General features: G+C 68.4%; 48 protein-coding genes (1 of these 48 cut by a window edge). 16 read left to right on the top strand and 32 right to left on the bottom strand.

The genetic code is table 11. The annotated features are described in order from the left end of the window. Together EV643_RS35440 and EV643_RS35435 are read right to left on the bottom strand one after the other, a co-directional pair. The coding region (locus tag EV643_RS35440; protein ID WP_238166029.1) for an HNH endonuclease signature motif containing protein at positions 1 to 1,583 on the bottom strand (1,583 nt) is incomplete at its 3' end. A gap of 137 nt (positions 1,584 to 1,720) precedes the next feature. Further along, positions 1,721 to 2,317, bottom strand: a complete 597-nt coding sequence (locus EV643_RS35435; RefSeq protein ID WP_133804571.1) for a hypothetical protein — start codon at positions 2,315 to 2,317, stop codon at positions 1,721 to 1,723. 213 nt (positions 2,318 to 2,530) lie between these two features. Here EV643_RS35435 and EV643_RS35430 point away from each other — a divergent pair, with 213 nt between their 5' ends. Continuing rightward, a complete protein-coding gene (locus EV643_RS35430) occupies positions 2,531 to 4,318 on the top strand; it encodes a glycerophosphodiester phosphodiesterase family protein (RefSeq protein WP_133804570.1) in 1,788 nt (595 codons plus the stop codon). Here EV643_RS35430 and EV643_RS35425 read toward each other — a convergent pair. Then, a complete protein-coding gene (locus EV643_RS35425) occupies positions 4,315 to 5,370 on the bottom strand; it encodes a carboxylate-amine ligase (RefSeq protein WP_238166028.1) in 1,056 nt (351 codons plus the stop codon). The genes EV643_RS35430 and EV643_RS35425 overlap by 4 nt on opposite strands. A gap of 54 nt (positions 5,371 to 5,424) precedes the next feature. On the opposite strand from EV643_RS35425, the gene EV643_RS35420 reads away from it, so the two are divergent. Continuing rightward, positions 5,425 to 6,162 carry a HipA family kinase gene (locus EV643_RS35420; protein WP_133804569.1) on the top strand — a complete coding sequence of 246 codons (738 nt, stop codon included), beginning with the start codon at positions 5,425 to 5,427 and terminating at the stop codon, positions 6,160 to 6,162. Then, positions 6,159 to 6,557 carry a DUF3037 domain-containing protein gene (locus tag EV643_RS35415; protein ID WP_133804568.1) on the top strand — a complete coding sequence of 133 codons (399 nt, stop codon included), beginning with the start codon at positions 6,159 to 6,161 and terminating at the stop codon, positions 6,555 to 6,557. Before EV643_RS35420 ends, EV643_RS35415 begins: the two co-directional genes overlap by 4 nt. A 5-nt stretch (positions 6,558 to 6,562) precedes the next feature. On the opposite strand, the gene pgm is transcribed toward EV643_RS35415, so the two are convergent. The 3 genes from pgm to EV643_RS35400 form a co-directional block, all read right to left on the bottom strand. Then, positions 6,563 to 8,185 carry a phosphoglucomutase (alpha-D-glucose-1,6-bisphosphate-dependent) gene (pgm, locus tag EV643_RS35410; protein ID WP_133804567.1) on the bottom strand — a complete coding sequence of 541 codons (1,623 nt, stop codon included), beginning with the start codon at positions 8,183 to 8,185 and terminating at the stop codon, positions 6,563 to 6,565. A gap of 84 nt (positions 8,186 to 8,269) precedes the next feature. Beyond that, positions 8,270 to 9,760, bottom strand: a complete 1,491-nt coding sequence (locus tag EV643_RS35405; protein ID WP_133804566.1) for a fused MFS/spermidine synthase — start codon at positions 9,758 to 9,760, stop codon at positions 8,270 to 8,272. A 90-nt stretch (positions 9,761 to 9,850) separates the two neighbouring features. Beyond that, entirely contained in the window at positions 9,851 to 10,204 is a 354-nt protein-coding gene (locus tag EV643_RS35400) for an MmcQ/YjbR family DNA-binding protein (protein ID WP_370452420.1), read from the bottom strand. A 203-nt stretch (positions 10,205 to 10,407) separates the two neighbouring features. Between EV643_RS35400 and EV643_RS35395 the strand changes: the two genes are divergently transcribed. Continuing rightward, on the top strand, positions 10,408 to 10,974 hold the full coding sequence (locus tag EV643_RS35395) for a hypothetical protein (protein ID WP_133804565.1): 567 nt from the start codon (positions 10,408 to 10,410) through the stop codon (positions 10,972 to 10,974). 118 nt (positions 10,975 to 11,092) lie between these two features. Here the strand turns inward: EV643_RS35395 and EV643_RS35390 are convergent, their stop codons facing one another. Next, the gene (locus EV643_RS35390; protein ID WP_238166026.1) at positions 11,093 to 11,614 is read right to left on the bottom strand and encodes a GNAT family N-acetyltransferase; all 522 of its coding nucleotides are present in this window, start codon (positions 11,612 to 11,614) and stop codon (positions 11,093 to 11,095) included. Positions 11,615 to 11,656: 42 nt separating this feature from the next. Further along, positions 11,657 to 12,160 (bottom strand): hypothetical protein, encoded by a 504-nt coding sequence (locus tag EV643_RS35385; RefSeq protein ID WP_133804564.1) that lies wholly within the window; start codon positions 12,158 to 12,160, stop codon positions 11,657 to 11,659. 338 nt (positions 12,161 to 12,498) lie between these two features. Between EV643_RS35385 and EV643_RS35380 the strand changes: the two genes are divergently transcribed. The 3 genes from EV643_RS35380 to EV643_RS35370 all read left to right on the top strand — a co-directional run bounded on the left by EV643_RS35380 (position 12,499) and on the right by EV643_RS35370 (position 14,187). Beyond that, entirely contained in the window at positions 12,499 to 12,987 is a 489-nt protein-coding gene (locus EV643_RS35380) for an FBP domain-containing protein (RefSeq protein ID WP_133804563.1), read from the top strand. Between the two features lie 83 nt (positions 12,988 to 13,070). After that, a complete protein-coding gene (locus EV643_RS35375) occupies positions 13,071 to 13,343 on the top strand; it encodes a hypothetical protein (protein ID WP_133804562.1) in 273 nt (90 codons plus the stop codon). Positions 13,344 to 13,419: 76 nt separating this feature from the next. Further along, positions 13,420 to 14,187 carry a DUF429 domain-containing protein gene (locus EV643_RS35370; RefSeq protein WP_133804561.1) on the top strand — a complete coding sequence of 256 codons (768 nt, stop codon included), beginning with the start codon at positions 13,420 to 13,422 and terminating at the stop codon, positions 14,185 to 14,187. A gap of 176 nt (positions 14,188 to 14,363) precedes the next feature. Here EV643_RS35370 and pyrE read toward each other — a convergent pair whose 3' ends face one another. The 3 genes from pyrE to EV643_RS35355 form a co-directional block, all read right to left on the bottom strand. Continuing rightward, a complete protein-coding gene (gene pyrE, locus EV643_RS35365) occupies positions 14,364 to 14,882 on the bottom strand; it encodes an orotate phosphoribosyltransferase (RefSeq protein ID WP_238166031.1) in 519 nt (172 codons plus the stop codon). Between the two features lie 15 nt (positions 14,883 to 14,897). Beyond that, positions 14,898 to 16,142 carry an exonuclease domain-containing protein gene (locus EV643_RS35360; protein WP_133804559.1) on the bottom strand — a complete coding sequence of 415 codons (1,245 nt, stop codon included), beginning with the start codon at positions 16,140 to 16,142 and terminating at the stop codon, positions 14,898 to 14,900. Positions 16,143 to 16,260: 118 nt separating this feature from the next. Further along, positions 16,261 to 16,905, bottom strand: a complete 645-nt coding sequence (locus EV643_RS35355) for a hypothetical protein (protein ID WP_133804558.1) — start codon at positions 16,903 to 16,905, stop codon at positions 16,261 to 16,263. Between the two features lie 18 nt (positions 16,906 to 16,923). On the opposite strand from EV643_RS35355, the gene EV643_RS44420 reads away from it, so the two are divergent. Further along, a complete protein-coding gene (locus EV643_RS44420) occupies positions 16,924 to 17,079 on the top strand; it encodes a hypothetical protein (RefSeq protein ID WP_166665693.1) in 156 nt (51 codons plus the stop codon). 98 nt (positions 17,080 to 17,177) lie between these two features. On the opposite strand, the gene EV643_RS35350 is transcribed toward EV643_RS44420, so the two are convergent. The 5 genes from EV643_RS35350 to EV643_RS35335 all read right to left on the bottom strand — a co-directional run bounded on the left by EV643_RS35350 (position 17,178) and on the right by EV643_RS35335 (position 21,679). Beyond that, positions 17,178 to 17,669: a metallophosphoesterase family protein gene (locus tag EV643_RS35350; protein ID WP_133804557.1), complete on the bottom strand. Its 492-nt coding sequence runs from the start codon at positions 17,667 to 17,669 to the stop codon at positions 17,178 to 17,180. A 7-nt stretch (positions 17,670 to 17,676) separates the two neighbouring features. Next, positions 17,677 to 18,663 carry a Rossmann-fold NAD(P)-binding domain-containing protein gene (locus EV643_RS35345; protein ID WP_133804556.1) on the bottom strand — a complete coding sequence of 329 codons (987 nt, stop codon included), beginning with the start codon at positions 18,661 to 18,663 and terminating at the stop codon, positions 17,677 to 17,679. 69 nt (positions 18,664 to 18,732) lie between these two features. Then, positions 18,733 to 19,083: a glycerate kinase gene (locus EV643_RS46570; RefSeq protein WP_255513073.1), complete on the bottom strand. Its 351-nt coding sequence runs from the start codon at positions 19,081 to 19,083 to the stop codon at positions 18,733 to 18,735. After that, entirely contained in the window at positions 19,080 to 19,916 is an 837-nt protein-coding gene (locus EV643_RS35340) for a glycerate kinase (protein WP_202869899.1), read from the bottom strand. Before EV643_RS35340 ends, EV643_RS46570 begins: the two co-directional genes overlap by 4 nt. A gap of 35 nt (positions 19,917 to 19,951) precedes the next feature. Continuing rightward, the gene (locus EV643_RS35335) at positions 19,952 to 21,679 is read right to left on the bottom strand and encodes an SLC13 family permease (RefSeq protein ID WP_202869898.1); all 1,728 of its coding nucleotides are present in this window, start codon (positions 21,677 to 21,679) and stop codon (positions 19,952 to 19,954) included. Positions 21,680 to 21,699: 20 nt separating this feature from the next. Here EV643_RS35335 and EV643_RS35330 point away from each other — a divergent pair, with 20 nt between their 5' ends. Next, on the top strand, positions 21,700 to 22,014 hold the full coding sequence (locus tag EV643_RS35330) for a putative quinol monooxygenase (protein WP_133804555.1): 315 nt from the start codon (positions 21,700 to 21,702) through the stop codon (positions 22,012 to 22,014). A gap of 55 nt (positions 22,015 to 22,069) precedes the next feature. On the opposite strand, the gene EV643_RS46110 is transcribed toward EV643_RS35330, so the two are convergent. The 9 genes from EV643_RS46110 to EV643_RS35285 all read right to left on the bottom strand — a co-directional run bounded on the left by EV643_RS46110 (position 22,070) and on the right by EV643_RS35285 (position 28,878). After that, the gene (locus tag EV643_RS46110; RefSeq protein WP_238166025.1) at positions 22,070 to 22,648 is read right to left on the bottom strand and encodes a hypothetical protein; all 579 of its coding nucleotides are present in this window, start codon (positions 22,646 to 22,648) and stop codon (positions 22,070 to 22,072) included. After that, positions 22,645 to 22,872: a hypothetical protein gene (locus EV643_RS35320; protein WP_133804554.1), complete on the bottom strand. Its 228-nt coding sequence runs from the start codon at positions 22,870 to 22,872 to the stop codon at positions 22,645 to 22,647. Before EV643_RS35320 ends, EV643_RS46110 begins: the two co-directional genes overlap by 4 nt. 266 nt (positions 22,873 to 23,138) lie before the next feature. Next, on the bottom strand, positions 23,139 to 23,603 hold the full coding sequence (locus tag EV643_RS35315; protein ID WP_133804553.1) for a hypothetical protein: 465 nt from the start codon (positions 23,601 to 23,603) through the stop codon (positions 23,139 to 23,141). Positions 23,604 to 23,635: 32 nt separating this feature from the next. Then, complete coding sequence (locus tag EV643_RS35310) at positions 23,636 to 24,439, bottom strand: hypothetical protein (protein WP_133804552.1); 804 nt, start codon at positions 24,437 to 24,439, stop codon at positions 23,636 to 23,638. Between the two features lie 3 nt (positions 24,440 to 24,442). Then, positions 24,443 to 24,703 carry a hypothetical protein gene (locus tag EV643_RS35305; protein ID WP_133804551.1) on the bottom strand — a complete coding sequence of 87 codons (261 nt, stop codon included), beginning with the start codon at positions 24,701 to 24,703 and terminating at the stop codon, positions 24,443 to 24,445. 1 nt (position 24,704) lies between these two features. Continuing rightward, positions 24,705 to 25,400 (bottom strand): hypothetical protein, encoded by a 696-nt coding sequence (locus tag EV643_RS35300; protein ID WP_133804550.1) that lies wholly within the window; start codon positions 25,398 to 25,400, stop codon positions 24,705 to 24,707. Beyond that, positions 25,397 to 28,147, bottom strand: a complete 2,751-nt coding sequence (locus EV643_RS35295) for an FtsK/SpoIIIE domain-containing protein (protein WP_238166024.1) — start codon at positions 28,145 to 28,147, stop codon at positions 25,397 to 25,399. The genes EV643_RS35300 and EV643_RS35295 overlap by 4 nt, the downstream gene beginning before the upstream one ends. Before the next feature lie 112 nt (positions 28,148 to 28,259). Then, positions 28,260 to 28,673 carry a VOC family protein gene (locus EV643_RS35290; RefSeq protein ID WP_133804549.1) on the bottom strand — a complete coding sequence of 138 codons (414 nt, stop codon included), beginning with the start codon at positions 28,671 to 28,673 and terminating at the stop codon, positions 28,260 to 28,262. Positions 28,674 to 28,680: 7 nt separating this feature from the next. Beyond that, a complete protein-coding gene (locus EV643_RS35285) occupies positions 28,681 to 28,878 on the bottom strand; it encodes a hypothetical protein (protein ID WP_133804548.1) in 198 nt (65 codons plus the stop codon). Positions 28,879 to 29,037: 159 nt separating this feature from the next. Here EV643_RS35285 and EV643_RS35280 point away from each other — a divergent pair, with 159 nt between their 5' ends. From EV643_RS35280 to EV643_RS47060, 5 genes are all read left to right on the top strand, one after another. After that, positions 29,038 to 32,130, top strand: a complete 3,093-nt coding sequence (locus tag EV643_RS35280) for a PD-(D/E)XK nuclease family protein (protein ID WP_133804547.1) — start codon at positions 29,038 to 29,040, stop codon at positions 32,128 to 32,130. Then, positions 32,123 to 35,713, top strand: coding sequence for a UvrD-helicase domain-containing protein (locus EV643_RS35275; RefSeq protein WP_133804546.1), 3,591 nt, complete (start codon positions 32,123 to 32,125; stop codon positions 35,711 to 35,713). The genes EV643_RS35280 and EV643_RS35275 overlap by 8 nt, the downstream gene beginning before the upstream one ends. Positions 35,714 to 35,890: 177 nt before the next feature. Then, positions 35,891 to 36,526 carry a LysE/ArgO family amino acid transporter gene (locus EV643_RS35270; RefSeq protein ID WP_133804545.1) on the top strand — a complete coding sequence of 212 codons (636 nt, stop codon included), beginning with the start codon at positions 35,891 to 35,893 and terminating at the stop codon, positions 36,524 to 36,526. Between the two features lie 31 nt (positions 36,527 to 36,557). Then, complete coding sequence (locus tag EV643_RS47065) at positions 36,558 to 36,734, top strand: DUF4291 family protein (RefSeq protein WP_370452419.1); 177 nt, start codon at positions 36,558 to 36,560, stop codon at positions 36,732 to 36,734. Next, positions 36,716 to 36,862, top strand: a complete 147-nt coding sequence (locus tag EV643_RS47060; protein ID WP_202869903.1) for a hypothetical protein — start codon at positions 36,716 to 36,718, stop codon at positions 36,860 to 36,862. The genes EV643_RS47065 and EV643_RS47060 overlap by 19 nt, the downstream gene beginning before the upstream one ends. 228 nt (positions 36,863 to 37,090) lie before the next feature. Here EV643_RS47060 and EV643_RS35260 read toward each other — a convergent pair whose 3' ends face one another. Genes EV643_RS35260 through EV643_RS35240 form a run of 5 tightly spaced genes read right to left on the bottom strand, consistent with a single transcriptional unit; the run spans position 37,091 to position 41,696 of the window. Continuing rightward, the gene (locus EV643_RS35260; protein WP_133804544.1) at positions 37,091 to 37,474 is read right to left on the bottom strand and encodes a hypothetical protein; all 384 of its coding nucleotides are present in this window, start codon (positions 37,472 to 37,474) and stop codon (positions 37,091 to 37,093) included. Next, positions 37,447 to 37,881 carry a DUF8616 domain-containing protein gene (locus tag EV643_RS35255; RefSeq protein ID WP_133804543.1) on the bottom strand — a complete coding sequence of 145 codons (435 nt, stop codon included), beginning with the start codon at positions 37,879 to 37,881 and terminating at the stop codon, positions 37,447 to 37,449. Before EV643_RS35255 ends, EV643_RS35260 begins: the two co-directional genes overlap by 28 nt. Before the next feature lie 44 nt (positions 37,882 to 37,925). Then, positions 37,926 to 38,216 carry an RHS repeat-associated core domain-containing protein gene (locus EV643_RS47055; RefSeq protein WP_370452418.1) on the bottom strand — a complete coding sequence of 97 codons (291 nt, stop codon included), beginning with the start codon at positions 38,214 to 38,216 and terminating at the stop codon, positions 37,926 to 37,928. Next, positions 38,117 to 40,498 (bottom strand): RHS repeat domain-containing protein, encoded by a 2,382-nt coding sequence (locus tag EV643_RS46770; RefSeq protein ID WP_166665692.1) that lies wholly within the window; start codon positions 40,496 to 40,498, stop codon positions 38,117 to 38,119. The genes EV643_RS47055 and EV643_RS46770 overlap by 100 nt, the downstream gene beginning before the upstream one ends. Then, on the bottom strand, positions 40,413 to 41,696 hold the full coding sequence (locus EV643_RS35240; RefSeq protein WP_133804541.1) for a DUF6531 domain-containing protein: 1,284 nt from the start codon (positions 41,694 to 41,696) through the stop codon (positions 40,413 to 40,415). Before EV643_RS35240 ends, EV643_RS46770 begins: the two co-directional genes overlap by 86 nt. A gap of 237 nt (positions 41,697 to 41,933) precedes the next feature. On the opposite strand from EV643_RS35240, the gene EV643_RS35235 reads away from it, so the two are divergent. Continuing rightward, a complete protein-coding gene (locus EV643_RS35235) occupies positions 41,934 to 42,560 on the top strand; it encodes a DUF6308 family protein (RefSeq protein ID WP_133804540.1) in 627 nt (208 codons plus the stop codon). 8 nt (positions 42,561 to 42,568) lie between these two features. Here EV643_RS35235 and EV643_RS35230 read toward each other — a convergent pair whose 3' ends face one another. After that, positions 42,569 to 44,119: an LLM class flavin-dependent oxidoreductase gene (locus EV643_RS35230; protein WP_133804539.1), complete on the bottom strand. Its 1,551-nt coding sequence runs from the start codon at positions 44,117 to 44,119 to the stop codon at positions 42,569 to 42,571. Between the two features lie 108 nt (positions 44,120 to 44,227). On the opposite strand from EV643_RS35230, the gene EV643_RS35225 reads away from it, so the two are divergent. After that, positions 44,228 to 44,659 carry a MarR family winged helix-turn-helix transcriptional regulator gene (locus EV643_RS35225; protein WP_133804538.1) on the top strand — a complete coding sequence of 144 codons (432 nt, stop codon included), beginning with the start codon at positions 44,228 to 44,230 and terminating at the stop codon, positions 44,657 to 44,659. A 7-nt stretch (positions 44,660 to 44,666) separates the two neighbouring features. Here EV643_RS35225 and EV643_RS35220 read toward each other — a convergent pair whose 3' ends face one another. Continuing rightward, on the bottom strand, positions 44,667 to 46,737 hold the 3' portion of the coding sequence (locus tag EV643_RS35220) for an AfsR/SARP family transcriptional regulator (protein WP_133804537.1). 980 nt of this gene lie beyond the right edge of the window; 2,071 of the gene's 3,051 nt are visible here — the last part of the coding sequence; its start codon lies beyond the right edge, outside the window — the gene reads right to left on this strand; its stop codon occupies positions 44,667 to 44,669.

Here is a 46,737-nt window from a genome sequence, read left to right as displayed (position 1 = left end):
CCAGTGTCGGGTGCGGCGACGCCAGTGTCGGGTGCGGCGACGCCAGTGTCGGGTGCGGCGACGCCAGTGTCGGGTGCGGCGACGCCAGTGTCGGGTGCGGCGACGCCAGTGTCGGGTGGGGCGACGCCAGTGTCGGGTGCGGCGGTGCTGGTGGCGGGCGGCCTGGTGCCCGGTGGGCTCGTGGCCCAGGGATCCGGGGGCGGGTTGGGGCCGGGAGGGCGGTCAGCCCAGCCGGGGCGGGACAGCACCGGGCGGCCGTTGAGCATGGTGATGGTCCAGTGGCCGTGGTGGACGTCGATGTGGTCGGCCTTGCATAACAGCACCAAGTTCTCGACGCGGGTCGGGCCTCCGTCGGCCCAGTGGATGATGTGGTGGGCCTCGCACATCGCGGGTGGGGCGCCGCAGACGACGCAGCCCCTGTCCCGGGCGTTCAACGCGCGGCGCATGGCGCGGTTGACGAACCGTTCTTCGGTGCCGACATCGAGGGGTTCGGAGTTCGCGCCGAGGACGAGGGGGATGATGCCGGCGTCGCAGGCCAGCCGGCGGATCGCGGCCGCCGACAGGGTGCCGCCGTGGGCGAGGTCGCCGGTGCCGGTGCCGGCCAGCAGGTCGGCCAGGTTGATGGTGACGGTGATGTGGGGTTTGATGCCGCCGTGTCCGGGCGCGGCCGCCCCGGTGCCGGCGGCGACGGTGAGGGCGGTGACGAGGCCGTCGGCGTGGCGTTTGCCGCGGGGGCGGGGATCGGGCCGCCCGTCGGGGGTCTTGTGGGGTTTCGCCCCGGCGAAGATGACGGTCTGGAGCAGTTCGGCGTTGTCGGCGGCGAGGAAGCCGCCGAACTGGATGCCGTCGTCGCGGCGTTTCAGCCACAGGGTCTCCTTGGCCTGGGCGCGTTTCTCGGCCGGTTCGGCGCCGTCGGTGTCGAGGCGGTCGCGGACCTGTTTGCCCATCTTGCGCAGTTCGCCCGGTGGGAGTAGTTGCGCGGCTCGTACCATCTGTTCCTCGGCGACCCGCAGGTTCTCGACCGGCACGTTCGCCGCGGCCGGGACCCGCTCCAGGGCGTCGATGATCGCCTCGGCCTGGCCCGGATGCAGTACCAGCGGGCCCCCCTCCGCACCACCGTCCGGGGCGGCGCCGGCCGCGGCACCCACGTCACCGTCGGCGCCCGTGCCCGCGTCCGTGCCCGCGTTCGTGCCGCCCGGGTCCGCGTCGGTGCCCGTGGATGCGCCGGCGTCCGTGCCCAAGCCCGTGTCCGAGTCCGCGCCCGTGCCCGCGTCGGTGTTGGCGTTGGCGTTGGTGGTGGGGTCGGTGTGCAGGGCGGTGTTGACGGCCTCGTACCTGGGCAGGGCTTTGGCGGTTTTGAGGTCGTGGCGGACGGCGGTGGGGTCGAGGCGGTGGCGGATGGCGATGAGTTGGACGGTGTTGCGGGCGCCGATTTCGGTGGCGTGGCCGTTGGCGTCGAGGGCGGCGAGGAGTTCGAGGCGGCGGGTGTTGATCCGGTTGAGGTCGGCCTGGAGTGTGTCGAGGGCGGCCAGCATGTCGCTGCCGCTCATCGACCACACGGGCCGTTGCTCCAGCCGTTCCATGGCTAGAACCCTAGACGATGCCGCCGACAATTTCTGGGCCTGGAAAGCCCTTGTGGATAAGGGGTTTCGGGATCGAGTAGTTTCGCCAAGTTGTCCACAGCAACACACAGACTGTGCACAACCTGATGGCCCGGACGCTAGCTCCCGTTGTGAGCCTGGAGTTCGCGGGCTGTGCGGCGCAGGGCGTCGTTGTCGTCGGACGAGCGCCAGCGCACGACTGCGGTCCGCTCCCCCACTCGGGAGCGCAACGCGGCACGCAGGTCGTCGATTTCCTCGACGTTGGTGACCAGCAGTACGCCGATGTCCGGATTGGCCGGCGCAGCGGGATCGATCCGGGAGACGTTGATCCGGTACGAGTCGTCTGGTGCCCAGGTGACGACGATCCGGAGCCGCAACTCGTCCACCCAGTACGTCGGCCGGTCCGGATGCCAGTCGGATCCGCGGCTCGGTGGCTCCAGTTCAGGAAGGGCCGTCTGCACCGCGTCGTACAAGGCCTCTCTGTATTCACGGGCTGTCTGCCGGGAGGCACCGAACGAGATCCGTTGTAGACCGATCTCTTCGGGCAGGCGCCCGGCGGCCGCCACCACGACGAGCAGGACACCGGCCAGCAGGGCTGCCAACGAGGTCATGGCGTGGTCGGTCCACAGCGCAAGCAGTACCGCCAGGCCGATCAGTCCGAGGCCTGCGGCGACGAATGCTGCCCGAGTTCCGGCACGGAGGTCGTCGCGCGCCATACCACCACATCCTTCAACACCTCCAGTATTACTCTGTGCGCCTCGGAATACACGCACTGTCATTCGAATGCGCTCGGCACCCTGAGAAAGTCGAGCGGTTACCTGTCGGCCAACTCTGGGCTACCTTCGCGAAGGCCGAGGTAACCGTTGGCCGGACAGCATCGGCGACGGTAACTCAGCACCGCCCCCACCCGCCCGATGAAGGGAACCCTCATGCGCCGCCTTACCCGCGCGCTGCTCCCACTCGCCCTGACCGCCGGCCTGGTCGGCCAGAGCCTGGTCGCCGTCCCCGCGTCGGCAGGCGGCCGCGAGCTCGACCTGCAGGCTCACCGCGGCGGTCTCGGCCTGACCGTGGAGAGCACGATCGCCTCGTTCACCCGCGGCCTGGAGCTCGGTGTCAGCACGCTCGAACTCGACGTCCAGATCACCGAGGACGGCCACGCCGTCGTCACCCACGACCGCCGGATCAGCGGCGCCAAGTGCAAGGACACCGCGCCCTACACCCCGGCCGACCCGGAGTACCCGTACGTCGGCAAGTACATCAACACGCTCACCCTGAAGCAGGTCAAGCAGCTCGACTGCGGTACCCAGACGCTGCCGAACTTCCCCGGCCAGACCCCCGACCCGGGCGCCCGGATGCCGGAACTGCCTGAGGTCTTCGACCTGGTCAAGCGGTTCCACGCGTACGGCGTCAAGCTCAACATCGAGACCAAGGTCGAGGCCGGCGCCCCGAGCGAGACGGCACCGCGCGAGCAGTTCGTCCAGGTCGTCGCAGCCGAGGTCCGCAAGGCGCGGATCGGCCGCCAGGTGACCGTCCAGAGCTTCGACTGGGGCGCACTGATGCGGATGCGCCAGGTCGCGCCGGAACTGCCGATCGTCGCGCTGACCAACTACGACTTCCTGCAGACCGGTCAGCCCGGTAAGTCGCCGTGGCTCGGCGGGATCGACGTCGACGACTTCGGCGGCGACCTGGTGAAGGCGACGAAGTCGTTCGGCGCCGACGCGATCAGCCCGGTACACGGGTTCCCGCAGGACGGGAAGATCACCGACCCGGCGTACCGGCCGTATGTCACCACGGCGATGGTGAACGACGCGCACAAGGCCGGGATGAAGGTCGTGCCGTGGACCGTCGACGACCCGGCGACCATGCAGTCGCTGATCGACAAGGGTGTCGACGGCATCATCTCCGACTACCCCGACCGGCTCCGGACGGTCGCGGCCGCCAACGGCTACAAGCTGCCCAAGTCGTACGACGCGCCGGCGGTCCGGGCGCTTCCCGAGGCGCACGCGCACAACGACTACGAGCACCGGCGTCCGCTGCAGGACGCGCTCGACCGGGGCTTCACCAGCGTCGAGGCCGACGTCTGGCTGGTCAACGGCGAGCTGCTGGTCGCCCATGACCTGGTGAACACCGTCCCGGGCCGCACGCTGGAGAGCCTGTACCTCCAGCCGTTGGCCGACCGAATCAAGGCGAACCACGGCCGGGTCTACCGCGACAGCAAGGACTTCCAGCTGCTGATCGACATCAAGAGCGACGGCCCGTCCACGTACGCCGCGGTTGACCAGGCGCTGCGCAAGTACCGCGGGATCAGCACCATCTTCGCCAACGGCCGGGTCTACGAAGGCGCGGTCACCTCGGTGATCAGCGGCAACCGCCCGCTCGACGTACTGAAGGCGCAGAACATCCGGTACGCCGGGTACGACGGCCGGCTGGCGGATCTGAAGTCGGGTATGCCCGCCTCGCTGATGCCGTTGGTCAGCGACAACTGGACGAACAACTTCACCTGGCAGGGCGTCGGCGCCTTCCCGGCCGCCGAGCGCGCCAAGCTCCGCGACATCGTCACGACGGCGCACAAGGCCGGCTACCGGGTCCGCTTCTGGGCGACCCCGGACGTGCGCGGCGCCGCCCGTGAGGCGTTGTGGTCGGAGCTGGTCGCGGCCGGCGTCGACCACCTCAACACCGACGACCTGCACGGCCTGGAGGACTTCCTTCGGGGCTAGGGCTTGACCTCCGTGAGGGCGATGATGTCGTCGCCCTCACGGAAGGCCTTGCGCTGCTTGTCAGCTCCGTTGCCATCGGTGAGGAGCCGCCGGATCGTGTCGGCCACCAGGTCGGCGTCACCGAGTTCCTGGAGCGCCGGAGCGAGGTGTTGCTGCAGAAGATCCAGCAGCTTGACCATCGGCAGCCTCTCGGCGTGCAGTACTTCCAGACCGTCTCCGCTCAGACCGTCGCGGGCCGCAAGCCAGTACGCGGTGCGCAGTACGGCCGGTTCGAGCGTCGGTCCCTGGTCGCCTTCGGCCAGAGCGGTCATCACCAGCGCGCGGACCAGCGTCGCCATCAGCACCGTCTCGTCGACAGTCAGCGGTACGTCGCTGACCCGTACCTCCACCGTCGGTACGTGCGTGGACGGCCGGACATCCCAATAGATCATGTTCTCGTCCATGATGCTGCCCGCCGCCAACTGCATCGCCACGAGTGCGTCGTAGTGCTCCGCGGACTCGAAGTACGGTGGCTGCCCGGAGCACGGCCAGCGCGACGTCATGAGCCACCGCCAACTGCAGAAGCCGGTGTCCTCGCCCAGATAGATCGCCGAGTTGGCGGTCAGCGCCAGCAGAGCCGGCAGCCACGGCCGCAGGTGGTTGCTGACCCGCACGGCCGCGTCGCGGTCCGGCACCTCGACGTGGACGTGACATCCGCAGACCCCTTGTTCCCGCGCCAGCAACCCGTAGCGCGCGGCCATCTCCTGGTAGCGCGCCTTCCTCGTGATCAGCTGAGCGGCCTTGCCGCTGGGCGGTGCTGCGATCGCCAGCAGCCGCCCGCCCTCCTCGACCGCCGCGACAGCCAGCGCCGACCGCATGGCCTGGACGTGTTCACGGACTTCGGCGGAGGTCTGGCAGACCGGGGTGTTGAGCTCGACCTGTGCCCTGGTCAGTTCCAGCGCGATGTCCATGCCCTGGACGTCAGCCTGGACCGCCTTGCTCCGCGGTAGAGGCTCGCCGGTGGCGGACACCAGCAACAGTTCTTCCTCGACGCCCATGGACGGATGCTTCACGCCCGATCGGTACCCGGCGCCGTAGCACGGGAAACAGCCGTTAGGCTCTGCCGCGTGAGTCTGCCGATCGTCACCGCCACCCGGTACGTGTTGCCGCTGCGCGAGGGCGGATCCCTACCGGGTGTTGTCGAGGGCAACGATCTCGGCACCTACGTGCTCAAGTTCCACGGCGCCGGGCAGGGACCGAAGGCGCTGGTCGCGGAGGTCATCGTCGGCGAACTGTTCCGCCGGCTCGGGCTGCGGGTGCCCGAGCTCAAGCTGTGCGAGCTGGACCCGGCGATCGGCAAGTCCGAACCGGACGAGGAGATCCAGGAACTGCTGGTCCGCAGCGCCGGGCTCAACCTGGCCGTCGACTTCCTGCCCGGCTCGTTCGGGTACGACGGCTCCAGCGGCGTGCCCGACAACGCCACCCGGGCCAAGATCCTCTGGCTCGACGCGTTCGTGGCGAACGTGGACCGGTCCTGGCGCAACACCAACCTGCTCGTCTGGCACAAGGAACTCTGGTTGATCGACCACGGCGCCGCGCTGTACTTCCACCACTCGTGGATGTCCGCGGAGAAGTTCACCGGGCTCAAGTACGACGCCTCGGACCATGTGTTCTCGACTGTCGCGCGCGCGGTGCCCGGGATCGACGCCGAACTGGCCGCGGCGATCACCCCCGACCTGCTGACCGAGGTGATCGGCCTGATCCCGGACGAGTGGATCGCGGACGGCGACCGGGAGCGGTACCTCGGCCACCTGACCGCCCGCCTCGCCGATCGCACGGCCTGGCTGCCGGGCGGTGCACGATGAATCAAGAGGGCAGCGGCGACCTGGTCCCGTTCGACTACGTGATCCTGCGGGCGGCACCGCGGATCCAGCGCGGCGAGTTCGTCAACGTCGGCGCGGTCCTCTACTGCCGGGCGCTCGACTTCCTCGGCGCCGCGTGGGACGTCGAGCCGGATCGGCTGAAGGCGCTCGATCCGGCGGTCGACGTCGACGTGGTCTGCGCGTCGCTGGAGCACATCCGCGCGATCTGCGCGGGTGATCCGGCCGGCGGTCCGGCCGCGGCCACCCGGATCGGCGAACGATTCCGCTGGCTCGCGGCGCCCCGCAGTACGGTCGTCCACCCCAGCCCGATCCACAGCGGCCTCACCAACAACCCCGCCGCGGATCTGGACCGTCTGTTGGACGCCTTCGTCCGTTAGCCCGTTTAGCCGAGTGCGGTCGAGACCACCTCGCGGGCCTGGGCGAACACCTGCTCGAGGTGGTCGCTGCCCTTGAACGACTCGCCGTAGATCTTGTACAGGTCCTCGGTCCCGGACGGCCGGGCCGCGAACCATGCCGACTCCGTCGTCACCTTCAGCCCGCCGATCGACGCCCCGTTGCCGGGCGCGCTCGTCATCCGGTCCACGATCGGCTCCCCCGCCAGCTCGGTCGCGGTCACCGCGTCCGCCGACAGCGCGGACAGCTTCGCCTTCTGCTCCCGGGTCGCCGGTGCGTCCACCCGCGAGTACGCCGACGCGCCGAACCGCTGCACCAACTTCGCGTGCGCCTCGGACGGCGTCTCCCCCGTCACCGCGGTGATCTCGCTCGCCAGCAACGCCAGCAGGATGCCGTCCTTGTCCGTCGTCCACACGCTGCCGTCGAACCGCAGGAAGCTCGCGCCCGCCGACTCCTCACCGCCGAAGCCAACGGATCCGTCGATCAGCCCGGGCACGAACCACTTGAAGCCGACCGGCACCTCCCACAGCCGGCGGCCGAGATCGGCGACCACCCGGTCGATCAGCGATGACGAGACCAACGTCTTGCCGACCGCGACCTCCGGACCCCATTGGCGGTTGGCGAACAAGTAGGAGATCGCCACGGCGAGGTAGTGGTTCGGGTTCATCAGCCCGGCGTCCGGCGTCACGATGCCGTGCCGGTCGGCGTCCGCGTCGTTGCCCGTGGCCACGTCGTACCGGTCCCGCTGGGCGACCAGCGAGGCCATCGCGTACGGCGACGAGCAGTCCATCCGGATCTTGCCGTCGTGGTCGAGCGTCATGAACGACCAGGCCGGGTCGACTCGCGGGTTCACCACGGTCAAGTCGAGTCCGTGCCGCTCCGCGATCGCCGCCCAGTAGTCCACGCTCGCTCCACCGAGCGGGTCGGCGCCGATCTTCACCCCGGCCGCCCGGACCGCGTCCAGGTTGAGCACCGACGGGAGATCGTCGACATAGTGACCGAGGAAGTCGTAGTCACCCGCTTGCGCGCGAGCCGCGTCGAACGGCTTCCGGCGTACGTCGCGGTTGCCGCCGGCGATCAGCTCGTTCGCGCGGGACGCGATCCAGCCGGTCGCGTCGGAGTCGGCCGGACCACCGTGCGGCGGGTTGTACTTGATGCCGCCGTCCCGCGGTGGGTTGTGCGACGGGGTGATCACGATGCCGTCCGCGCCGGCGCCCGCGCCCCGGTTCAGCCCCAGGATCGCGTGCGACACGGCCGGCGTCGGGGTCAGCCGGTCGGCACTGTCCACCAGGATCTGGACGTCGTTGCCGGCCAGGACCTCGAGCACGGTCCGCCAGGCCGGTTCGGACAACCCGTGGCTGTCCCGGCCGACCAGCAGCGGCCCGCTCGTCCCCTCGCCGGCGCGGTACTCGCAGACGGCCTGGGTGACGGCCAGGATGTGTGCCTCGTTGAAGGCGCCGTCCAGACTCGAGCCGCGGTGGCCCGACGTACCGAAGACGACCTTCTGGGCGGGGTTCTCGACGTCCGGCGTGATCCCCTCGTACGCCGCGAGCAGCGCGTCGACGTCGACGAGATCCTCGGGCTGAGCGGGCTGACCTGCGCGTGGGTGCATGAGCACATGCAACAAGCAGAAGCCGACGAGCACAACTCCGGACGGTTTGTTCCAGACCGGGGGGGTGGGGCGGGCAAGGAATATTCAGCTGGAGAACGGGGTGAGTAGCTGATCGACCGGTGCGTAGTCGTCGGTCAGGATCGGCGCGTCACCGGCGTACGACCGGAGCTCGGCCCGGTCGCTGATCACGCCGGCGCCCGCGCGCAGCCGGCCGCGCAGTACGTCGACCGGCAGCGGCTGATCCGATGCGGTGATGACGAAATTCCCCGCGGCGCCGCCTTGTAACGCCGACTCGTCCGACGCCATGGCGACGTGCGGGAACTCCGCGAGCACGGTCTGCAGTTCAGCCTTCAGGAACGCCTGCGGCCCGAAGTCGATGACGTTGATCGTGTAGATCCCGTCCGCCCGGAGCACCCGGCGTACGTCGGCGATCAGCTCCCGTGTGGTCAGATGCCACGGCACGGCGACGCCGCCGAACGCGTCCATGATGATCAGATCCCGGCTGTCGGCGGGCTCCGACCGTACGCCGAGGCGCCCGTCGCGGATCTGTAGGTCGAGCTCGGGCCCGGGTTCGGCGCCCAACTGCTCCTTGTCGACCTGGATCACGCCCGGGTCGATCTCGTACACCTTGTTCTGCGTGCCCGGGTGGGTCGCCTTCAGCCAATGCGGCATGGTGAGCCCGCCACCACCGACGTGGAGCGCGTCGAGCCGCTCGCCACCCGGCCACTTGCTGTCGATCACCGCGCCGAAGTCCTGGGTGTAGTCGAACTCCAGATACGTCGGATCCGCGAGGTCGACGTACGAGTGCCGCAGCTGGTCCAGGTACAACGTCCGGCCACTAGCGCGGGCGGGATCGTTCTCGACCTTGGCGCAGTGGTACGCCGTCTCGACCTCACACGGCCTCGGCGCGACCAACGTGAGCGTCGTCCCGATCAACGCGAGCGCCAGCGGCCTGGTCGCGGACCGGAAACCCCGCAGCACGATCGTCAGTACTGCGCCGGCGACCACCAGCACTCCGCCAAGGCACAACACGATCACACTGGTCGGCACCTGTGCGACGAACACGAACCCGGTCAGCACGGTCCCGGCGATCGCCCCGACTGTCCCCCACGCCGACAGCCGGCCGACCACCGTGCCGGTCTCGGTCAGCGTCGACAACCGCAGCTTGGTCACCATCGGAGTCACCGCGGCCAGCAACGAGGCCGGCAGGAACAACGCGACCGCGAGCGCGATGAACACCGTGTTCGGGTCGCCGCCGCGCACCGCTTCGCCGGTCCACCGCACGACCGGCAGGATCAACAGAACAAGCGCTCCCCCGAGGAGGATCAGGGGCCCGAGCGTCTTCACCGGCGGCACGGTGTCGGCGAACCGCCCGCCCAACGCGGCACCGGTCGCGATCGCACCGAGGGCGACGCCGATGATCGCGGTGTTCGTCTCCAGCGTCAGCCCGAGGTACGGCGCAACCAGTCGCAGCGACACCAGTTCGAGGACCAGGACGGCGGCCGAACTGCCCAGCGCCAGGGCGATGGCCAACTTCTGTCCGATCCCACGGGCGGGGGCTTCAGTGTCGCTCACCCGCGCAACCCTATCTGTGGATAACTACCAACCCGGTCCAGCGTTCCTGGCAGCGCACAGCGGCCACGCGACCGCATCCGCCGACTGGGCCTACTGAGGCTGGTCGAGCTGGGCGATCAGGGTCTTGGGAGCGATCTGCCGGTACGCGTCCTCGACGATGTCCTCGAGGTGGGCCCAGTCCACCCCGTCCACGTCGAGGTAGACACCGAGCCAGCCCCGATGCCCGACGTACGGCGGCCGGAAGAAGTGCTCGGGATCCGATCCGACGAGAGCCTCCTGCGCCCCCTCGGGAGCCGCACACCAGAACCCGACCCGATCATCGTGGTGCTGATTGGCGAACGTCACGAACGTCTTCTTCCCCCGGACGAACCACGTCGGCTCCCCATGACTCAACCGCTCAGTCACCTCCGGAAAAGCCAGACACAACCCCCGCAACCGCTCCACCCCATCCACCACCCAAACCTCCCACTCCTGGATCCGACCAATCCAATCCACTCCACACCCCTGCCATGTCAACGGCTGGGGACGCAGTACTGACTGCTTTGTGACTCAGGTCACAGTGACCACGGTCTGTGTCGAGGCGTTACACGGTCAGTGCCGGTAGGTGTGTGCGGCAGCGCCGGCGCCCGACAGGAGGTTCGGACACTATGCGCATTCGGAACCTGGCGGTGACCGCCACGCTGATCCCGGTCCTGATGCTCGCAGGCTGCGGTAACGACTCTGCCGATGTGGCAGCGTCATCCCCGGGCGCCCACAAGGCGGCCGAGAAAGATCTCGCCGACCCGATCGCGGGCGGCTCCGGCCAGCCCAAGGGCGGGCCGGCTTCCGACGATCCGGTGGTCAACGCGTACTACGCCTACCGGGTCGCGCTCGACACGATGATGCGTAGCGGCGGCAAGTCCACCAAACAACTGATCCCGGTGATGACCCCGGATCTCTACCGCTCGATCACCCAGCAGGCGAAGTACTACCGGACCAGGAAGCTGCACAACACCGGCGCCACCAAGGTGATCTGGGCCAAGCGCACCCTGGTCGCGGACGGCGTCATCGTCCGCGCCTGCTACGACACCAGACAAGCAAGCACCGTCAATGCGGCCGGCGAGCGCGTGCTGCCCGCGAGGACCCCGACCCGCTGGGTCGACGAGATGCGCGTCGAGCAGCACGACGGCCGCTGGGTGGTCGACGGCGGGCGCACCACCCCGGTCGCCTGCTGATCCCGGCCAGGCACCACCCCAGACGACTCCGGATCGCTGTCCCACCACGGACACACCTCGCGGCCCGGAGTAACTCGCAGCGCGGAGAGTCGCCCAAGACTCTCCGCGCTGTTGGTCGTCACGTCCCGACGGCGCCCGGTTGTCGCACCATGTAGACGTCGATCGGATCCTGAGTCTCCAGCGTGAATCCGTGGCGCTCGTACAACCGCCGCGCGGCGCTGCCCTGCAGAACATTCAGGCGCACGAGCAGCCCGTCGGCATCGGTCCGGTCCAGCAGCGTTCGCAGTACAGCCGAGCCAAGCCCCCGCCCTTGGACGCTTGGGTCGAGATAGAAGTGCTCCAGCAACTGCCCATCCTCGGCCGGCCGCAACGTGACGCACCCCGCGAAGACATCACCGCTCAGAATGATCGACGTGTACTGCGAGGAGAACGAATCCCGCAGCCGCTGCCGAACCCGATGCTCGTCGTACCGCCCCAACCGCTCCAGATCCGGCCGCATCACTACGGCCCGCAACTCCGCAATCGCCTCGACATCCGCCGGCTCCGCAGGACGCAAGGCCCATTCCGTAGTCCGGTCCGACTCGACGCCGGGCACCACCCGCCCCGCACGCATCTCGTCTGCCTCTGTACTCGCATCCACGGGCGGGATTATGCCAATGAGCCGCTGCGACCCGGCAGCGCGTCAAGGATGGCGGCACTCGATCCGGATGAGTTCTTCGACAGCGGCACGGAGCTCGGCATCGTGCTCCGGCCCGGACCAGACGACGATGCGGGCCTTGTCGCCGAGCTTGGCGGCGACCAGTTCACGGGCCGGCGTGGGGTCGCCCTGATTCAGCAGTACGACGAGCCGCCGGCCGTCTCGCTGCAGCCGATCGAGCAACGGCGGCAAGGTCGATCCCCGGAACAACCCGGGATCGCTCTTCACCTTCGTCTCCACCATCACCCCGCGGCCGCGAACCACGAGCAGGAAGTCGGCGCGATCCTGCGCGAACTCGCGATCGTGGTACACCCGCGCCTTCGGCCAGAGCCGTTGGATCGCCGCGTCCACGTCGGCGTCGTACCGGGCGGCCAGCCGGCTCACCCGCGAACTGGTTCCGCGCGGACGCAACCTCTCCGGCACCCGGCTGGCGAAACCCCTCTGCCCCAGCAACGGCCGCAGCCAGCGATACAGCGTGGTGTCGATCATCGGCGGACTCCCTGAACTGGCCAGCACTCACCGAAATTCTTCCAGCACAGCCCGTCACCAAACCCCGTCCGTCACGTCGTCAACCAATCGTGACCCAACCACAACGAACGCCGGGTTGCCGGACACGGACCGTCGTCGTACACACGGACAGGCAGTAGTCGGCAGCGGGGCAGGCAATCGGTGGACATCAAGCGTGGAAGGCGGCCGGCGAGAGGGCTACTGCCTGTCGGTCCGCACGAAACACGTGGTTGCTGGGGGCAACGAGAGTTAATCGGTTGCGGCCGGGCGGGGTCGGCGGGTTGGCTTGGAGGGTTGTCGAACGGTCACGGGAGGATGCGATGGAGCCGGTCAGCGCGGAGGAGATCAGGGGCTCTTTCGTCAACTCGTCCAGGAGCCAGATCAAGGCGATGACCCTACCGCCCAAGTTCACCGAACTGCCCTGGGAGTCACTCGACTACCTCGGCTGGCGTGACCCCAAAGCGCCGAATCGCGCCTACCTCGTCGTACGACGCGACGTCGGCCTGACCGGGATCGCGCTGCAGACCGCGGCGACCGGGAAGCCCCGGCGCGGTACCGGCTTGTGCGATCTCTGCCATACCGCGCACCAGGTCACCGACGTCGCGCTGTTCGCGGCCCGCCGTGCCGGACCCGCCGGACGCAAGGGAGACACGGTCGGCACCTACATCTGCGCCGACCTCGCGTGCTCCCTCTACCTCCGCGGACTCCGCGAGCTCGAGGTCCCGCAGGGCGATACCGTCGCGCCGGAGATCCGGGTCGAACGGCTCGGCACGCGGCTGGCCACTTTCGTCGACCGAGTACTCGCCTGAACCCGACCGGAGCGCCACAATCGACTCACCGGCCCGGCGAACTAATCTGGACGTGAGGGCAGCACGACAGGAGCGAGGTCGCGATGACGGAGTTCAGAATCACCCACGAGATCCACGAGGTCCACCCGGACATCCGCGAGAAGCTCACCGCCACGACCATCGAGGCGATCAACGAGTCCAGCTCCCGTTCCCCCGAGGACGCCGCGCTGATCCTGCGGAACCGGCTGGGCGAGATCGGCGTTCACATGAGCCTGGAGGCCTGCGTCTCCGCGGTCGAACGCATCCGCTCCGGCAAGACCCTCCGCTTCGAGATCGAACGCGAAGACCACGAAGGCGAAGACCGCGTCGAAAGCTGACCCCGCGGGGTCCGGCCCGATTCCGTCTCGACCCGACCCGGCTCCGTCCCGGGTCGAGCTCTGCGGGGCTGGTGTGATGGGTGGATTCTTCGTCGGGGTGGATCTCGCCTGGGGGCAGCGGGGTGTGACCGGTCTGGCGGTTGTCGACGAGGCGGGCGCGTTGCTCGACGTGACGACCCGGCGTACGGACGACGAGATCCTCGACTGGTTGCGGAAGTGGACCGACGGGCCGTGCTTCGTCGCCTTCGACGCGCCGGTGATCGTCGTCAACCCGACCGGTCACCGACCCTGCGAGCGACTGATCTCCCGGTACTTCGGCCGGTACGACGCGTCCTGCCACGCGGCCAACACCTCGAACCCCAGCTTCGTCGATGGATCCCGCGCCCTCCGCCTGATCACGGCACTCGGCCTTTCGACGGATCCCCTCGCACCGGCACCCCGTCGCGCTGCCGAGGTCTATCCACATCCGGCTCTGATCGCCTTGTTCGACCTGCCGAAGATCCTTCAGTACAAGGCGAAACCCGGCCGCGACTTCACCCACTTGCAAGCCGAGATGCTCCGCCTGACGGACCTCCTCGAATCCCTCGCGGACGCCTCCCCTCCCCTGCTCCTGAAGGCCAGCCCCGAGTGGCGCCGAATCCGCCGCGCCTTGGCCGACGCCCATCTCAAGGCCGATCTCAAACGCCTGGAGGACGCGATCGACGCCGTTGTCTGCGCCTACATCGCCGCCTACGCAACCACCCGCCCCACCCAAGTCCACCACTTCGGCGACCCCGCAACCGGCACCATCCTCACCCCCATCACCCCCGAAATGGTCCTCCACCTCGACCGGCCCCCAACCTGAGACCGCGCTGGCCGGGCGAGGTGGGGACCTCGGTCAAGGAATCGGGGGCTTGAACATGAAATTGCCAGTTCAAGGCCCCGGGTTGTTGTTCAAGGTTGCGGGCTTCTCGGGTGTGCGCGGGACGGCGGGGCCGGTGCGCGGGTCGTTGCGCGCCGGGGCGTGGTGGGGTGACGGGGTTATTGGGCGGCGGTCTTGAGGTCGTCGGAGGTGAGGAGTGACGTGAGGGTGAGGTCGGTTGCTGCTAGGGCGGCTGCACCGCCTTGTTGGCGGTCTATGACGCAGAGGGCTTCGCGGACGTCGGCGCCCAGCGCGCGGAGTTCCTTCGTCGACAGCACGATCTGGCCGCCGCTGGTGACGACGTCTTCAACGACGACCACCCGGCGCCCCGCGAGATCCGCGCCTTCGGCCAGCCGGCGCGTCCCGTACGCCTTCGCCTCCTTGCGCACGAAAGCACAGGGCAGTCCGGTATGCCGGCCGAGTGCCGTGACGACCGGGATCCCGCCCATCTCCAGCCCGGCCAGCACCTCGGTCCCCGCCGGTACCAGTGGAACCATCGCCCGGGCGATCTCGTCCAGCAGCACGGGATCGGCCTCGAACCGGTACTTGTCGAAGTACTCGGTCGCCACCATCCCCGACCGCAGTACGAACTCACCGGTCAGATGCGCGACCTCGTAAATCCGCCGGCCCAGCTCCATCTTCTCCACTAGGTCTCACCCGACCTTCCGCTCGTCCGAGGGCAGCAGATGCGGTGGAAGCAGCCGCCGGAAATCCTCGACCCCGATGATCGGTACCCCGAGCTCCCGGGCCGCGCGCGCCTTCACCGACAAGCTGTCCACATCGGCCGCGACGACGAAGGTCGTGTCCGGCCCGACCATGTCCCCCGGGAAGTATCCGGCCGCCACGGCGCGATCCCACCAGACCTCGCGCGGCTCCACCATGTCGCCGGTGAACACCATCGTGCTGCCCGGCGGGAACCCGCGAGCGCCGGGCCGCGCCGGTACGACGTACCGCCCGTTGCTTGCCGCGAGCAACGCTTCGTCGACGTCGGACGCCCGATGACCGAGCATCACGGCCACGCGGTCGAGGTCGCTGCGCTGGTCGTCGGTGATCTCGCCGCCTCGCCACAATGCGGATGCGAGCCCGGCCAGGTAGAACCCGTGCAGATGATCCACCTGCACCCGGTTCAACCCGAGCTCCCTCGCAACCTCCACGAGCTGGTCCGCGCCGGCGGCATCGATCGCGCGGTCGGCGAGCAACATGTCGAGGAGCGCCAGGTACGAGTCGGCCTGGGGTGGTTCCGGCACCCGGGGCAACTGGTCGACGAGTCGGCTCATCCACCCGTGCCGGCCGCCCGCGTGCACCGGTCGCACCGTCGGCCGGATCTCCCCACCGGGCAGGTCCGGCCACTGCAGCCCGCGGATCTCCTCGTACACCCACTGCCAGGGCGGCGGCGACGGGAACTCGCGCAGATAAGTCGCGAACAACTGCGCGGTCGCCCGGGTGTCGGCGAGCGCGGAATGCCAACCCTCCAAGGGGATTCCGGCCGCCGCACAACACGCACCGAGCGTACGTTTCGCTCCCGGATGCAGGTATCCCGCGAGCGCCATCGTGCACATCGACCGCTCGGTGATCAGCGGTACGTCGACCCCGAGCCGGGCGAACTCCGCCCGCAGGAACCCGAGATCGAACTCGACGTTGTGCCCCACCACCATCCGGCCCGCGAGCAGTCCGGCGAGCTGCCGCGCGATATCGCCGAACTCCGGTGCGGCGAGCACGTCGGCGGTCCGGATCCCGTGGATGTGCTGCGGCCCGAGATCGCGTTGTGGGTTGAGCAGCGTGACGAATTCGCCCTCGACCTGGCCGGCCGCATCCAGCAGCACGACCGCTACCTCGATCACCCGATGCCGATGTGAGGGCAGCAGGCCGGTCGTCTCGGTGTCGATGACGGCGTACATCCAGCGCCTCCTCCGGGTCGATTCCGACGTGTGACAACCCAATCACAGCCCACCGACAAATTTCCTTCCCCACCCCACCACCCCGGTCTGGCAATTTCCGGGGGCGGGGGGTCCGTGGTCAGACGGATGGATCGGCCGGGATGTCGACGGCGATCTCGTCGCCGAGTTTGGCGCCGAGGGCGAGGTCGAGGTCGTCGCCACTCCAGAACCGGCCCGGGTCGTACCAGTTCGGGCGGCGCCCGCCCGGCAGCAGGCCCATCTCCTCGTAGGTGACGGCCACGACCTCCGCGCAGTACGCGGTCTCCAGTTCGAGCTCACGGTGACCACGTCGGAACGCCGGGACACGGCCGCGCAACCACCGGGACGCCAGTCGCGCGGTGGACGGGAACGGTGTCCCGTCGAGGCGCGCCACGGTACGCAGTACGGCGTCCTCCATCTCGCGGGTCACGGGATGGTCCAGCTGCCGCAGCCACGCCCGCTGGCCGTACCGCCGGCCCCACGTCAGTACGGCGTCGCGCAGGTCGTGCAGCTGTACGCCGCGTTGGTGGTTGCCGGTCCACATGTCCGGCAGGGAGCGGCCGAGTTCGGCGTGCCACATCAGCGGCGGGAGGTCCTCGACGACGATCGCCATGCCGACATGGTTGACCGGGCTGTTGGTGGTCAACCGGATCGCGCGATCGGCCGTACTCTCACCGCGGAACAGCCAAATGTCACCTGTTCGTGTCAGTTCCGTAGCGTCATCCAGCGAAATCCGTGTCTCCACGTCGCTAGATTAATGGTCATGAAGGTATGGAAGGTCGTAGGACTTGCGGGCATCGTCGGCGTAGCCGCCACCGGTGTGGTGATCGCGCGCGGCGAGCGGAAGCGGAAGGCGTACACCCCGGAGGAGGTCCGCGACCGCCTCAAGACCCGCGTCAAAGAAGCTGCCAACGCCTGAGACCGCGTGCCTGGCGCACCTGCGCCAGGTGCTGCCTGGCTCAGCCGGTACTACAGCCGCCCGCCCCGGCCCGATCCCGCATGCCAACCCGGCCCCGCTCAGAGGTTGTGTAGGGCAACGTCTTTGAGCTGGCCGGATTCGATTGTGGCGGTCTGGTAGGTGCAGTACGGCTGTGATCGTCGGTCCGTCGGCGATCCCGGGTTGAGCAACCGGAGACCGCGGCGCGTCGTCGTGTCCCACGGGATGTGGCTGTGTCCGAACACGAGCAGCTCCACGTCCGGATAGGCCCGTTCGCACCGCTCCTCGCGACCCTTCGCCGCGCCCGTCTCGTGCACCACCGCGACCGAGACCCCGTCGAGCGTTACTCGCGCGACCTCCGGCAACCGTGCGCGCAGCTCCGGGCCGTCGTTGTTACCCCAGCACCCGATCAACCGCTGGGCGCGCGTCTCCAACTCGTCGAGCAGGTCGACGCTCACCCAGTCGCCGGCGTGGATCACCACGTCGGCGCTGTCGATCGCGTCCCACACGGCCACGGGCAACTTCTTGGACCGCACCGGCAGATGCGTGTCCGAGATCAGTACCAGCTTCATCGTTCAACTATGGCAGTGCCGCGATCAGCTCCTTCTCCCGCTCGGCGCTGAGCCCGGCCCGGCGTTCGCGGTCCAGCCCCAGCTCACGCTCCCAGGCAAGCGTGTCCCGGAGAAACTCCTCCCGAGGTCGATGCGTCAACCCTGCCTCGACCGCGGCCCGCCCGCTACGGCAGGACCAGCCCTCCCACCCGGGCTCGGTCAGCCACATCGCCAACGACTCGGGCCCCATGAACTGCTCGACCTTCTGCTCCTCCAGCCACTCCTGCGGCGCGAGCACGACCGGCCCCGTATGACCGCCGACCGACCGCACCAGGTCGATCCACTCGCCGAACGGCACCACCGGCCCGACCGCGTCGAACGTCCCGGTCGCGCCCCGCTCCGCGCAGTCCAGCAACCAGACCGCGAGATCCCGCACATCGACCACCGCGGTCGCCAGATCCGGCGTATCCGGCACCAGCAGCGGATCCTCCGGCGCCCGCGCGGCCCGCGCCACCCACGCGCCGGCCCGATCGCTGGCGTCGCCGGGCCCGCCGATCAGCCCGGCCCGCGCGATCACCAACCGATCCCCCACGGCCGCGACCGAAGCCTGCTCACAGGCCACCTTCGCCTCGCCGTACAGGTCGCGGTCGACGATCTCCTGATCAGTTGCCTCCCGCAACGGTGCCGACTCATCCGCACCGGGGGTGTCGTACTTCTCGTACGCATTCCCCGACGAGACGTAGGTCCAGTGCTTGGCCCGGCTCCCGAACACGTCCAGGGCCGACCGCACGAACCCAGGCTGCCACGACACCTCGAACACCGCGTCCCACTCGCGCTCCGGTACTTCGGCGTACGCGTCCGGGCGGCTCCGATCGGTCGAGATCAGCGTTGCGCCGTCGACCGCGGCACCGCTCTCACCCCGCGCGACACAGGTGACAGCGTGGCCGCGACCGAGCGCCTGGGTCGCGATCTCCCGGCCGAGCCAGGCAGTCCCACCAAGAATCAGAATGTCCACGAACCCAAGCCAAGCAGGCCTCGCCGACAAAACCCATAACGCTCTGCTGAGGGCAGACACCCGCTTCAACTACAGCGATCGGACGGTGTTGGCGAGGGTGGCGCCGACGAGGACGAGTCGTAGCGCGCGTTCGGTGGCGTCGGTGGTCAGGGCTGCCGCGTGGGTGATGGCGTCCGTGAGGGTGATCGGGGCGGCGACGATGCTCGTGTAGGCGTCAATTCCGGCGGTGTAGTTGCGGCAGGCATCGGCACCGACCGTGCCGGCCAGGGCGATGACCGGCTTCCCGTGGAGCTTGGCGCGGCGCGCGACCTCACCAGGGATCTTGCCGTGCGGTGTCTGTGCATCGATGGCGCCTTCCGCGGTGATGACCAGGTCGGCAGCAGCCAGTCTGGAGTCCAGGTCGGCGTTGTCGAGCATCAACTGGTACCGGGGTACGAGCTGCGCGCCAAGGACAGCAGCGAGTCCGGCTCCGAGACCGCCCAGGCACCACTGCCGGGCTGCGCGGCGACGTCGACTCCGTACGTTCGCTGCAGCAGACGCGCCCAGTGGGCCATCGCCGCGCCCAGCAGGCGGACCTGCTCGGGTGTAGCACCCTTCTGCGGTCCAAACACCTCAGCAACACCCCTAGGACCGGTCAGGAGGTTGTGCGGGTTGCACGCCAGCAGTACCTGGGTGTGGCACAGGCGCGGATCAAGGCCGGCGGCATCGATCGTGGCGACCTCCCCCAGGTGGTGCCCATCAGGCGTGACAGGACGGCCGTCGGCGTCCAGCAGCCGTACGCCGAGCGCCGTGAGGGCACCGGCCCCGCCATCGCAGGTACCGGAGTCCCCACAGCCGACAATGATCCGTTCGCAACCAGAGTCCAGTGCGGCGCTGATCAGCTGCCCGACACCCGTAGTACTGGTCCGGCCTGGGTCGCGTCGGTCAGCGGGGACCAGGCGCAGTCCGGCCGCGGCGGCCATCTCGACCACCGCAGTACGCGGCCCGCGTCCGCCAAGGATCGCGAAGTGTGCGGGCACGGGCTTCCCGACCGGTCCCGTGACGGTCACCGGGACCAGCCTTCCGCCAGTCGCCGCGGCCAGGGCGGCAGCGGAACCCTCACCACCGTCGACCAGCGGTACGCGGTCCACGATCGCATCCGGGATGACCCGACGGATCCCGGCCGCGATCGCAGCGGCGACGGCGGCAGCATCGAGGGACTCCTTGAATCCGCTCGGGGCGATCACGAAACGCAGTACAGCGGGAGTGGTCATGGCCGGCTCCTTCATTGGTTGGGGCGGTTGACTTTTCAGTGCTGCAGGGGTAGGCCGAGGTGCGGCCATACCCAGAGCGCGAAGGCGATCACCAGTACTGCGAGCAGCGGTGCCAGCAGGACGGACAGGCGGGCCAGATCCGCCTTGCCGAAGGTGGGTACGTCATCGACGGTCGCGAACACGGCCATCGGCTTGGCAGAGGCCGGCAGCGTGTGGCAGAACCCGGCCGCAGCGGTGGATGCGAACGCGATGGCTGCCGGATTGAGGCCTGCGGCAACAGCAGCCGGGATGAGCACGGGCACGAGTACTGCGGACCGGGCGGAACGGGATTGCAGGACAAGGTGCGCCGCTACCGAGACGCCCACCACCACTGCCAGGAACCACACCAGCGATCCACCAGGGTTGGCCGGGAGCAGTCCGGCGAGCCAACCGGCCGCACCCGAGCTGTTCAGCGCAGTACCGAGCAGCATGGTGGTCGCCATGAACATCAGCAGCGGCCACGGCACCGTACCCAGCGCCTTGCTCAGTTCCACAGTGCCGACACGTGGTGCGCACATGGCCAAACCAGCGATCAGTGCGACCAACGCTGTCGGCACACTGTGCAGCCCACTAGTGCACCAGCCGACCACTGCCAGACCGGTGATCACCAACGCCCGCCGCTGGGGCCAGCTCATTGCCCCGTCGACCGTGACCCCTGCCGCATCGGCAACGTCGGCCCGGTCCAAGCACAACGCGGTACGCCGGTCGGTGCGGCGGCACATCACGGCCAGCACCACCTCGGCCGCAACGTGACTGGACACCACCGCGAACGGCAGTCCGAGCAGGAGCCATCGCCCGTACCCGATCCCGTCTCCGGTCGCCGCGGTGACCAACTGGTCGGTGATCAGGTGTGCGCCGGCACCGGTCAACGTGGCGACCGCAGACAGCAGGATCACCGTCGGGAACAACACAGCCAACGCCCGCACCACCCGGGTACGGCCCGCCAGCCCCCGCGCCAGGGCGAGAAACACCGGCATAGCCAACGCCGCCCGCCCCGCAGTGGACGGCACCACCAGCGCACTGCCCACCACTACCGCTGTACACAGGTGAGCCAGTTGACGCACGGTACGCGCCCTGGCAGCCAGCCCCACTGCGATCCGCGCGGGCAGACCGGTCGCGGAGAGCCCTGCCGCCATGACGAATGCGCCGATCAGCAACCAGACGATGTCACCGCCGAGTGACGCGAACACCTGTGCCGGGTCGAGCACACCGGCGACGGTCAGCGCGACCACGGCGACCAGGCCCACAAAGGTGTCGTCCAAGCCGCCCAGCACCCAGCCGAGTACTGCGGCCGTGAACACCACAAGCGTGAGCCGCCCCTCCGTCGGCAGACCTGCATCCGGCCCGGGCAGCACCACTGCGACAACGGACAGGACACCGACGGCGGCGAGCAGCCTTGTCGCTCGGAAGGCGTCTCGGGGCCGACCGGGTTGCACACTTGTCCGCTGCATCAGGAGCGTCGTGCCGGTATCCGCCATGTAAACAGCGTTGAACCACGCGATGAGACCCTGGTGAACCGCAAATGAGAGCTTGCTCAGTTTCGCGGTCGCCCGCCGGCCGGAGTACTGCGGGCCTTCGGCCGGAGTACTGCGGGCCTTCGGCCGGAGTACTGCGGGCCTTCGGCCGGGCACGCCGGGTGTGTGGGGTGTCTGCACCGAGTCATCGCCCTCGGCAACCTCTTGCGGACCGCGCCCGACGAGCGCAGTGTCGAGATCAGAACGCACCACTACCAGAGGGGGAGAACATGGCTGGTTTCGTTCAGATCATCGAGTACCGGACGTCGAAGCCGGACGAGATCGCCGAGCTCAGCGACGAATTCCGGAAGAGCCGCGAGGCCTCGCAGGACGGTCCCGCTCCGGGCCGGGTGATCGTGTGCGCGGACCGGGACGACCCGGGGCGGTACTTCATCGTCGTCGAGTTCGAGTCGTTCGAGGCGGCGATGGAGAACAACGACCGGCCTGAGACGAACGAGTTCGCCGAGAAGATGGCGGCGATGTGCGACGGACCGGTGAAGTTCTACAACCTGGACCTGATGCAGGTCCAGGAGTACAAGAGCTGACAGGGTTCGAGCGGACCGGGACGCCGGAGGGAGTTCGGCGCCCGGCCCGCTCAGGTCAGACCAGGTCCGCGGCGCCGGATCCGGTCGTGGTCGCTGAGCCCAGTTGGGGCCAACCCGATTCGGTGCGGCCCGATTGCGACCGACCGAGCTGGGGGCGGCCGATCGGCGTACGGCTCATCTGAGGAGGATCCGACTGGGGACGATCAGGCGTGCCCGGCCCTGGTTCGTCGCCTGGACCCGGTACGCCGCGGCGGTCGGCCCCGCCGTACGGATCAACCGGATCGTACGGAGCACGTGCACCACGCGGATCGGGTCCGCCGTACAGGTCGGCCGGATCCGGTTCGGGCGCGGAGTGCAGGTCCGGCCACGGACGGGGCGGCAGATCGCTGCGCACCGGCAGCTCCGGATCCGGGCCCCCTTCGGGATCGAGCCAGTCGACCTCCGTGGCGCCCGCGTGACCGTGGATCGCGATCACCGAGTCGATGCTGTCCCACACGGTCGTGGTCGGGTAGTCGCCGTACCAGCGGAGCGCGACGGCCCCGTCGGTGAACTGGACGCCCTCGGCAACAGGTCCGGTACCGCTCACGCCGGACACGTCATGATGGCGAATCAGCCGGAAGCGACGCGCGGTCATTTCGGGGCTACCTCCCAGAGCCGTTCACCCGGCAGCACACGGTCCGGGCCTGGATCGGGGTCTGGGGTCGGCTCGTTGGTCACCCGCAACCCAGCGAACCGGCGTTCCATGGCAGCTGCATAGCGGTCGGCCACATCGGCCGCCGCCCGGTAGTCCGCGACGACGTGGTCCCCGAACCACACTCGTACGCGGCGACGTTGCGGCCCCACCTCATCGCCGGACATCAGTGCACCCGGCGAGTAGGACGAACCTGACGGCGGGACCGGCCACCCGCTGGTGTTCCCATCGGCGGCGTCGAAAAGCTGTACTCCACTTCGATCACTTCCACTTCGCTGTGGGGATGGGTTCAAAGAAGTGACGAACGCCCCAACCCTTCATGACGCGACTTCCGGATTTCTTTCCCAACCGCCCCGGTACGCAGCGGCATGCCACAGGCGGCACGAGCACCGGCGGCCGACTCAGAACGTCCGTCACGGGTGATCGCCGGGCATCACGAAGTCGGTCTCACCCACGGGCGCCAGGTTTCGAGGTCCGGGTCGTCGAGCGTGATGCCTGGTTCGAAGCGATGCGTCCCCGCATCGGGCAGGTAGGCGGCGACCAGCAGCTCCATGTTGTGGGACAGCAAAGCCGGGGTCTCCGGCAGCGCGGCAACCAGTTCCTCGAAGGCCAGCCGTGTCTCGTCCGCCTGATTCGCCTTCCTGTTGCGGCTCTGGACGTCCACGGTGATCGGATAGCCGTCCATGGCTTGAACCTCATCCGGTTCTGGACCGTAGTTGTTCGGGCCGACGAAAACGCCGATCCACCCATCGAACGTCCTGGCCCGGACCTTGTACTGCAGCTCGCCGGTCCGCGGCATAACCCCGAGGTACTCCAACCCGAGCACATCGGCCACCCGCTGAGCGGCCGCAATCAACGGCTCATCCAGGGCCAGAAAGATCTCATCGCTATCCGACATCAACGCTCCTTGACAAGCTGACCAACCGTCCGTCACCAAGAAACTGGCGGCAGGTCGGGGAGTTCGATGTCGACGACGGGGGGCTCCTCCGGGTAGTCGAAGGTGGCTGTGATGCGGTCTGTGGTGATGAGGAAGGTGGCGTGGTTCCAGGTCTCTTTGGCGGATTCGGCCATTGCCTTGAGGAGTTCTTGGATGGACTCACCCAGGTCGACCGTGATCTCGATGGGCTGGCGGGCACGTTCTTCGCGTTGTTCTCGGTCTTTTTCTTCGTCCTCGTCGCGTTCCAGGAGGGCGATCTTGCCGTCGTGTTCGACCAGGATCTCGAACTCCAGCGGCTCCTCCGGCTGTTCGCGGGACTCCTCGTCCTTCTCCTGCTGCTTGCGGAATTCTTCGAAGGCCTTGCGAGCGACCTTGATGAGCGGCGGCTCTGACGACTCCTCGACAGGTTCCGACGGCTTGAAGGGTGCGGAGAGGCGTTTGGTACGGCCCTGGGCATCGCGATCCGCTACGTCGCCCACCTTGAGAGTGGCCTTGTTGCGGTCGGCGGAGTCGGCGGACGGGCGGTCCGTCGTACGGGAGTCGCCGATCAGGCGTTCGGCCCAGGATTTGGCCTTGGGCGGGGCCATCGACAGGTAGTGGGCGGCTGCCTCGCAAGCGCGCGCGGCCGCGTCGAGTTGCTGGGCGGCGACCGTCGCGCGGCCTTGGGAGGCGGCGATGGCCAGGGCGGCGTTCTCCCGGCAGCGGTCGGCGGTGCGCTGCAGGTGGAGGACCACCTGCGGTACCTCGTCGAGACAGTCGACCAGGCCGCGCGCCACCCGCTGCAGGTCCGACGGCATGGCTCAGATCTGGTCGGCGTAGCTCTTGCACCCGGCCGAGGCGATCTCCAGCGCCTCGGCGGCCTGTTCGACCGCCTTGCCGGCCGCTTCCAGGATCTCGGTGATGTCGCGGTCCACCCCGGTCGCGGTACCGGCGATCAGGCTCTCCACAAGGGCGCTGTGCTGGGTGAACCGGAGTTTGAACCCCACCAGGCCGCCGGCCGCCTGCTTGGCCTCGGCCGAGACCTGGTGCAGTTGTTCCTTGAGCCGCTGTACGTCGGACACTTCAACTGCCTCTTCCTTGGTTGTCGCGCTTCTTCGGCAGCACGATCGCCGTCCCGGACACCACCACCGGCACGATGACCGCCAGCCACCACGGCAGTCCGGCCACCATCGCGATGACGACCACGACCGCACCACCCCAGCCCCACCAGCGCGCTCCGGGCAGCCGGGGCAGGCCCAGGACGCGTGACGCGGCCAGCATCGTCACCGCACCGATCGCCGCGGCTTCGACGCCGGACAGGAACGACCCGGTGACCACCCAGACGATGACGAACGAGAACAGCATCAGGGCGGCGCTGATCGTACGGCGCTTCCGCCGCTCCTGCTCGGCCCGGGTGCTTGCCCGGACCTCCTCGAGCTGGTCGACGGTGTCACCGAGTTGCTTGGTCAGTTTGGTCGCGGCGGTCTCGATGTCGGTCAGCCCGCGGATCTGCGGCAACGGGACGTTCGCCCGCTTTCCGTCCGGCGGCAGCCCGGCCCGCTGCAGGCTCACGGCCGCCTTCTCCGCAAGCCCGTTGAGCCGGGCCTCCAGCTTGCGGCCGCGCTCGGCCATCGCAGCCGCTTCCGCAGCAGCGGTCGCCTCCGCTTGGGACCGGTTCGCCGTCATCCGGTCCTGTGCCTGCTGGGCGTCCGCGCGGGCCCCCGCGACCTGCCGCAGCGCCCTGGTGTACTCCGCCCACTCCTGCACTTCGGTCTTCATCGCCGCATCAACTCCAGGCACCTGTCGACCTCGTCCGCATGCAGCGGCGCGAACGGTACGACGACCTGCGCCTCCGGGTGCAACCCGTCCCACAGGAGCCCTCGGTGCGGCTCGGAAGCCCACCGCGCAAGCGGTCCGCAGACAGCACGCACACCGTCCTGCGGGTGACGCAGGAACAAGTGGGTCGCCACGTTGGCCCGCCCGTACCCCAACTGCTCGGTGCAGACGTGCAACCGGTTCCACCAGCCGAACGTGACCAGCCCCTGCGCCGGCCCGTCACGCACGATGTCCTGCAGCGCGTTCGCCGGCGACTCGAAGAACCCGTCAGCATGCGCCTGCATCTTCGGTACTCCGTGGAACCCGAACCCGAGCAGATACGTGTCCCCACCCACGTGTCCGTCCCGGACCGAGTCCCGCAGCGAGAACAGTCGCGGCGCGAAGTCCTCGTGCTTGTCGACCGTCTCCACTTCGCAACCGAGTTGCCGCAACACCTGGATCAGCGCCCCCTTGCCCTCGGCAACCGCAGGCGACGAGTCGGTTCCGTCCATGAACACGAACCGAGGCGGTACTACGGCTGCCGCAGCGGCCGACACCGCGAGCCCGGTGAGGACTCCAAGGGCATCCGCCGGACCATCACCGAGCACCAGTACTCCGGCCCCCGGTTCGGGCCGGACCTCAACGGCGACCGGTTCCTCCGTCACCGCGATCGGCAGCCCCATCCACGGCCGGCCGAGCTCCGGTTTCACCGCGGCCGCCGTGTCCGTCAGGCGAGCCGGTTCGGCCAGGTGGAACACGCGCGGCGGCCGCGTAGTACCGGATCTCTCCCACAGCTCGCGGCGCAGATCGTCCAGCACGGTCTTCTCCGCGAAGCTCACCAGAACGTGCTGGTTGTCGTCGGGCGAACCGAAGTTCGCGTTCAGCACCGCCTCGCCGCGGAACTGCAACTCGGCCGCGGCCGTGTTCCCGGTCCGCAGGATCGCCTGCGCATCGGCCGGAGTAGTCTTCAACGCGATCCGGTAAGGCACCTGCCCGAAGATCGAGTCGCGCCGCGTCGACAACCGCTTGACACCCTCGATCGTCTGGGTCGCGAGCACCACGTGAACGCCGTACGCGCGCCCGAGTCGGACCAGCCGCTCCAGCAACTTGGCCGCCTCGTCGGCAAGGTCGTCGTCGTCCTCCAGCAGCACCTGGAACTCGTCCAGTACGGCGAGGATCCGGGGCGGCCGGTCGGGGCCGATCGGGAGTTCGGCGATGTCGGCGACGTTGCCGTGCGACTTGAAGATCTCGCTGCGCCGCGCGAGTTCGTCCGACAGGTGCCGCAGTATGGCGAGGCCGAACGCGCGGTCGGAGTGCACCCCGAGCACCCGGACCTGGGGCAGCCAGTGCTCCCGCGCCGCACTCGGACCCAGCGCCGAGAACTCGACCCCGTGCTTGAAGTCGAGCAGGTACATCTCCAGGTCCGCCGGGGAATACCGGGCCGCGAGTCCGTGGATCATCACCAGCAGCAGGTTCGACTTGCCTTGACCGACGGCACCGCCGACGAGGATGTGCGGCAGCGCCGGGTTGCCACTGCGCAACCGGATCACAGCCGGCGTGCGGTCGTCGTACCCGATCACCGTGCTGAGCTCGTCGACGACCGGCTGCCACCAGGTGGAGCGGTCCGGGAGGGTCCGGCCGAACTCGATCGTGGGCAGCACCGCGATCTCGGCCAGCTCCGCGACCACATCACAGATGCCGGTGGCAACATTCGCGTCGAACGGCGGATCCAGTTTGGCCGGTACGTTCGGCAACTGCGCGACTTCGACTTTTTCGTTGGCAATAGCAACAGGTGTGAGCAGGTCGAGCAGCTGACGGGCGTCCACGTCGGTCTCCGAAGCCATCGACGGATCGTGGTGGATCAGGAAGCAGATCCCCCGATCGGCTCCGGTCGCCGCGAGCCGGACCAGGTCCCGTTGGGCAAGAGTGTCGATGCCGGCCGGGTAGTCGAACAGCACGATCAGCCGGTACGGATCGGTGGCCCGCCCGGTCTCCCGGATCAGCTCCTCGAACCTTTTGTGACCCAATTGCGCCTGCCGGCTGGCCCGCAACGACGAGACGTCCACCAGGCCGGTCAGAACCGCATGCAGTTGCTCGGCCGTGTGTGTTGCCCTGGGCACCAATTGGGGGTACTTCGTGGTCAGGTGCCCGAGCAGCCCCATCTTCCCGGTCAGCCGTGGATCGAACGCGTCGATCCGCAACCGGAAGGGCTCCGCCGCCGCGACCAACCGCAACGCCACACTCTGCAGGAGTTGCCGCGCCGATTCGCTGCGATCCGCCGTCACCTTCCAGCCGCTGGTCCGCAACAACGGCGCCACAACCGGAGTACCGGCATCCAGTTCGCCGACCCGCACGTACGACGGGACGCCGGCGCCGACTAGTTGCCTCGAGCGCCAACGTGCGTCGTTCGGCGGGATCGAGGCCAGACCGGGCGCGAGCTTGTCCGCCAGCAGACGCGCCGTGGGCTCGGCGGAGGCCAGGGCCTCCGCCGTCGCGGCCTCGACCAGTCCGCGGGATTCGCGGCGGGCGGCGGCCGTCTGCTCCTGCATCTCACGATGCAACTTCACGGCTCGTTGATGTTCGCCCCTGGTCAGCGACCGGGCGTTCTCGAGCAACTGCCCGAGGGCGTGCTGGAGACCGCGGATCCGAGCTTCCAGCACCTCCGGAGAAACCGGTCCGGGCACACTTCCCCCGTCAGGCTGCTCCGTCACGAGCACCGTCCTTCCACCTTCGCCCCGCGACCCTTAATGCCTGGGGTCAACCATGTCACACCAGCAGCCCCATGTGTCACTTCAGGCACCAGAAGTCTCACCTTCCGACCGGTCAGTCCGGGGCGACGATCTCGAGCTCGTAGCCGTCCTCGTCGTGCAGGAACGCGGCGTAGTGCTGCGGGCCACCGGCGTACGGGTGCCGGTCGGCGAACATCAGTGTCCAGCCGTGCCATCCACCTCGGCCAGCGCAGTCTGCCTCGGCAACGATCGCGTCGACCTCGGCCCGGCTGGCCGCATTGAGGGCGAGATGGTTCATCCCGGGCCTGAGCCGGTCGTGGTCGGTGGCGGACAGCGCGGGGCTCTGCTCGAAGACCAGGTAACTGCCGTCCGGGGCGGTCCAGATCTGGCCACCGGGCCAGCTGTCCGCCTCCTTCCAGCCGAGCCGGCCGAGGACCCAGCCCCAGCTCGTCAGCGTTCGGGAGAGGTCCGGGACCCAGATCTCGACATGATGCACAGCGGCGGCCATCGGAGCATTATCTGTGCTCGTCGAAACGGCTCGACACCGCCATCGAGACCAGCCCGGACACGACCAGCCAGACCAGCGCGGCGAGCAGCCACGGCCACCAGTGCCGGCCCGCCGCGACCTCCGCGGCGGCCTTGCCGAACAGCCCACCGGCCGGGGCGAAGACCAGCACCAGCAGCACGCGGGCGATCGAGGTCTCCTTGGTCATGACTTCATTGTCCGAGCCGATCGCCGTGCTCGCAGCGACACGGGCGCGCCTTCCCCTCGTTTCAAGCCGGTTTTGCACAGGTCTGCGGACTGTTCGGTTTTTTGTCTGTGGGAGGGTTTAGCGTCTTCCCTGACAAAGGCCCAACAGATCGGGGGCACGGTGAGCGGGACCCGGATCGAGACCACGGCGTACGGTGCGGCCGCGCTGGATCGGCTGCGTGACGTCGTCACGCGGCTGAAGGCCGACGACCCGATGAAGCCCGTCACGCTGCTGCTGCCCAACAACCTTTCCGGTGTCGTCGCGCGCCGTTTCCTCGCTCTGTCAGGGATCGCGGCGCTGTATCTGGCGACCTTGCCGCGGCTGGCCGAGCAACTGGCCGCCGGTCCACTAGCTCCACGCCGGCCCGCGACCCGCCCGATCGTCGCAGCGACCTGGCGTACGGCGTTGTCGAAGGCGCCGGGCGTTTTCGAGCAGGTCGCGGATCACCCGTCGACCATCCAAGCGCTTGCTGCAGCGCATCGGGAGCTCCGCGATCTCAGCGATCCCGCGCTCGACCGGGTTGCTGGTGCGTCGGCGCTCGGCCCTGACCTGGTCCGGCTGCATCGCCACGTTTGCACCGATCTCAGTGCCGAGTGGTATGACGAGACCGACCTGTTGCGGGCCGCTTCAGCGCGAGCATCGTCCTCCCCCGAAGCGGTCGCCGAACTCGGGTCCCTCGTGCTCTATCTACCGCAGGAGTTGAGCCAGGCGGAGGCGTCGTTCGTCGCGTCCCTCGGTCTCGCCGCCGCCGACCTCACCGTGATCGTGGGCCTCACCGATGTACGCCGCGCCGACCGCGCCGTACGCCGATCGCTCGAGCGGATCGGGATCGACCTGCCACCGTCGATCTCGAAGAACTACCCGGTCGCAACCGAGGTGCTGAACGCGTCGGACGCGGACGACGAGGTGCGGTGCGTCGTGCGCGATGTGGTCGCCTCACTGGAACACATCCCGGCGCACCGGATCGCTGTGCTCTACTCGTCGCCGACGCCGTATGCGCGGTTGTTGCACGAGCACTTGTCGGCCGCGCGGATCGAGGTCAACGGGCCGGGGACGCGTCCCGTCCACGAACGCGCGCTGGCCCGGACGTTGCTCGAGGTGCTCGCGCTCGTCGATCACGATCTGCCTCGGGCCGACCTGTTCCGCGCCCTGGCGAACGCGCCGACTCGGGACTTCACCGGTGAACGGATCCCCGTGCCGCAGTGGGAGCGTCTGTCCCGCGTCGCGGGCGTAGTACGGGGTGATGACTGGGACCAACGGCTCGCGCGGTATGTGGAATCGGAGCGCCGGACTGCGTCGCAGGAGGAGCTTGCCGAGGATCCACGGCCGGCCGTGATCCGGCGCGCGCAGTACAACGCGTCTCATGCCGGGCGCCTTCATGGGTTTGCGGTCGAGTTGCGCCGACGGCTTGATGCGGCGGCTGCGTTGTCGTCGTGGTCGGAGCTTGCCGAGATCGTTCTGCAGTTGTTCCGCGATCTGCTGGGGGACTATTCGTCGCTGCCCGTCGAGGAGCAGTACGCGGCGGTTGCGGTCGAGGCCTCACTGCGCGGTCTGTCGACGTTGGATGAGCTCGGGACACCGGCCAGCCTGACCGTACTGCGGGACGTGCTGGATCTGGAGCTTCAGCAGTCCCTACCTCGGGTCGGGACGTTCGGGGCCGGCGTGCTCGTGGCTCCGTTGTCCGCCAGTATCGGGCTGTCCGCGGATGTGGTCTACGTGGTCGGATTGGCCGAGGACCTCTATCCGGGGCGCGTGCACGAGGATGCGCTGCTCCCCCATCGGGTCCGCGAGGCCGCGGCGCCTGAGCTGGCGTCGGCTCGAGATCGGCTGGACGAGAAGCAACGGCACCTGCTGGTCGCGTTCTCGGCGGGATCGCGGGTGGTCGCGTCGTTCCCGCGCGGGGATCTGAGGCGGTCGAGCCGGCGGTTGCCGACGCGATGGTTGCTCGGCACCTTGCGCGAGCTGAGCGGCGACCATCAGCTGGCCGCGACGGTGTGGGATCAGGTCTCTTATGGCGACCGGTTGCTGACGTCGGCGTCGTACGCCGGATCGTTGACGACGGCAACCATGCCGGCGACCGAGCAGGACTGGCAGGTACGGGCGGCGGCTGCGGGGTTGTCGTTGAGCGATGTCGTCGTCGATCGGGCGCGAGTGTTGCTGCGGGCGCGGGCGTTGGACGAGTTCACCCGGTTTGACGGGAATCTGTCCGGCGTCGACGGACTGCCGGACTACGCGGTCGAGGATCGGATCGCCTCGCCGACGTCGCTCGAGTCCTACGCGACCTGCCCGCACGCGTACTTCGTCGAGCGGTTGCTGCAGGTCGAACCGTTGGAGGCGCCGGAGGACCTGCTGGTGATCTCGCCGCTGCAGATCGGGAACCTGATCCACCACAGCCTGGATGCCTTCGTGTCCCGCTTGGCCGGGTCCTTGCCAGGGTTCGGCGAGGCGTGGACGGCCGAGCAGCGATCGTTGCTGCTGGCAACCGGTGCGGAGCTGGCCGAACGGTTCGAGGCCGAAGGGCTGACCGGGCATCCGAGGTTGTGGCAGCGCGAGCGGTTGCGGATCCTCGGCGACCTGTTGGTCCTGTTGGAGGACGACGACAAGTGGCGGGCGAGGCACGACGCGTCGGTGGTGGCGAGCGAGCTGCGGTTCGGGTTCGACGGGGAGCCGCCGGTGGAGATCCCGGTACCGTCGGGGCGGGTGTTGCTGCGCGGATCCGCGGACAAGGTCGACCTGGGTCAGGACGGGACGATCTACGTCACCGATGTGAAAACTGGTGGCTTCTCGCGGTATGAGGCGATCGAGTCGGATCCGGTGGCGGCGGGGACGAAGTTGCAGCTGCCGGTCTATGCGTATGCGGCGCGGGCCCGCCTGGGCGACGAGTCGACGCCCGTCGAAGCGGCGTACTGGTTTGTCCGTAAGGGTGGGCGGCGGATCCCGGTGCCGCTGACGTCGGAGGTCGCGGAGCGGTATGTGCAGGCGTTGGACGTGATCGTGTCGTCGATCGCGGCCGGGTACTTTCCGGCGAAGGCGCCCGAGGTTCCGGACTTCTCGTGGGTTCAGTGTCCGTACTGCAATCCGGATGGGATCGGGCACAGCGAGGTGCGCGCGCGGTGGGACCGGAAGCGGTTCGACCCGACGTTGGAGCGGTTGGTGCGGCTGATCGATCCGGGTGCGCTGCCGACGTTCGAGGAGGTGGCGCTGGATGACTGAGCTGCTGGATTCCGAGGCGCGGGAGCTGATCCGGTCGGACACGTCGGCGACCCTGTTCGTCGAGGCGGGTGCGGGTTCGGGCAAGACGCGCGCGCTGGTCGATCGGGTGACCACCCTGGTACTGCGGGACGGCGTGCCCCTGCGGACCGTCGCGGCCGTGACGTTCACCGAGAAGGCGGGAGCGGAGCTGCGGGATCGGTTGCGGGTCGAATTCGAGAGGGCGCGGAAGGGGTCGGCCGGGCGGTCGGCGGACGAGGCGCTCGACGATCTGGACTCGGCCTCGATCGGGACGCTGCACTCGTTCGCGCAACAACTTCTCCTCGCGCATCCGATCGAGGCCGGGCTGCCACCGCTGATCGACGTACTGGACGAGGTCGGATCGTCGGTCGCGTTCGAGGAACGCTGGGCGGAGCTTCAGCAGCAACTGCTGGACGACGACTCGATCGCGGAACCGTTGCTGCTGGCCATGGCGGTCGGCGTGGAGCTGAAGCATCTGCGGTCGCTCGCGAGGCTGTTCGGCAATGATTGGGACCTGATCGGCGAGCGGGTGCTGGTGGAGCCGCCCGAGCTGGTGGAGATGCCTGATCTCAACGGGCTGGTCGCCGCGGCGGCTGCTGTCGGTGCGACGGCGGCTTCGTGTCTCGACGCCGACGATCGGTTGCTGCCGAAGGTGCAGCAGATCAAGGATCTCGGGGCGATGCTGGCCGCGGCCACCGACGCCGAGACGCAGCTGGCGATCCTGCAGAACCTGCGCGGCCTGAAGGTCGGCCGGATCGGGCGCAAGGAGAACTGGCCGGACATCAACAAGGTCCGCGGCGACTGCACCGAGATCGTCGAGGTTGCTGGTTCGCTGGTGGATCTACTGCTCGATGCTTGCCTACGGCACCTGTCGCACTGGATCGCCGTCCGGGTGCTGGAGTCGGCCGAGCTACGGCGCGCCGAGGGGCGGCTGGAGTTCCACGATCTGCTGGTGCTGGCGCGCGATCTGTTGCGGCGGGATGCGACGGTGCGATCGGCGTTGCAGGAGCGGTACCAGCGCCTGCTGCTGGACGAGTTCCAGGACACCGACCCGATCCAGATCGAGCTCGCGGTCCGGATCGCCGGCGGCGCCGCGGCCGACGCCGAGGACTGGCGAGAGGTGGAGGTCCCGGACGGGTCGATCTTCGTGGTCGGCGACCCGAAGCAGTCGATCTACCGCTTCCGGCGCGCGAACATCGCCACCTACCTGACCGCCCAGTCATTGCTCGGCGAAACGGTCAACCTGACCACGAACTTCCGCACGGTCTCCCCGATCCTCGACTGGATCAACACGGTCTTCGGCACCCTGATCACCGCCCAGGAAGACGCCCAGCCGACGTACCACCCACTCGCCCCACACCGTTTACCCCCGGACGAGGCGTCACCTGCCCCCACCGTCAGCCCAGCCGTACCGATCACCGCCGCGGGCGACGGCGTCGGGGCATCGCCCACCGACCTGGAGTCCGAGATCCACCTGCCCGGATCCCCCACAACCGGCGACCAGCTGTCCCTCTTCGATTCCAACGGCGACGAGCCCGCGCCGGAACCCTCACTCGCGACCGTCACCCCCATCCGCCCCGAGCTGACCGTCGTCACCTCCGCACCGCCCGCCATCCCCTCGATCTCCGCACCGGACTCCACCTCCGGCCCGGCCATCACCATTCTCGGCGCCGAACCCCACGACGACCTCCCCCGCGCACAAGCCTCCGTCCTCCGCGAACGCGAGGCCGCCGACGTCGCCGCCGTGGTGGAGCAGGCTTTGCGCGACGGCTGGCAGGTGTACGACGACAAACTCGAAATCTGGCGACCAGCCGGTGCCGGCGACATCGCAGTACTGGTTCCCGCTCGGACGTCGCTGCCCTTCCTCGAAGACGCCCTCGATCGCGCCGACATCCCGTACCGCGCCGAGGCCAGCTCCCTCGTCTACCAGACCGCCGAAGTCCGCGACCTGCTCGCCTGCGCCCGCGCACTCGGTGACCCGAGCGACCAACTCGCCCTCGTCACCGCGCTCCGCTCCCCACTCTTCGGCTGCGGCGACGACGACCTCTTCACCTGGAAGCGATCCGGCGGCACCTTCAACCTCACCGCACCGGTCGCCGACTCGTTGCTCACCCACCCGGTCGGCGAGGCCATCGAATGGCTCCGCCGCACGTACTACGCCACCCGCTGGCTGACCCCATCCGAAGTCCTCGCGAAGATCGTCGCCGACCGCCGGATGCTCGAGGTCGCCGCAACCGGTCCACGCGCTCGTGACGCCTGGCGACGCGTCCGCTTCGTCGTGGACCAGGCGCGGGCTTGGTCGGAGGTCGAACACGGCGGCCTGCGGTCGTACCTCGCCTGGGCCGCCCACCAAGGCGAGGAAACTTCCCGCGTCGCCGAAGCAGTCCTGCCCGAGACCGACGCCGACGCCGTCCGCGTCATGACGATCCACGCCGCGAAGGGCCTGGAGTTCCCCATCGTCATCCTCTCCGGCATGACCGCGTCCCCGAACCGCCAACGCGGCGTACAGGTTCTCTGGCCCCCAGCCGGCGGCTACGCGGTCAAACTCAAGGCGTCAGTCCAGACCGAAGACTTCGACCTGGTCCAACCAGTCGACGAACAGATGGACGACTACGAACGCCGCCGCCTCCTCTACGTCGCCGCGACCCGAGCCCGCGACCACCTCGTCGTCTCCCTCCACCGCTCAGCCACCCGCCGCCACTCCAGCAACGCCGAACTCTTCTCCTCCGCTGACGCCGTGGACGTCCCCGGCGTACACCTCCACCCACCGACACCAACAGCAGACGCGCCCGACTCGGTCCTCGTCGAGCAGCCTGGTGCGACCGCAGCACCCACCGCCACAGCCGTCGCAACCGGCTCAGACCCGGCCGAGCAGCGTGGTGCGACCCCACCTACCCCCGGTCGGCAGCCCTCCACCGAGGTCACTCCACCCCTCAACCGAGCCGAGTGGGAATCACGCGTCGGCGCAGCCCGCCAATCCAGCCGCCGCCGATCCGCCCAGAGCGCCTCCGGCCTCGAAGGCACCGGCCCCGACGTAGCTCTCGACGGCGCCGACCCCGGATCCGCGAAGGCCGCCCGCGACATCGAACTCCCACCCTGGTCCAAGGGCCGCTACGGCACCGCCATCGGCCGCGCCGTCCACGGTGTCCTCCAGGTCATCGACCTTGCCACCGGCAACGGTCTCGACGCCGCCGTCGCCACCCAATGCCTGGCCGAGGGCGTCGTCGAGTACGCCGACGTCGTCACCGCCCTGGTCCGCTCAGCCCTCAACTCCGAAATCATCCAACGCGCCGCCACCCGAGACCACTGGCGCGAGTCGTACCTGGGCGGCCAGCAACCTGACGGCACCATCCTCGAAGGCTTCGTAGACCTCATCTACCGCGAAGACGACGGCACCCTCACCATCGTCGACTACAAGACGGATGCCGTCCCCACCGCCGCTCTCGATTCCCGCATAGCCCACTACGCCCCCCAACTCCAGGCCTACACGGCTCTCCTCCCCACCCCCAACCGAGCCATCCTCCTCTTCCTAAACCCCACCACCGCCATCACCCACCCCCTCTAACCACCAGGCACCCCCGCACCCCCGAACCCCCTACCAAATTGACTGGACACCGCCCGCCTGGCGACGGCACCATCTCGTCATGACCACGACGAAAGCCCTTCTCCTGTTGACCTCCACCTTCCCGGTGGCGGCGCAGCAGCAGACCGGCCCGGCGCGGAGGCCTATCCACTCCCCCTCGTGATCGCGGCTCTGGTAGCAGGCCTGCTGGCCGGCTACGGAATCGCTATCCCAGTCGGTGCCATCGGCACCTACCTGGTAGCCCTCACCGCCCGAACCACTCTCAAAGTCGGCGCCTCAGCCGCTCTAGGCGTAGCAACCGCCGACGGCCTCTACGCCCTGATCGCCACCGTCGCCGGCTCCGCAATCGCCCCGGCCCTAACTCCCATCACTACCCCACTCAAGTGGTTCTCGGTGTTGGTCCTCCTCGCCATGGCCGCCCGCGGCGCCACCAGAGCGATCACCCAGTACCGCCGACTCCAATCCACCAACAACGCAGCCCAAACCCCACCCAACCCGACCCGCGCCTACCTCAACCTGCTCGGCATGACCCTTCTGAACCCCACCACGATCATCTACTTCACCGCCGTGGTCCTAGGCGCCCAAGCCACCGCCACCACCCCCAGCTACCTCCAGCAATCCCTCTTTATACTCGCCGCCTACCTCGCCTCCGCCTCTTGGCAACTCCTCCTAGCCACCGGCGGCGCCGTACTGGGCCGCCTCCTCACCACCCCCAGAGCCCGCCTCATAACCGCCCTCACCTCCAGCACCCTCATCACCGTCCTAGCCCTCCAAGTCCTCCGTTCCACCCTCTAACCCAACGCGGGCACAAGCTGACCACTTCGGCCTGTGCCCGCGCTTCGTCCCGCCCTCCAGCACCACCCACATGACCTGGATCAAGCCATCCTTCCACTGGATGGCTCACCGCTCCGGCTGGGCTAGCAAGTCCCGACCAAACCCGACTACTCCGCATCCACCTAACCCGCACCGGCCTCGAATTGGCACCTGTCCCACAGCTGCCTGAGCCACTACGACCCCAAACACCACCCCTTCGAAGCCGCCTGGCGCACCGCCCTACAACAACAATCCCCCGTTCGCATCCAATGGGTTCCCGAGCAAGCCCTCCACCTCCGCCCCCAACCCACAAGATGAGCCTCTCCGGCAAAGCCTTCCCGCTTTACGTAACCACTGGATCACCAGAATCGAAGGCGTCCCACAGAGATGCACCACATCCATCAGTTCCCGTCACCGATCCGGGTGAAGCCCAGCGAGCGCTCCCTATTGAACATCCTTACCTGCTCACAGAATCAATCGCCAGAACCATGGGCGCGTCCCACTTTGATCAAATTCCAACGTCTTGACATATTTGGTAGCGCGTTCTCAATCCAGGCCGCCTTGCTTGCCCCACCACTCAGTGTCCTGACGGAAGTCTCCCAGGCGATCCAACTCTTCATAGACGTGCTCTACGAAGACCCGTGGGAGGCGAAGATGATGATCGGTCAGGTAATGGGCGAGCCCATCCGGCCAATACCAGGTGCCATCGGTCAATTCGAGAGCACCATTTGCCTTACCACAGAATCGACAAGGGGACAACCCGCCGAATGCCCGGAAGATAAAGCCTCCTTGGAGATACTGTACGACCGTCTCTCGCTCGTGCAGATCCCAGTCAGGATCAACGAAGTTCGCCGGGTCAGGCCACTGCGGGGACGTAGGCCCACGCCAGTAGCCGATGAGCCTCAGCGTACCTTCTTCGGCTGGAACCATCTCCATTCACCTCCGTCGTAGAACACAAACGACTTCCCGGTTCCAGACGCGCCAATTTCTGTGGTTGGCGCCATAACGGTCACACCAAGTTCGTCGGCAAGCTCCTGCGCGAAGCTGCCGCTCGGGCATCCTGTGCTGCACGACAGCAGTCGGATGTTCTGGCCTTCGGTCACCGGTCCTATCTTTTTCGCTATTTCCTGAGCGGACTGCCCTGCAATGTCGTTCGGAGAGCCGTGTCCTATGACATCGTAATAGCCATCAAGGGGATACCTCTCCGAGTACTTGCTCATGTTCTGTATCGCCTTGTCCCGACCCCCAAAAATCGCCACCCCCGACATCGTCGGCAGACGGCGAGGCGACGCAGCCGCCGGCAACCGGCTCGATGCTGCCGCGATGGTGATGTTCACCGCTAGGTCGGAGCAGTTGCCTTTGAGGACGCAGGCTTCGGCGGCTAGGGCTCCGCCGGAGACGACGCCGGTGGCTGAGGAGACTTGCAGGAGGACGGGGACCAGGGGGCGCAGGGGCGGTAGAGGGTGCAGCCGACTGAGGCGAGCAGGGTGCCTGCGGAGACCCAGCCGGAGATGTTGGAGACGTTGGTCAGGGTGCCGTTGATGTCGGTGAGGCCGGTTAGGTCGGTTCGGGTTAGGGGGTTGTTTGAGGCGTAGGTGTAGGGGTGGGTACCGGGGCCTTGGTCTGGGGAGAGGAAGGTGCCGGCGGAGGGGTTGTATTCGCGTTGGCCCAGGAGGTAGTTGCCGTTGGGGAGGTGGAGGCCGCCTGCGAAGGCGGGGGTTGGGGTGGGGATCCGGGGACGGGCGTTGTGGGGCTGGGGGTCGTGGGGCCCGGGGTGCTGGGGGTCGTGGGGACCGGGGTGGTGGGAGTTGGTGTGGGTTGGGGGGAGGTTTGCGTTGGTGGGCGGGGAATGCCGAAGGGTTCGTAGGTGCTTTGGGTGGTGCCGGTGGTGAGGATGGAGCCGGTGGGGGTGGTGGTCAGGTCGGTGGTGGTGCGGGCGGTGGTTTGGGCTAAGAGGCCGGCTCCGTAGAGGTAGCGGGTCGTAGGGGTGCCGGTCGTGGAGTTGGCGCCGGGGGTGGGGCCGTTGGTGGTCGAGAGGATCTGCGGTGAAAGCGGGTCCCAGAGGTAGTGCGTCCTGCCAGCGCCGGTGGTTGAGGTGGTGCGGCGGCCGTCGGCGGAGTGGGTGTAGGTGGTTTGGGTGGGGCCGGTGGTGGAGGTGGTGGGTTTGCCGGCGGCGGACCAGGTGTATGTGGTGATGCCGTCCGAGGTGAGGTTGCCGTCGGGGTCGTAGGTGTAGGCGCGGGTGGTTGGCGGGACGCGGGGGTAGCGGGCGGGGGCGGTGATGGAGGCCTGGAGTTCGTTGGCGGGGCCGTAGAGGGACCAGGTGCTGCCGGTGGGGCGTTGTTCCCAGGTGCGGTTGCCGACCGGGTCGTAGGCGTAGCGGATGTAGTCCTTGGCGTCGTCGGCGCACTCGTCGGCGTCGTAGCAGGTCGCCGTCAGTTGGTCGAGGGCGTCGTAGGTGTAGGCGGTCTTGCCGGTGGTTGAGTCGGTGGTGTGGATCAGGTTGTCGGCGGCGTCGTACGACGAGGTGATGGTGCGGACAGGCTTGCCGGATCGGGTGAGCCATAGGTCCGTTTCGCGGCCGCGGAGGTCGAGGAGGTGGGTCTCGGTGAGGCCGCCCGGGCGGGTGACGGTGATGGAGCCGCGGGACTGGTTGTAGGTGTACGTGGCCAGGGGCTTGCCGTCTGACTTGGCGGAGGTCAGGCGGTTGACGGCGTCCCAGGTGTAGGACTCGGTCCGGCCTGCGGCGGCTCGCGCCAGGAGGTTGCCGACGGGATCCCATTGGTAGGTGACGGACGAGCCGGGCCGGGTTGCCGAGGTCAGGCGGTCGGAGGTGTCGTAGGCGAAGCGGGTGGTTCCCGTGACGTCGGTCATTGAAGTACGGCGGCCTGCCGCATCCCAGGTGAACGAGGCGGACGGGGTCTTGTCCGAGTAGTCGATCCGGGTCATCGCGCCGCGCGCGTCGAGCGTGAACGATGCGGACTTGCCCGACGGGAGCGTGGTACGGACGAGTCGGCCGGCCTTGTCGTGGGCGAACCGCCAGGTACGGCCGCCGAACGTGGTCGCGGTCGTCCGGCCGGCGGCGTCGTAGCTGAAGGTCTGGGTGCGGCCGCTGGCGTCGAGCTGCTTCACCACCCGGCCGGAGGCGTCGAACTCGGCCGTGGCCTCGGGCAACGAAGGAGCCGTGACGCCGACTATTTGGCCGGCATCGTCGTAGCGGAAGCGGGTCACTCCCCCACGGGCGTCCGTGCTGGTGGCGACGCGGCCTTGGCCGTCGTACGTCTGGCTGGTGGTGACGTCGAGGGGGCCGCGTTGTTCCAGTGGCTGATCGTCGTCGGAGTACTTCACGGTCGAGGTTTGACCGCGCGGTCCGGTGACTTTGACCGATCGACCCCAGCCGTCCACCTCATACCTCGAGATGCGTCCGGCTGGGTCGGCGGTGCTGACCAGGTCACCGTCGGACGAGTACCAGAACCGGGTGGTCCGGCCGAGGACGTCTCGGGCCGCGGTGACCAGCCCGCGAGCGTCATACATAGCGGACGACGCGCGCCCGGCGTACGTCGTACTGAGGAGGTTGCCGCGTGCGTCGTAGGTGAAGCTGGTACGACGGCCGAGTGGGTCTACGACGGCGACCAGGTCGTTCGTCGCGCTGTAGGAGCGTCGGGTGACGTTGCCGCCGGCGTCGGCCGAGCTGGTGACCCGGCCGAGAGCGTCATAGGTATGGCGTGCGCCGTGACCGAGGGCGTCGAAGACACGGATCAGGTTGCCGGACGAGTCGTAGTGGAACGTCACCTTGACGCCGGTGGGGTCGGTCTGCCGGACGAGCCAGTTGCGTTCGTACTCGTTGATCCACTTGCCGCCGGTCGGATCAGTCATCGTCGACTTGCCGCGGATGCCGGCCGATTCCCAGGTCCACGTGCTCCCCGCACCCTTGCCGTCGGTTTGAGCCGTCACCCGGGCCGTCCTGGTCATACTCGGTGGTCACGGCTGCCCGGGCTGCGTCTCCGTGGCACTCGCTCCGCAGCCGCCCGGCCCCGTCGTACTCGTACCGGGTCTTCACACCGCCAGGTGACGTCACACCGGTCAGACGACCGCCGGCGTAGTCGTAGCGGATGACTCGCGGTTCGACACCGGGACCGGTCAGCGTGATCGTGGAGATGAGGCCGACCTCGTTGTATACGTAGGTCAGCGATCGCCGCCCGTTGGCCACCGACGCGACCCGCCCACCGGAGTGGGTGACCACGACACCCTGGTTGTCGCGATCGCGGATCGACTGCAGCTCGCCGGCCGCGGAGAAGCGCATCCGCAACTGATCGAAGTCGGTCAGCACATAGCCGTCGCCAGATCGGGCCAAGGTGAACCGCGCGGCTCCGGGTTCGATGGCGAAACCAGAGCCCTTCCGGCTGAACGCGATCTGCCGGCCATCCGACGCGAGGTACCGCGCGCCGCCGCTCTCGAGCACAAGGCGGTCCGAGTACGACGGACGCCAGCCGGGCCCGAGTGGACCGGGGTCCGTGTCGTTCGAGTTGTACGTGCGAGTCGCGGTCAGTGGTACGCCGAGACCGGGTGCGGCCGCGTCTGTCGAGACCGTGGCCAGGGCGCCGGTCAAGGAGTTGACCGGGTCCGACTGCATGGCGAACGGCCCGAAGAGGCCCCGCGCTTGCTGATACGGAAGGACGAAGCCGGGAGCACCCGCGTAGATCAGGACGTTTCCGCCGGCCGAAGCGCGACCGTTCGTCGTTGAGGCGGCGAGTAGGCCGGGTGAGGAAAAGACCTGGCAATCGAGTGGCACTGTCACCGACCAGACCAACGACTGGGAGCGAGCCGGCTGGGGCTTCGGGTAGTTCTCGCACGGCCAGGAGGTCACGCTCCAGCTCCGCGCGTCGGCAAACCAGAGGTTGCATTGGTCCTGCGGCGCGGTCGGGAACAGCTGCGCCTGGAACGTGAAGGTCTGCCCGGTCCCGGCGTGGCCGAAGCCGCCGTCGCCGGCGATCTCCGCGCCCTTGCTGAGCAGCTCACCGCCCGCAGACACACGCACGTCGACATGGATGCAGGTGCCGTCCTCGGCCGTCGCGCTCGGCGGCGTTGTCCAAGGGATGAGAAGGAGCAGAGCGAGGATGGCACACAAGGCCCGGCGGAAGGAGGAAGTCATCAGGCTCGTCGCCTCCGCTCTGTGGGGTGGTTGTCACAGAGAGTTTATTGGCGATCGGGTCTCTTCCGGCGCGTTGGTTACAGGCTGTGGACAAGTGGGCATGTCACCCTGTGCCGGATGGGCGGTGCGGGCCGGGCGTCCCCTACGATGCACGGCATCCGGATGTTGATCGGATTCCCGGTCGGATCGCCCAGTCCGGCTGGCGGGTTCGCCACGAACAGTGTGAGGGTGTGGCTCATGAACATCGGTAGTCGGAAGATCGTCGTGGACGAGGCAATCGCGCAGCTACGGCTGTACTGCGAGTCGAACGGCGCTGTGCTGAAGTACTACGACGGCCTTCCGGGGATGACGAACGTCGGCGGTTCCGATCCAGATCAGGTCACGTTGGAGGATCTGGCGCGGACGATGGTGATCGGATCCGACCTGCGCGCGAATGACATCCCCTGGCTACTCGAGGTGGACGCCGAGAAGGAGTTCGCCGCGATCCCGGTCGACGCGCGGCTCGAGGACGCGGCGCCAGGGTCGGAGTTGTTCGAGGCGGCGATGGCGCTGGACGACAAGTTCTCCGGTCACCGCGGCTTCGGGCACGCCAAGAAGGCGAAGCTGCTGCACCTCAAGCGGCCGTTCCTCTTCCCCGTCAGCGACAGCTTCATCCGGATGACCTACAGCGACGCGTCGGCCGGCGCGGAGTTCCTGGCCGCCGTGCACCGCGACCTGGTCAACCCGGCCAACACGCGCGACTTCCGGATGCTGCAGACCCGCCTGATCGCCGAGCCGTCCACCTCGGCCGCCCGCGTCCTCGCCGAAGCCCCCACCCTCCGCCTCCTCGACATCCTCGCGTCCCTCCTAGGCGAGGCGAAGTAGCCAAAGCTTCAGACGACGCCGAGGCGGGCCAACGGCTCCACCAGTTCGCGTTCCTCGTAGGACAGGTGCGACAGCAGGGTGTCGTCCAGGAGGTCGACAGCGTCGCGGAGGTTGTCGATGGTGCCGGAGCCGTCGACGAGGGCGACCAGAGCCTTGTCGACGCCTTCCAGGACGTCGTGAATGACGTGGTGCTCCTGCTCGAGCCGGTCGACGACGGGGGTCAGTCGCGGGTCCGCGCGACGTAGGCGTGGAAAGAGTGAGGCGTCCTCGATCGAGTGGTGTGTGGTGACCAGTCGGCAGTAGGACTCGCAATACACGCCCAGGGTCCAGTTGTTCTGCCGCATGGTCATCGTGTTGATGTGGGAGCGCGCCTGGCCGACTCCGATTGATCCGGCGGCGACCTGCTCGACCAGGTCTCGGATCTGCTCCAGCTCCGCACGCAAGTGATCGTGTACTTCGACCAGGTGCTGCCCCGACGCGAGCTCATGCGGCGCGTACGTCCGCTCAGGATCCAACGCAGGACCAGTGGGTCGGTCCGATTCGTCCCACGGTCGCACCGCACTACGCCGTACGGCGGGCGCGGGCGTCGGCACGACCGTGAAGCCACCGCGATCCCCCGCCCCGACCCGCTCCGACACCGAGTCCGCCCCGGCCGAGCCGCTCGACTCCACCGACCGGGAACCCGCACGCTCAGCGGCGACCCCCTCACGCACACCAGCCGCGACATCGGCGAAGCGGCGGATGTCATCCGGATCGTCCGACGCCAGGATGTACGTGCTCATGCCCTCAGTGAGAGTCAGCTCCGTCAACTGCTCGATCCAGAGCGACTCCGGACCCTGCAGGAAGCCGCCGCGCCCATCGAAGCGCCCACCGACGTTGTAGAGCCGCCGCACAGCCGCCGGGTCACGTCCCACCGAGACAGCAGCCTCGTCGATCAGCTTGTTCATCGCAGTGAGCTGGTCCGGTCCCGTGTACCCACTGCTCGGCAGCCAACCGTCCCCCAACCGACCGGTCAGGGCGAGCATGCGCGGCTTGTACGCGCCCAGCCAGATCTCCACGTCGTGCGCCGGAGCCGGCCCCCGCTTGGCGCCACTCAACTGGTAGTGCTTGCCGTTGAACCGGATCCCTCCGCCCTCCGGCTTCCAGATCTCGCGGATGACGGCGATGCCCTCCTCCAGGGCGGTGATGCTCTGCCCGGCGGTCAGCTGCGGACCGCTGTTGGCGGCGATTGCCTCGCGGAAGCCGCCCGCACCCAGACCGAGCTCGACGCGGCCACCAGTGAGCAGGTCGAGCCCCGCAACGCTCCGGGCCAGTACTACGGGGTGCCGCAGCGGGAGGTTCGCGACATTGGTCGACACCTTCACGGTCTGGGTGTGCGCGGCGATGACCGACAGCAGGGTCCACGCGTCCATCAGCCGCGGCTGGTACGGGTGGTCCTGCAGCGTGACGAGGTCGAGGCCGACCTGCTCGGTCAGCTGCGCCAACGCGATCACCCGCTCGGCCTGCTCGACCGCCGGCGTCAGAAACGTGCCGAAGACCAGCTCGTGCCCGTAGTCCATGCTCCACCCTCAAGGATTGCGACGGTTCGTTCGCGTCACGTACTATTTGTCTCGCGAACAAATTACTTCGTGGCACGAACTTTCACAAGCCGGGAGGAGGTGGAGCCGATGGACGAGGGACTGGGCGCCGCGAGCGGACTGGTGCGGCTGACGTTCATGGTGCAGAACCTGTACGCCGAGGTCGGGCGCGGGTGTGATCTCACCGTGGCGCAGGCGCAGATGCTGTGTTCGATCGCCGACCGGTGCGTCGGGATGGCGGAGTTGTCGGCCACACTGGGGCTGGAGAAGTCGAGCCTGACCGGGTTGGTGGATCGCGCCGAGCACCGCGGACTCGTCGTACGGGAGGCCGATCCAGCCGACCGGCGCGCGGTGCGGGTGTGCCTGACCAAGGCGGGGACGGCGGCCTTGAACCGGTTCCACGCGGAGGTGACCGAGCGCCTGGATCAGCTGGTCGACCAACTGCCGGCTGCCGAACGCGACCGCTTCACCCGCACCCTCCGGCGAATCGTCGCCGACTCCCCGGCCGTCTTCGCCAGCTGAGCCCAATTCAAACGCCGGGCACCAACGCGTAGGCCTCTTCCATCGTCAGCTCTGCCTCGTACTCCGTGTCGTAGGCGGCGCCGAGTCGGACACGGGCGGCCGCGGCGGCTCGGTCGGCGTCGGTCGCCTCACCATCAGACGGTTCGAAGCCGTCGGCGGTGCGGAACCGGGCGGCGGTGCCCAGCAGGCGGGCCGCGATGGCGGGTTCGTCGACGGCGAGGGTGGCGGCCAACCCTTCCAGTGCCCAGCACATGGATCGGCGGGACTCGTAGTCGCGGGACAGCCGGAACGCTTCGGCGTGCAGTTGGCGGGCCTCCAGGAGTTCGCCGCGGAGCTCCAGGGTGAAGCCGAGTTCCACCAGCACCATGGACAGATAGAGGACCGGTTCGTCCTGGCGACGGGCCGCGTCGATCAGGGTGCGGAGGCGCTTCTCGGCTACGTCCAGATCGCCGGAACGGCGGGCCGCGAATCCCAGGACGATCTCGCCCAGGGACTGCGTCGGGCGGTGGCCCTGCTCGGTCGCGAGCCGGTACGCCTGCTCGCCGTACGTCGTGGCCTTGGCGTAGTCGCCTTCGCGGATCGCGGTCCAGCCGAGCCATCCGTACTCGCCGGCCACGTCCGGCCACAGCCCGAGTTCCTCTGCCATCTGCAGGCCCTCGGTGTGCAGCCGCGCGGCCTCGGCGAAGTCACTGGTCAGCTCGGCAAGGGCACCGAGCCAGCCGATCGCCTGCAACAGCCCCCAGCGATCCCCCAGCTCCCGGAACAGCCGGGCACTCTCCTCCGCGTCGCCCCGCAGCGCAACAAGGTCGGCATGTACATGGGCATGCTTCGCCCGAGCAGCGAGCACCGCCGCACGACCCCACCGATCTCCCGACTCGTCAAAGGAGGCAAGGCAACGCTCCAGCAGCTCCAGGCACACCACCAGGTCACCCGAGTCAACACCGGTGAATGCCAGCCACCACAGCGCCCGCGCGTCGACCTCCGCAACACACCGAGCCCGCACAGCAGCCGCGTCACTGTCGCCCTGCAAGTACATGAATCCCGCAAGCCACGCAGCAAGTGCAGGCGTCTCCGGTACGGCCTCCAGCGACCGCCGTGCCTCGCCGACACGTCCCCGGAGGAACCAGTACCACGCGAGCGCGTCCACGAGCCGCTGTGCCAACGAGACCTCACCGGCGGCCACGCAACCGTCCAGTGCACTCCGCAGGTTGCCGGTCTCATCGTCCAGCCGCTGCAACCACAGTGCCTGTTCCGCGCCGTACAGACCGGGCCGGGCGCGCTCGGCGAACTCCACGTAGTACAGGCGATGCCGGGAGCGAACCGCCTCGTACTCCCCCGCCTCGTGCAGCTTCTCCACGCAGTACGCCGCGACGGACTCCAGCAGTCTGTACCGCGGTCCGTCCGTCCCGTGTACGGCGACCACGAGGGACCGATCCACCAACCGCACAAGGATGTCCAGCACATCGTCGTCCACGGCACACACCTGCTCGGCGGCGTCCGCAGTACAGCCGTCCGCGTGTACTGCGAGTCGTCGGAGCACGGTCTGCTCGACAGAACTGAGGAGATCCCAGGACCAGTCGATCATGGCCATCAACGTCTGTTGGCGAGGCGCAGCACCCCGATGTCCCGTGGCGAGCAGACGGAATCGGTCGTCGAGCCGCGCGACCAGCCCTGTCACGCCGAGCGCGCGCACCCGAGTCGCGGCGAGCTCCAGTGCGAGGGGGATACCGTCCAGCCGACGGCAGAGCACTGACACGGCCGGAGCGGTCGACTCGTCCAGCTTGAACGCCCTGTCCGCCGCAGCAGCCCGGGCAACGAACAGCTCGACCGCACTGGCCGACTGCAACGCCTCCAGCGAGTCACTCACACCAGGCACAACCAGTGTCGGCACAGTCCAAACGGCCTCGCCAGCCAAACCCAGCGGCTCGCGGCTCGTCGCAAGCACCCGCAGCCCAGGCGCAGCGCCCAGTAGCCGGTCCGTCAAAGCAGCCGCCTCGTCGATCACGTGCTCGCAGTTGTCCAGCACCAACAGCCGATCGCCCATCACCGCAGCAAGCCGATCCACCGCGGCCTCCCCA

The sequence above is a fragment of the Kribbella caucasensis genome (assembly GCF_004361855.1).
Lineage (GTDB): Bacteria > Actinomycetota > Actinomycetes > Propionibacteriales > Kribbellaceae > Kribbella > Kribbella caucasensis.
The sequence above is the reverse complement of the archived record's forward strand: the minus strand, read 5'-3'. Positions and strand labels throughout refer to the sequence as shown.

Bases quoted from the DNA above. Each gene is read 5' to 3' on its own strand.
- EV643_RS35435 (WP_133804571.1), bottom strand. From the start codon at position 2,317: ATGGCGCGCGACGACCTCCGTGCCGGAACTCGGGCAGCATTCGTCGCC.
- EV643_RS35430 (WP_133804570.1), top strand. From the start codon at position 2,531: ATGCGCCGCCTTACCCGCGCGCTGCTCCCACTCGCCCTGACCGCCGGC.
- EV643_RS35415 (WP_133804568.1), top strand. From the start codon at position 6,159: ATGAATCAAGAGGGCAGCGGCGACCTGGTCCCGTTCGACTACGTGATC.
- pgm (WP_133804567.1), bottom strand. From the start codon at position 8,185: ATGCACCCACGCGCAGGTCAGCCCGCTCAGCCCGAGGATCTCGTCGAC.
- EV643_RS35395 (WP_133804565.1), top strand. From the start codon at position 10,408: ATGCGCATTCGGAACCTGGCGGTGACCGCCACGCTGATCCCGGTCCTG.
- EV643_RS35385 (WP_133804564.1), bottom strand. From the start codon at position 12,160: ATGATCGACACCACGCTGTATCGCTGGCTGCGGCCGTTGCTGGGGCAG.
- EV643_RS35380 (WP_133804563.1), top strand. From the start codon at position 12,499: ATGGAGCCGGTCAGCGCGGAGGAGATCAGGGGCTCTTTCGTCAACTCG.
- EV643_RS35375 (WP_133804562.1), top strand. From the start codon at position 13,071: ATGACGGAGTTCAGAATCACCCACGAGATCCACGAGGTCCACCCGGAC.
- EV643_RS35370 (WP_133804561.1), top strand. From the start codon at position 13,420: ATGGGTGGATTCTTCGTCGGGGTGGATCTCGCCTGGGGGCAGCGGGGT.
- pyrE (WP_238166031.1), bottom strand. From the start codon at position 14,882: ATGGAGCTGGGCCGGCGGATTTACGAGGTCGCGCATCTGACCGGTGAG.
- EV643_RS35360 (WP_133804559.1), bottom strand. From the start codon at position 16,142: ATGTACGCCGTCATCGACACCGAGACGACCGGCCTGCTGCCCTCACAT.
- EV643_RS44420 (WP_166665693.1), top strand. From the start codon at position 16,924: ATGAAGGTATGGAAGGTCGTAGGACTTGCGGGCATCGTCGGCGTAGCC.
- EV643_RS35350 (WP_133804557.1), bottom strand. From the start codon at position 17,669: ATGAAGCTGGTACTGATCTCGGACACGCATCTGCCGGTGCGGTCCAAG.
- EV643_RS35340 (WP_202869899.1), bottom strand. From the start codon at position 19,916: ATGACCACTCCCGCTGTACTGCGTTTCGTGATCGCCCCGAGCGGATTC.
- EV643_RS35330 (WP_133804555.1), top strand. From the start codon at position 21,700: ATGGCTGGTTTCGTTCAGATCATCGAGTACCGGACGTCGAAGCCGGAC.
- EV643_RS46110 (WP_238166025.1), bottom strand. From the start codon at position 22,648: ATGACCGCGCGTCGCTTCCGGCTGATTCGCCATCATGACGTGTCCGGC.
- EV643_RS35320 (WP_133804554.1), bottom strand. From the start codon at position 22,872: ATGTCCGGCGATGAGGTGGGGCCGCAACGTCGCCGCGTACGAGTGTGG.
- EV643_RS35315 (WP_133804553.1), bottom strand. From the start codon at position 23,603: ATGTCGGATAGCGATGAGATCTTTCTGGCCCTGGATGAGCCGTTGATT.
- EV643_RS35310 (WP_133804552.1), bottom strand. From the start codon at position 24,439: ATGCCGTCGGACCTGCAGCGGGTGGCGCGCGGCCTGGTCGACTGTCTC.
- EV643_RS35300 (WP_133804550.1), bottom strand. From the start codon at position 25,400: ATGAAGACCGAAGTGCAGGAGTGGGCGGAGTACACCAGGGCGCTGCGG.
- EV643_RS35290 (WP_133804549.1), bottom strand. From the start codon at position 28,673: ATGGCCGCCGCTGTGCATCATGTCGAGATCTGGGTCCCGGACCTCTCC.
- EV643_RS35285 (WP_133804548.1), bottom strand. From the start codon at position 28,878: ATGACCAAGGAGACCTCGATCGCCCGCGTGCTGCTGGTGCTGGTCTTC.
- EV643_RS35275 (WP_133804546.1), top strand. From the start codon at position 32,123: ATGACTGAGCTGCTGGATTCCGAGGCGCGGGAGCTGATCCGGTCGGAC.
- EV643_RS35260 (WP_133804544.1), bottom strand. From the start codon at position 37,474: ATGGTTCCAGCCGAAGAAGGTACGCTGAGGCTCATCGGCTACTGGCGT.
- EV643_RS35240 (WP_133804541.1), bottom strand. From the start codon at position 41,696: ATGACTTCCTCCTTCCGCCGGGCCTTGTGTGCCATCCTCGCTCTGCTC.
- EV643_RS35235 (WP_133804540.1), top strand. From the start codon at position 41,934: ATGAACATCGGTAGTCGGAAGATCGTCGTGGACGAGGCAATCGCGCAG.
- EV643_RS35230 (WP_133804539.1), bottom strand. From the start codon at position 44,119: ATGGACTACGGGCACGAGCTGGTCTTCGGCACGTTTCTGACGCCGGCG.
- EV643_RS35225 (WP_133804538.1), top strand. From the start codon at position 44,228: ATGGACGAGGGACTGGGCGCCGCGAGCGGACTGGTGCGGCTGACGTTC.